This window comes from Streptomyces sp. NPDC098789, from assembly GCF_044759975.1.
In the GTDB taxonomy this organism is placed as follows: domain Bacteria; phylum Actinomycetota; class Actinomycetes; order Streptomycetales; family Streptomycetaceae; genus Streptomyces.
This window is the reverse complement of record NZ_JBIWAJ010000013.1, coordinates 1-55,198: the sequence shown is the minus strand read 5'-3', so window position 1 is coordinate 55,198 and position 55,198 is coordinate 1. Positions and strand designations below refer to the sequence as shown.

Below are 55,198 nucleotides of genomic sequence, written 5' to 3'. Positions count from 1 at the left end.
GTCGGCTGCGTGGTCACCGCGATGTTCGCGGCGCGGCCCTGGGTGGTGGCTCCGCCGCGGGTCTCGTACCCCGGGAAGCTGCCGCCGTGCCCCCAGTAGACGCCGCCGCACGACAGCGGGAAGCTCACGAGGCCCAGGCCGTAGCGGGCGCCGGGGCCGAAGTACTCGGCGGAGACCGTGTTCCGCATCTGGTCCAGTTGGGCCTTCTTCAGCAGGTCGCCGGAGAGGAGCGCGCCGTAGAAGCGGTTGAGGTCCGCGTTGGTGGAGATCAGCTGGCCCGCCGCCCAGGCCCAGGAGGGGTCCATCTCCGTGACGTCGCTCAGCGGGGCGCCCGCCGCGTCGCGGTAGTAGCCCTTGGGGTGGGGCTCCCGGATGGTGATGTCGCCGGGGGCGGGGAAGTAGGTGTGGCGCAGCCCGACGGGCCGGATGACGCGCCGGTCGATCTCCTCGGCCATCGGGCGGTGGGTGACCTGCTCGACGATCATGCCGGCCAGCACGTAGTTCGTGTTGCTGTACTCCCACTTCTGGCCCGGCTCGAAGTGGCCCTCGTGCCGGAGGGCGATGTCGACGAGCTCGCGGGGGGCGTAGTGGCGCAACTGGAGGTCGTACTCGGTGTAGTTGGGGAGGCCGCTGGTCTGCTGCAACAGGTGTCGGACGGTGATCTTGCGGCCGTCGATCCGCTCGCCGCGCACCAGGCCCCGCAGGTAGTCGTCGACCGGGGTGTCGAGGCCGATCTTCCCCTCGGCCACCAGTTGCAGCACGACCACCGCGGTGAAGGCCTTGGTGTTGCTGCCGATCCGCACCTGGCCGTCCTCGGGCACCGGCGCCCCGGTGGCCAGGTCGCCGACCCCCGCGGTGTACGAACGCGAGCGCCCGCCCGGCCCCTTGACGCTCGCCAGCGCCCCGGGCATGCCGTCCTCGCGCACCAGCGCGTCCAGGCCCCGCTGTACGGAGTCCGGCCGGGCGTCGGCGGCGAACGCCGCGGGCGAGGCGAGCCCGGACACCGTCAGGACGGCGCCGGCGACGGCGGCGGCCAGCACGGCCCCGAGCGGGGAAGGGAACCTCTGCCAGGTCTGCACGCGCACGGGCCAACTCCTGCTCAATGGTGGGGAATCCGGCGGTACGCACCGGCCTGACCAGCATGTCCCGGTCCGCCCACCCGCTACGACCCCGCTAACCGCCCGGTGCGGCCGGGGGTTGACCCCCCTGCGCCCCGGGGGCCAGCCGGTGCTGCCCCGCCCTACCGCCCCGCCCTACCGCGCCGCCCTGCCGATGACCACGGTCGCTTCGAGTTCCTCCGAGGACACCACCGCGACCTCGCCGAAGCCGGCCGTCGTCAGCGCCTCGGCGGTCCGCGGGGCCTGGTGCTCGCCGGTCTCGATCAGCAGCCGGCCGCCCGGCGCGAGCCACGGCAGGGCCCCCGCCGCGACCCTGCGCTGCACGGCGACCCCGTCCGCGCCGCCGTCGAGGGTGGCCAGGGGTTCGTGCTCGCGGGCCTCCGGCGGCAGCAGCGCGATCCGGTCCGTGGGCACGTACGGCGCGTTCGCGACCAGCACGTCCACCGCCCCCAACAGCCGGGCGGGCAGCGGGCCGTAGAGGTCGCCCGCGTAGACCCGGCCGCCGTACGGCGCCACGTTGCGCGCCGCGTAAGAGACGGCCACCGGATCGATGTCGACGGCGTGCAGCTCCACGCTCCCTCCCCCTCCCCCGTCCCCGCCGCCCCGCCCGCCCAGCCGCGCCGCCACGGCCGCGCCGACGGCGCCGACCCCGCAGCACAGGTCCAGCACCACCGCACCCGCGCCCGCACCCGCACCGGCCCGCGTCCCGGCGGCGGCCTCGCGCACCAGGAACTCGCTGCGGCGGCGCGGTACGAAGACCCCCGCGCCCACCTCCATCCGCAGCCCGCAGAACTCGGCCCAGCCCACCACGTGTTCCAGGGGCTGACCGGCCACCCGGCGCGCCACCAGCGCGGCCAGGTCGGCGCCTTCCGCCGCGGCGGCCAGCAGCAGCTCCGCCTCCTCCTCCGCGAAGACGCAGCCCGCCGCGCGCAGGACGGCGACGAGGCCCTCCCCGCCAAGGGAGGCGGGCGGGGACGGGAGCGGGGGAATCGGAGACATCGAAGACAAAGGGCTCAGTCCTCCAGGACCGCGACGTCGAGGTGTGCCAGCCGGACGGGGTCCGCCAGGATGTCGATCGCGACGATGAGGCCGCCGCTGACCGTGAAGCCCATGACCGCGACCGGCTTGCCGTCGGGCATCGTGACCACGCCGGGCGCGCCGTTGACCAGCGCGGGCCGGGCGAAGGGCGACAGCCGCTGGAAGGTGAGCGCCTGCCGGGCCACCGCCCGCGCACCGCGCACGGGACCGCCCGGCCCGCCCGCCCGCGCTCCGAGGTCCACGCGCAGCACGACCTCCGGGTCCAGGACCGCGATCAGGTCCTCGAAGCTGCCGCCGCGCGCGGCGGCGAGGAAGGCCCCGACGACCTCCCGCTGGCGGTCCAGGTCCGGATCGGGGGCGGGCGCGCCGCCCTGGACCCGGCGCCGTGCCCGGCTGGCGAGCTGCCGGGCGGCGGCCGGGGTGCGGTCCACGAGGGGCGCGATCTCCTCGAAGGGCACCCCGAACATGTCGTGCAGGACGAACGACAGCCGTTCCGCGGGGGCCAGTTGCTCCAGTACGACGAGCAGGGCCAGCCCGACCGAGTCCGCGAGCAGCACCTCCTGCTCCGGGTCGAGCCCGTCCGCACGGCTCACGATCGGGTCCGGGACGTGGATCCGTGCCTCCAGCGACTCCTCGCGGCGCGTCGTGCGGGACCGCAGCTGGTCCAGGCAGACGCGGGCGACGACCGTGGTGAGCCAGCCGCCCAGATTGGCGACCCCGCTCGTGTCGGAGCGGTCCAGCCGGATCCAGGCCTCCTGGACGGCGTCCTCGGCCTCGGCCAGCGAGCCGAGCATGCGGTAGGCGACGGCCCGCAGGTGCGTGCGCCGCTCCTCGAACCGTGCCGCCAGAAGATCGCTCTCGTCCATCCCGTGCTCCGCTCCCCTGCTCCCCGTCGTCCTCGTACCGTCCGTCGTCCCTATGACGTATCCGGGGCCCCCGGTGTGACGGGGCCGGTGGACGCCGCTCAGAAGTGGACGCCGCTCAGAAGACGTCGGGGCACCAGGGTCGTCGGGCGGTGCGGAAGACCGCGTCCGCCAGGGCCAGCGCCCCGGGCCGCAGCTCCTCGATCCCGCCCAGCGCGGCCAACCGCACCGCGGACCCGTCGCCCAGGTAGAGCGAGCCGAGCCGCGCCACGTCCAGGCGCAGGTCCGCGGGCTCCGCCGTCGGGGCGCAGGCGGCCGCCCCCGTCCCCGCGACCAGCCGGAAGCGGCCCGCGGCGAGCCCGGCCGGGTCCGTGACCTCCAGGACGAGGCTCCCGGGCACGGCGTACGTGCGCGCGCCGAGCGCCGCCGAGACGTCCAGCAGCCGCACCCACAGGTAGTCGGCGTCGGTCACCAGGCGGGCGGCGCGCGGGTCGGGCAGCAGCAGCGGGACCAGGTCGTCCGGGGCCCGGTAGCCGGTGCGCACCTTCATCACCCAGTCGATCGAGCACAGGTAGTGCCACAGCGCGCGCTGCGCCGCCACGGTGGTCGCGACGAGGTCCTTGACCTCCACGGTGTTGAGCGGGAGCTTGGCGTCCGTCCAGTGGTCGTCGGCCCGGTAGGCGACCACTCCCTCCACCTCGCCGGCCGCCGAGCGGTACACCGCGAAGAAGCGGGGCTTGTAGGGGCGGACGGAGATCTCCTCCAGGCCGGTGGCCAGGCTCCACCAGCGCTCCGGCCGGTCGATCACGCCGTGCGTCGTGGCGCGCAGCCGCTCGTGCACGGCGGGGCCCACCCGCCGCATCTCGGCGGCGTCCACCAGGTCGATCCGGCCGCCGTCCTCGGGCGCGGACCAGCGGGGGTCGAGTCCGGTGCGCGGGACGTCGATCTCCCACTCCGAGACGGCGGTGGCGGGCCCGTACCCGTAACGGCCGTAGATGGGGTACTCGGCGGCGATCAGCGTCGACAACACGTCGCCGCGCTCCTTGGCGGCGGTGAGCTCGGCGCGCATCATCCGGCTGAGCAGGCCGCGGCGCCGGTGCGTGGGCGACACGGTGACGTTGGAGACCGCGCTCGCGGGCAGCTGCGCGCCGCCCGGCACGGTGATCTGCTGCGCGAACGAGCGGAAGGTGCCCACGCAGCGGTCGGTGTCCGCGTCGAAGGCGCCCTGGGTGCGGGCGAGGTCCGTGTACCTGGCGCGCTGGAGGATGTCCGACTCGGTGACCGGCGTGGCGGTCAGGAAGCCGGTCGCCACGGCGCCCAGCCACGCGGGGAGTTCGGATGCGGCAATGGTCCGGACGTCGATGTTCATGACGAGCCACGCTAATCGCGCCGCGACACCGGGTCGCCCCATTTTCGCGCGCCGGACCGGCCGGCCCGTGGACAGGTCGGCGGGACGGGTCAGACCAGCAGGTCGTCGACCTGCGCCTCGCCCTCCCGGTAGCGCCGGGTGATCTCCGCGCTGCAGTCGTCCGCCGTGCGCTGCAACTGCTGGCGGCGGCGCGAGACCTGCTGCTCGTAGCGGACCAGCTTGCCCATGCCGTCGTGCAGTTCGCCGTCCGTACGGGCGCCCAGGTCCGACAGCTCCACGTCGGCCAGCATCTCCGCCGCGAGCAGCCGGAACTCCTCGCTGTGCGGGGTGCCGAGCGTGACGTGGCGCGCGGAGGCGCTGCGGCTGGAGGGGGCGTCGGCGAGGATCTCGGAGAGCCGGTCGACGACCGGGGACTCGGGATCGGTGCGGCGGGCCAGTTCGGCGCGCAGGATGTCGATCCGGCCCTGCAGGAGTCTGCGGACGTAGCTCAGGTCGGCCTCGTCGCGCTGCGCGTCGCGGCGCAGCGCGCGCAGCTCGGGCAGGCCGAGCGAGACGGCGGGCCGCTGCGGGTCACCGGTGGCCGTGGCCGTACCGGTGCGCTGCGCGGGCGGTCGGGCCGCGGAAGTCGCCGTGGAGATCGCCGTGGACGTTGCCGTGGAGGTCACTGAGGTGTCGGTGCCGGTGCCCGTGCCGGTGCCAGAAGTGTTCATGCGTTCGTGTCCGTCCCCTCGACCGGTGCATGGCAGCACCGCCTGCGAGCATCGTGCCACTCTCCGTGGTCCTGATGCAGGTCCACTCCACCCGATCGGCCCCGGACGGGTGCACGCCTGGTACACAGGTCGTATGCGAGCAGTGGTGCAGAGGGTGGACGGCGCGAGCGTCGTCGTCGCGGGCGAGACCGTCGGCGAGATCGTCGGCGAGGGACTGTGCGTGCTGGTGGGGGTGACCCACGACGACACTCCGGAGAAGGCCGCGCTGCTGGCGCGCAAGCTGTGGTCCGTACGGATCCTGGAGGCGGAGAAGTCCTGCAGCGACGTGGACGCGCCGCTGCTGGTGGTCTCCCAGTTCACGCTCTACGGCGACGCCCGCAAGGGCCGCCGCCCCACCTGGAACGCGGCCGCGCCGGGTCCGGTCGCCGAGCCGCTGGTGGACGAGGTCGTCGCCCAACTGCGCGCCCTCGGGGCGACGGTGGCGACGGGCCGGTTCGGTGCGGACATGCGCGTCTCGCTCACCAACCACGGCCCGTTCACCATCGTCATCGACATCTGAGCCGCTACGACCGAGCCGCTACGGCGCCACGACGACCTCCTGCGCGGCCGCGATCGTGCCCGCCAGCAGCTGCGCGTCCACCGCGACGTTCCGCTTCACCAGCGCGAGGGCGATCGGCCCCAGCTCGTGGTGGCGGACCGCGGTGGTGACGAAGCCGAGCTGACGGCCCTCCGCGCCGTCGGCGGCCAGCCGTACGGGCGTGCCGTGCGGCGGGAGCAGGACGTCCGAGCCGTCCAGGTGCAGGAAGACCAGGCGGCGCGGCGGCTTCCCCAGGTTGTGGACGCGGGCGACCGTCTCCTGCCCCCGGTAGCAGCCCTTCTGCAGGTGGACGGCGGTGCCGATCCAGCCCAGCTCGTGCGGGATCGTGCGGTGGTCGGTCTCGGCGCCGAGCCGCGGCCGGTGGGCCTCGACGCGCAGCGCCTCGTAGGCGTCCAGCCCGGCGGCCGGGCCGTGGGCGGCGGCGAAGGCCTCCAGCTCCGCGCGGGGCAGGAAGACGTCACGGCCGTACGGGGTCTCCCGTACGGCGTGCTCCTTCGCCACCTCGGCGGTCGAACCGGCCGGGAGGTGCACGACGGCGAACTCGCCGGTGCGGTCGGCGGTTTCGACGCGGTAGAAGAACTTCATCGACTCCAGGTAGGCGAGCAGCGCCTCCTGGGTTCCGGGCTCGACGTGCGCCCACACCGTCTCGCCGTCGTCGACCAGGTAGAGCGCGTGCTCGATGTGCCCGTTCGCGGAGAGGATCAGCGCCTCGGTGGCCTGTCCGGCCGGCAGTTCGGTGAGGTGCTGGGTGAGCAGCAGGTGCAGCCAGGACAGCCGTTCGGGACCGGAGACGGTGATGACGCCACGGTGCGAGAGGTCCACGAAGCCGCGGCCGTCCGCGAGGGCGCGCTGTTCGCCGTACAGCTCTCCGTAGTGGGCTGCTACGCCCTCGTCACGGCCTTCTGCCGCCACTGCACCGGGAAGATTGAGCAAAGGGCTGGTCATGGACCCCAGCCTACGACTGCGCCTGCGCCGGTGCGGCAGCCGCCCATGCCGGTGCGACAGCCACCTATGCCGGTGCGGCAGCCGCCTATGCCGGTGCGGCAGCCGCCTTCGCCGCGCAGTCGCGGCAGCGCCCGAAGATCGCGAAGTGCTTCATGTCGGTCTCGAAGCCGAACTCGGCGCGCAGCTTGGCGGTGAACTCGGCGGCCACGTCCACGTCCGCCTCGATCACCCCGGTGCAGTCCCGGCAGACCAGGTGGATGTGGTGGTGCCGGTCGGCGAGGTGGTAGGTCGGCGCCCCGTGCCCGAGGTGGGCGTGCGAGACCAGGCCCAGCTCCTCCAGCAGCTCCAGGGTCCGGTACACGGTGGAGATGTTGATCCCGGAGGCGGTCTTGCGGACGTGCACGAGCAGCTCGTCGGGGGTGGCGTGTTCGAGAACGTCCACCGCTTCCAGCACGAGCTGGCGCTGCGGGGTCAGGCGGTATCCCCGTTGGCGCAGGTCACTCTTCCAGTCGGTGCTCACCACGCGCCCAGTGTAGGCGCGCGGAAGGGGACCGCGGAGGTTCCGCGGTCCCCTTTCACCGTGCGTAGCCGCTGCGGCGCGCGAGCCCGACCGGCGGCGTGCCGCCGTGCCCGGTGGGCCGGCGTGCCCCGGGGTGGCTCAGCGGAAGAAGGCGATGCCGTCGTCGGGCATGTCCGGGAGGTTGCGCGCCATCTCGGCGACCTCCTCGGGCGTGACGACCTTCTTCAGCTGCGCCGACATGTACGGGCGCAGCTCGATCTCGGGGGTGGCCTTCTCCCCGACCCACATGAGGTCGCCCTTGACGTAGCCGTAGAGCCGCTTGCCGCCGCTGTGCGGACGGGAGGCCGCGGTGCGCGCGACCGCATCGGTGATCAGGTCGATCTGGGGCTTCTGGTCGGCCAGGTCGCCGTACCAGATCTCCACGACGCCCTGGTCGCGGACCATGACGACCTCGACCTTGCGCTGCTTGTCGATGCGCCAGTAGCCCTTCTCGGACTCCAGCGGGCGGACCTTCTTGCCGTCGGCGTCGAGGACCCACGTGTGCGAGGAGTACTCCAGGAAGTCCCGGCCGTCGTGGCCGAAGACGACCTCCTGGCCGAAGTTGCACTTCTCTTCACCGGGGTAGTCGAAGACGCCCGCGCCCTCCCAGGTACCGATGAGGAAGGCGAGGGGCAGGAGGTCCGGGTTCAGGTCGGACGGGATCTGGATCATGAATGGCTGCTCAGGCGATCTGTGGGAGGAGGGTTTCCGGAGGGCGGCTGATCAGGCGATCAGCGCTGGCCCTGGTACAGCTTCTTCACGGCCAGACCGCTGAAGGCGAGAACGCCGACGCAGACCAGGACCAGCAGGGAGGTGAAGACTGCCTCAAGCACGGGGTGCTCCTCGGAAGGTTCGTTTGTGTTCGGTGGGCAATGCGGGCCGGGGCCCAAGCCTACTGGCCCGGGCCCCGGGGCACCGTGTGAGGTAGGCCGTACCGCTGACGGGCCCGTCCCGCGCGCTATTCCAGGAGCTGGTCCTGGAGGATCACCGTCTGGTGGAAGGGGACGTCGGTGACCGCGTCCTTCCGCGTCTGGATCACCATGCCGAGGAGGTCGCCGGCCTGGATGCAGCCGACCTTCGTCTGCTGCGGACCGTAGGGCTTCTCCTCGATGAAGGTGGTGACCGCGGTGTGGTCCATCCGCCCCTTCGTGGCCTGCCCGATCAGGGCCTTGGACCAGGCGGAGTCCAGGTCGAAGGAGTCGGCGCCCTGGAGCTCCATGCCGGACTTGCAGCCCTCGAAGGAGGCCACGAAGCCGCTGGAGTGGAAGCGCAGCAGGTAGACGCGGGTGGCGGTGCCGTCGGGGGTGGTCCAGCCGCGGCCCGCGATCTGGCGCAGCCCGGCGTCCTCCTTGAGCCCCTGGACCACCCGGTCGTGGAACTTCCCGGAGAACTCGGCGAGGAAGCGGTCCTGGGTGACCATGCCGTCCTTGTCCGCCTTGAGGCTCTCGTCGGGCGTGGAGCCCTCCGGAGCGGGCAGCAGGAGCTGGCTCAGCGCCGCGTAGTGGATGCCTTCGGCGTTGTCCGGGCCGTAGGGCAGCGGGGCCCCCGCGGGAAGCACCGGCTTGGTGACCGCGGGGTAGTCCCAGCGACCGTCGCTCAGCGTCGACAGGCCCGGGATCCGCGTCCGCTCCGGCTCGACCACGGCGTACGCCGTCAGCGCCGCGGTGACGGCGAAGACCAGCACGGCCGCCGTCCAGCGCAGGGAGGCGAAGAGCGCGCGACGGTCGCGCGGGGCGTCCGGCGCGGCCGGCGCGGCGGACAGGTCCGGCGGGGCGAAGGGGTTCACGGCCGGCGCGGCCGCGGGCGCGGCGGCTCCGGGCGCGGGCTCCGGCGCGGCCGGGGCCGGTGCGGGTGCCGGTGCCGGTGCCGCGGGGGCTTCGGCGGCGGCGGCCAGGGTCTCGGTGGCGGTCTTGTCGGTCACGCGGACTCCCCGGGGGACTTCAGGTGGTCGAGCTGGGTGCGGAACAGCTTGACCGCCGCGGCGGCGTCGAAGGGCTTGCCGCCGTAGGCGTGGAAGCTGATCAGGAAGTCGCCCTGGGACGCGGCGCAGAGCACCGACTCCAGGGGTTCCTTCTTCTCGCCCTCGTCGTTCTTCTCGCCGTCGCCGACGGACCGCAGGGCGCACTTGGCCCCGGGGTACCCCTCGACCTTGGGCGCCTGGCGGTCGTCGCCGATCAGTTCGAGCAGCTTCGTGGTGAACTCGCCGAACTGCTTGACCGCCTGCGGGTCCGCCTGCGTCAGCGAGATCTCGACGACCGCGTCCCCGGACTCGTCACGGAAGGTGCGTCCGGCCTGGCCCTTGAGCTTGAGCCCGTCGATCATCTTGTTGCTCTCCGCGCGCCGGTCGGCGGGGAGGTTGTCGTTGTTCTCCTTCATGAGCTGGGCCGCCTTGGCGCCCGGCACGGTGAAGAAGTTGCTGTGCTCGCCCAGGTCGGGGCCCGGCCGGTAGTGCTCCGGAACCTCGATCAGCCGGTCGCCGAGCTCGCCGAGCGAGACGATCGGCGGGGTGGGCGCCACGGCCTGCGGGGTGGGGTCCTGCGCCTGCCAGTACACGGTGGCGGAGGCGCGGTCGGCGTCGGCGATCCAGCCCTTGGCCCAGGTGCCGAAGCCCGCGACGGCCGCGAGCGCCACCGCGGCGCCGACGGCGGCCACGGCCGCGCGGTTGACCGCGCGCGGCGGGCGGGCGCTGGCGAGCTGCTCCTCGGCGAAGGCCTGCTCCGGCGCACCCGCGGGCACGCCGTAGTCGGGGTCGGGCTCGTCCAGCGTGATCGCGGAGATGGCCGGGGCCGGCTTCTTCGGCTCGGTCACAGCTGCTCCACCTGTCGCTTGGCCAGGTCGACGATGTCCTTTTCGGAGATCGTCCCCGTGTTGTCGAGGTACTCCATGTACATGGCGATGTTGCCGACCCGGGCGATCGCCCGGGCCTCGTGGACCGGCATGTACCCGGCCTTCTCGTGCGCCTTCGAGTACACCCAGGCGCGGCCGGTGCCCTTGAGGCCGTCCGGCAGCGGCACGCCGTCGTTCCCGGCGCCGCGCTTCGTCTCCGGCATGTAGCTGGACTGCGAACGCGCGTAGGTCTCGGCGCCGGTGCGGTCGCGGAACTGCAGGAGGGTGATCATCACCGTGACCCGGTCCCCCGCGTACCAGTGGGCCACCGCGACCCGTCGGGCGTCACCCGAGTTGACCGCGTGCAGGCCCCGGCCCGGGTCGTCGAACCAGTCGGCCGCCCAGTCCCCGACGCCCTTGTAGCCGTGCTCGACCTCGGAGGCGCCCGCGGGCGCCTCCAGCAGCATCTTGGTGAGGTCGTCGTCCGTCCGGTCCCAGCGGTTCGCGTTGATCGAGCGGTACGTGGTCGAGTCGTCCGCCTTGATCGGCTTCGGGGTGGTCAGCCCCTGCTGGGCCAGCGGGCCCAGCGGCGTCGGCGGGCGCTCGTACTGGACGGCGTAGCCCGTGGCGGTCCCGGCGCCGACGCCGAGCACCAACGCGGCGGCGATCAGGAGCGCCGCCCGGCCGCGACGACGCCGAGGAACGTCACTCAGCGTAGCGGTCGGGGTGTTTGCCACCGGAAATTCCGAGCTGTCCGGATCCGGGGCGTTCTCGCCCTCTTTCCTCGGCTCGGGGATGGTCTGTTCGTGTTCCAAGAGAGGGTCCCCCCACAGGACTGCAGCCACAGGTTGCATCACCTGTGCACATGGAGGACTTGTATCTCAGGGGTGAAGTTGTACGCACTGTTATTACGGTTCGATAGCGAGGAATCAATCATTCCGCCATGGATCGACCGTTTCGGGCCACCGGCCGCGGGCCGGCCGTACCGCGGGTCGGTCGCCCGCGGGTCGGTCGTCCCGCGGGTCAGTCGTCCCGCGGGTCCTCGCGACGCCGCTTGCCGTCCAGCTCGTCCCACCACTCGTCGGACTTCGGGTCCCCGGAGGGGTCGTCCCACCAGCGGTCGTCCGGGCCGCGCCGGTTCGCCGCCATCGCCGCGACCGGCGGGATCAGCATGGCGACCACGCACAGCGCCACGGCCGCCGGCACCGAGAGGAGGCGCACCCACGACCAGGCCGAGACGAAGAGGAACAGGCACCCGCCCATGAGCAGGAAATAGCCGCGCCGACGCCGGGCGTACATGTCCCCAGGATAGAACCGGATCCGGGCGGCGCGAAGGCCGCGGACGGCGCGAAGGGCCGCACCCCGTTCCAGTGGCGTCCAACCCCCGGGGGTGCGGCCCTTCGGCCGGTCATGCGGCGCGCTCGGCGCGCGCCGTGCGCGGTGTATCAGACCGCGATGGCCACGTCCGTCACGCCACCGGTCTCGGCGACGACGACCGTGCGGTCCGCCTTGGCGCCCGGGACCAGCGCCCGCAGGGTCCAGGTGCCTTCGGCGGCGTAGAAGCGGAACTGGCCGGTCGCCGAGGTCGGGACCTCGGCCGTGAACTCACCGGTCGAGTCCAGCAGGCGGACGTAGCCGGACACCGGCTCGCCGCCCTGGGTGATCTGGCCCTGGATGGCCGTCTCGCCCGGCTTGAGCGTGTCGAGGGAGGGCCCGCCGATCTGTGCTCCACACATGTTCTCTGTCCTGTCCTAGAGAGGTAGTACGCGCGTCCTGCTACAGGCCGTACGGGATTACTTGTTGGCGCCCAGCTCGATCGGCACGCCGACCAGCGAGCCGTACTCGGTCCAGGAGCCGTCGTAGTTCTTGACGTTCTCCTGGCCCAGCAGCTCGTGCAGCACGAACCAGGTGAGCGCGGAGCGCTCACCGATGCGGCAGTACGCGATGGTGTCCTTCGCCAGGTCGACCTGCTCGGCCTCGTAGAGGGCCGTCAGCTCTTCGTCCGACTTGAAGGTGCCGTCGTCGTTGGCGTTCTTCGACCACGGGATGTTGCGGGCGCTCGGCACGTGGCCGGGGCGCTGCGACTGCTCCTGCGGGAGGTGCGCCGGGGCGAGCAGCTTGCCGCTGAACTCGTCGGGCGAGCGCACGTCGACCAGGTTCTTCGCACCGATCGCGGCCACGACGTCGTCGCGGAAGGCGCGGATGGAGGAGTCCTGGGCCTTGGCCTTGTACGCGGTGGCCGGACGCTGCGGGACGTCGGAGCCGTCGACCAGGTCGCGGGAGTCCAGCTCCCACTTCTTGCGGCCGCCGTCGAGCAGGCGGACGTCCTGGTGGCCGTAGAGCTTGAAGTACCAGTAGGCGTAGGACGCGAACCAGTTGTTGTTGCCGCCGTAGAGGACGACCGTGTCGCCGTTGGCGATGCCCTTGGCCGAGAGGAGCTTCTCGAAGCCCTCCTGGTCCACGAAGTCGCGGCGCACCGGGTCCTGGAGGTCGCGCTGCCAGTCGATGCGGACGGCGTTCGTGATGTGGTTCTTGTCGTAGGCGGACGTGTCCTCGTCCACCTCGACGACGACGACGTTCGCGTCGTTCAGGTGGGCCTCGACCCAGTCGGCGTCTACGAGGACGTCGCTGCGGCTCATGGTGTTCTCCTCCGGGGCAGTGTGCGGCGGGGCGGTGCGGGTACTGCGGGCTGCTGCGGTGGCGCTGCTCCGGCCGGTTCGATGACCGTTCGGCGTGCACCCGGGTGCGCTCGGAACGTCCCGCGCGGGGAGGCGAGGGGGCGGGAGGCGGTGGGGTCACGCTCGGGAGGCCGTCGCGCGGCCGAAAGGGGAGCGGGTCGCTCAGAAAGGGCGACAGAGCATGGCGGCGACGCGACACAGGTCTACTGCCCGTCGCTTCGTGAGGTCCGCCTGCTGATGCTTCATAGCCATGGATCGTAGGGACGAATCGGCCGCCCTGTCACCGGCGTGTCATATTTCGAGACAGGATCGTCCGCATAGTGGGATCCGTGTCCCCCGCAGCCCCTCGGGGAGGGGCCCGGAACCCCCTCGGAGCAGCCCGGAAGGCCCGATCCGCCTAAGGATCGGACCTTCCCGTCTCACGATCCGGCCAACACCACGTTCGAACCGTCCACCGTGAGGTGCACACCGCTCTCGTCGGAGGTCAGCGCGGACAGTTTCAGCCCCGCCGGCAGACCGCCGTCGAGCCGCCGGTCGAAGTCGGTCCGCTTGCGCACGAGGGTCTCGACCCCGGGGAGGCCCTCGCCCGGCACCTCGTCGGCGCGCACCCGCACCGTCGTCCCGTCGACCAGGCTGATCGTGGAGACCACGCTGCGCGTGAAGGACTTGCCCAGCGCCTCGACCGTCGCGGTCACCTTCACCTTGCCCGGGGCGCCGCCGTAGGTCACGGTGACCCCGTTCTGCGAGGCCTCGGTGAGGTCGGCGTACGTGAGCAGCGCGGAGCCGTCGGCGCGCGCCGCCTTGCCGCTGGTGTAGCCGCTGTCCAGCTTCACGTCGTGGAAGCGCGCGTCGAGCTGGGATATCCGGACCTTGCGGCCGTCGGGGCCCGGGGCCTGGACCCCGTGCATCGTCACGTCGACCTGCTCCAGCCGGTAGTCCAGCACCTGGGTCAGGAACGGGAAGCCGTGGATGTCCACGCTGCTCTCCCCGGCGAGGCCGCGCCCCGCCTGGACCTTCTTGGCCAGCTCGTCCTCCGCGTAGCCGACCGCGAGCCGGTCGGCCCCCACGAAGATCCCGCCCAGCAGCACGCCGAGGATCACGATCACCTTCAGGAAACGCACGTTCCACTCCCCCTACTTCTCGGTACGTGCGTTCTAGTTGACCATGCCCGCAATCCGCCGGGCGTCAGCCGACCACCCGCCCGATCAGGTAGACCGCGGGCGCCGCGGCGGCCAGCGGCAGCGCGACGCCGGCCGTCATGTGGACGAACTTGGACGGGTAGTCGTAGGCCGCCACGCGCAGCCCGACCAGCGCGCAGACACCGGCGGCCAGGCCGAGCAGCGCCCCGCCGACACCGACGTCGGTCAGCCCGCCGACCGCGATGCCGGCGCCGGCCGCAGCGGCCAGCGAGACCACCACGGAGGGCGTCGTGGGCAGCGGCAGGGCCCGCGCGAACACGGCCACCGCGACGGCGGCCGCGCCGACGCTGACCGCGGCCGGGTCGGCGGCCAGGTACCCGGCGCAGACGATCGCGAGGGCGGCCGAGGCCACCGAGGCCATCAGCCCGTACATCCGCTCGTCCGGGTCGGCGTGGCTGCGCAGCTGGAGCACCAGCGTCAGCAGCACCCACGCGCCCAGCGTCCCGATGATCGCGCCCGGCCCGTACGGACGCCCCAGCGCGAGCACGGCGACGTCCGCGGCCACGGCTCCGGCGAAGGCCAGGGCGATGCCCTGACGCGCCGGCCACATGCCGTTGAGCCGGAACCAGCCCGCGGCGGTGAGCGCCTGCAGCGCGATGAGCGGGGCCACCAGGGCGAAGCTGCCGCCGAAGGCGGCGGCGGCCAGCAGCAGCCCGAGCACGGCGGTCAGCACGGCCGACTGCGGACCCGGATCGATGATCGGCGAGCGCCCCTCGGCGCGGGCCTGCGCGGGATCCACGACGCGGGTGCTGCCGCCCAGGGTGGGCGGCGAGTACTCCGCGGCGGGACCGGCCGGCGGCGCGGGGGCCGCGGCGGCAGCGGCCGCGGCGTGGGCCGGGGCCGGGGCCGGCTGCTCCTGCGCGTCACCGGGATAGGGCGGCAGGTACGCGGTGCGCTCCGCCGCCGCCTCGACCCCGGCGGCGTGGGCGCCCCGGGACCGGTGCATGCCGGGGTCCACGGACGGCGGCGCGGACTGCGCCCCGTCGCGGAACCAGGCGTCCGGCGCCATCGGCTCGGCGGTGGGCGCCGGGGCCGGGACGTACGGCTGCTGCTGGTGGTGGCCGCCGAGGTGGTCCTCCTCGCGGTAGGGCGGGAGGTACGCCGTCTCCGCGGCCGCGTGGGCCGCGGGCGCCGCCTGATCCTCGCGGTAGGGCGGCAGGTACGCCGTCTCCGCGGCCGCGTGCGCACCGGAGCCGTCCGGCCACGGGACGGCCGGGGCGGCCCCCTGGAGGCCGCTCTGGGCGCCGCCGTGGGACCAGTCCGTCACCGGGGCCGGGTCGGGCGCGCGGTGCTGCCCCAGGCGCTGCTGCTGGGGCTGCTGGTGCTGCGGCTCTTGGTACGACTGCGGCTGCTGGTGCTGGTGGTGCTGCGGCTGCGGCTGGGGCTGCTGCGGCTGCTGCTGGTACGCCTGCTGGGCCGGGTCCGGGTACGAGGGCTGCGCCTCGTCGCGGAACCAGCCCTCCGGAGCCACCGGCTGCTGCGGCTGGCCCCAGGACTGGCCCGGGATGCCTTCCAGCGGCGCGGGGGCCGGGGCGGGCGGCTGAACCGGCTGGTAACTCGTGTCCCAGGTCTCCGACTGCCAGGTCTGGGTCCCGTACGGATCCGCGAAGGGATCCTGCTGCTGCGGCTGCTCGGGCGGCCGCTGCTCGTCCGGCGTGGGCGTGGTCATCGGATCACCCGCCCGCGAACGGCGGCAGCACCTCTACGGTGCCGCCTTCGGTCAGCTCGACGGACTCGTGCGGGCGCAGGCCCACGGGGTGCTCGTCCACCAGGAAGGAGCAGCGCTGCAGCACCCGGCTCAGTTCCCCGGGGTGGCGTTCCCGCACGGCGTCGAGCGCCTCGGCCAGGGTCCGCGCCGAGTACGCCTCCTCCGCCGTCTTGGCCGCGGACTTGGCCGCGGCCCAGTAGCGGATGGTTCCGGTTGCCACTGCAGCTCCTATCGTCGGCTCCGTACCGTCGGGCTCCATGATGGCCCCTACCGGCCCCGACCCCGGCGTGCCTCCGCGCGCCCCGCATGCGCCCGGGTGGCCCGACGGGGGTCCACCGATCCGGTGAAACCGGGCGCAACCTGCGCCGGAAGGTGGCAGGGACCACAGAATCCGGGTCCGTCGAAGCCTCGGCCCGCACGGCGCCGGTGGGCTATTCTGGCTTCGCAGAGGATCCGGGCAACGTAGCCCCCGGGTCCTTTTGTGCTTTCAGCACGTTGAACAGAGCGAGAACAGTGGCGGCCACGGGTCCTCAGGGCGCGGGGAGACGGGGCCGCCGGGACAGTCGTACGAAGCAGTGCCGCATGTCCTCGACGGGACCGAGGAGGAACCGACGTGATGGCCGAGCGAACCGTGCACCACCGGCGAAACCGCCAGACCCCGACGCGGGGGTGGCGACGATGAGTTCACTGCTGTTGCTGACCAACGCCCTGCAGCCGTCCACCGAGGTGCTGCCCGCCCTCGGGCTGCTCCTGCACAGCGTCCGGGTGGCCCCGGCGGAGGGCCCCGCCCTCGTGGACACCCCGGGAGCCGACGTCATCCTCGTCGACGGCCGCCGCGACCTGCCGCAGGTGCGCTCCCTGTGCCAGTTGCTGCGCTCCACCGGACCGGGCTGCCCGCTGATCCTCGTCGTCACCGAGGGCGGCCTCGCGGCCGTCACCGCCGACTGGGGCATCGACGACGTCCTGCTCGACACCGCGGGACCCGCCGAGGTCGAGGCCCGGCTGCGCCTCGCCACCGGCCGCCAGCAGCTCGGCTCCGACGACTCCCCGATGGAGATCCGCAACGGCGACCTGTCGGTCGACGAGGCGACGTACTCCGCCAAGCTCAAGGGCCGGGTCCTCGACCTGACCTTCAAGGAGTTCGAGCTGCTCAAGTACCTCGCGCAGCACCCGGGCCGGGTCTTCACCCGCGCCCAGCTGCTGCAGGAGGTCTGGGGCTACGACTACTTCGGCGGCACCCGGACGGTCGACGTCCACGTCCGGCGCCTGCGGGCCAAGCTCGGCCCCGAGCACGAGTCGCTCATCGGCACCGTCCGCAACGTCGGCTACCGCTTCGTGACCCCGGAGAAGGTCGAGCGGGCGAACGAACGGGCCGCCGAGGAAGCCCGGCAGAAGGCGGTCGCCCAGGCCGCCGCCGGAGTGGTCGCCGAAGCCGACCGGGCCGTCCCCCGGATGGCCGACACCGGCCCGCACACCCGCTCGCCCGGCCGCCCTGCCCACAGCTAGGTCACCCCGCGTAGACTCCACCGCGTGGCCAAGGTGACGCGGGACGATGTGGCACGACTTGCGGGAACGTCTACCGCGGTCGTGAGCTACGTCATCAACAACGGACCCCGGCCGGTCGCCCCGGCCACGCGCGAGCGTGTCCTCGCCGCGATCAAGGAGCTGGGCTACCGCCCGGACCGGGTCGCACAGGCGATGGCCTCGCGGCGCACCGACCTCATAGGCATGATCGTCCCGGACGCCCGGCAGCCGTTCTTCGCGGAGATGGCGCACGCGGTCGAGCAGGCCGCCGCCGAGCGCGGAAAGATGGTCCTGGTCGGCAACTCCGACTACCGGGACGAGCGCGAGGTGCACTACCTGCGCGCGTTCCTGGGCATGCGGGTGTCCGGGCTGATCCTGGTCAGCCAGGGCATGAGCGAGCGCGCCGCCTCCGAGATCGAGGCCTGGGACGCGCGGGTCGTGCTGCTGCACGAGCGCCCCGAGGCGATCGACGACGTCGCCGTCGTCACCGACGACATCGGCGGCGCCCAGCTCGCCACCCGCCACCTGTTGGAGCACGGCCACGAGTACGTCGCCTGCATCGGCGGCGTCGAGAACACCCCGTCCGTCGGCGACCCGGTCGCCGACCACGTCGAGGGCTGGCGGCGCGCCATGCAGGAAGCGGGCCGCTCGGTCGAGGGCAGGCTCTTCGAGGCCCCGTACAACCGCTACGACGCCTACCGGGTCGCCCTGGAGGTCCTCGCCGGACCCCAGCGCCCCCCGGCGATCTTCTGCGCCACCGACGACCAGGCCATCGGGGTGCTGCGGGCCGCCCGCGAGCTGCGCATCGACGTGCCCGAGGAGCTGGCCGTCGCCGGCTTCGACGACGTGAAGGAAGCCGGGCTGACGGACCCGCCGCTGACCACCGTCGCCTCGGACCGCCCGGCGATGGCCCGCGCCGCGGTCGACCTCGTCCTGGACGAGGGGCTGCGCGTCGCGGGCTCGCGGCGCGAGCGGCTCAAGCAGTTCCCCTCGGCCCTGGTGATCCGCCGCTCCTGCGGCTGCCGCTGATCCACCCGCCCGGGGACCAGCTCGTCGGGCTCCCTACGCAGGCCTCGCACCGGGGGCCTTATATCGGGCATACGCGGTTCTGTCGGGCTTCTCAGCGGGGACTCAGGAAGCTCTCATGATCCCGGCCCAGAGTCGTACCCATGACCGACAGCTTCCGCCGCGAAGGCGACCCGCAGGAGAACCGCCCCCACCAGGACGCGCCCTTCGGCGGGGCCTGGCAGCAGGGGCACGACCGATCGGCGCACGACGCCCAGGGCGGCGGCGCCTACCCGCCGCCGCCGCTCCACCCCCCGACCGCGCCGACCGCCCACGCGGCCCCGGCCCCCGGCTGGTTCGAGGCGCACCAGCAGCAGCCCCAGCCCCCGGTGGTCGACGGCTTCCACGGCGCGCCGGCCCCGGCCGGCGGGCACGCCCGCCCCCGGCGCCCCTTCGCCCTGCTCACCGCGGTCGCCCTCGCGGCGGCGATCATCGGCGGCGGCACCTCTGCGGGAATCCAGCAGTACCTCAGCCACCGCTCCGGCGGCGACGGCGCGGTGAACGGCTCCAACGTCTCGCAGTCCAACATCGGCACCGTCTCCGGCGTCGCCGAACAGGTCAGCCCCTCCGTCGTCCGCATCGACACGACGACCGCCGCGGGCCAGGGCACCGGCTCCGGCGTCGTCGTCACCGCCGACGGCGAGATCGTCACGAACAACCACGTCGTCAACGGGGCCACCGAGGTCCAGGTGACGATGAGCGACGGCAAGAAGTACAAGGCCAAGGTCGTCGGCACCGACCCCGACAAGGACCTCGCCCTGATCAAGCTGGAGGGCGCGAGCGGGCTCAAGCCGGCCAAGCTCGGCAACTCCGACAACGTCAAGGTCGGCGACCAGGTCGTCGCGATCGGCTCCCCGGACCGCCTCACCGGCACCGTCACCAGCGGCATCGTCTCGGCCCTGAACCGCGAGGTGAACGTGCCCAAGTCGGAGCAGCAGCAGTCCCCGCAGCGCCAGCAGCAGGGCGGCGGCAGCGGCGGCTGGCCCTTCTCCTACGACGGCCGCCAGTTCAACGGCCAGACCGGCCAGAACACCACCTCGTACAAGGCCATCCAGACGGACGCCTCGCTCAACCCCGGCAACTCCGGCGGCGCGCTCGTCAACATGAACGGCGAGATCGTCGGCATGCCCTCCGCGATCTACTCCCCCTCCAGCGACAGCTCCGGCGCGGGCAGCGTCGGCCTCGGCTTCGCCATCCCGGTCAACACCATCAAGGCCGACCTGGACTCCCTGCGCAAGGGCGGCCCCGGCGGCACGGGTAGCGGCAACAGCGGCAACAGCTCGGGCAGCAACGACGTCGGAAACGGCTTCGGCACCTCCTACTGACCGCGGCCCGCGCCGGGCGCCGTGGCACGCTGGAGACGCCGTCAGACCGAACCGAGACTGGGGAACCCAACGATGAATCCCGCCGAAAGCGAAGCGCGCGTACTCGTCGTGGACGACGAACCGGCCGTCCGCGAGGCCCTGCGCCGCAGCCTCGCCTTCGAGGGATACGGCACCGAGACCGCCGTCGACGGGCTCGACGCCCTGGAGAAGGCCGCCGGGTACGCCCCGGACCTGATCGTCCTGGACATCCAGATGCCCCGGATGGACGGTCTGACGGCCGCCCGGCGGCTGCGCGCCGCCGGATCCGTCACCCCGATCCTGATGCTGACCGCCCGCGACACCGTCGGCGACCGGGTCACCGGCCTCGACGCGGGCGCCGACGACTACCTCGTCAAGCCCTTCGAGCTCGACGAGCTCTTCGCCCGGGTCCGCGCCCTGCTGCGCCGCAGCGCGTACGCCTCCCCCGCGGACCCCTCCGGCGCCGGCGAGGACGTACTGACCTTCGGCGACCTGCGCATGGACCTGGCCACCCGCGAGGTGACCCGGGCCGGGCGCGCCGTCGAGCTGACCCGGACCGAGTTCACCCTGCTGGAGATGTTCCTCGCGCACCCGCGCCAGGTCCTCACCCGCGAGCAGATCCTCAAGGCCGTCTGGGGCTTCGACTTCGAACCCAGCTCCAACTCCCTGGACGTGTACGTGATGTACCTGCGCCGCAAGACCGAAGCGGGCGGCGAGCCGCGCCTCGTGCACACCGTCCGCGGGGTCGGGTACGTCCTGCGCGCCGCCGGCGCCGGTGACGGCGGCGGGCCCGAGTGAGCCCGGCCGCCAGATTCCGCGGCCTGCCGCTGCGTTCGCGGCTGGCCCTGCTCGTCGCCGTCGCCGTGGCCGTGGCCGTGGCGGCGGTCGCCGGCGTGTCCTGGGTGATGGTCCGCAGCCAGCTCACCGACCAACTGAACCGCTCGCTGATGACCACGAACGCCACCGCGCAGGCGGGCCGCAGCCTGCGTGAGGGTTGCCCGGTCCAGCAGTCGCGGCCCGAGCAGGAGATCGCCGGGAATCTGAACGCGACCGTGCAGCTCATCGATGCCAACGGCCGCCATTGTTGGGTCAGCGGCCGGACCACCCTGCCGGTCACCGCGACCGACCGGTCGGTCGCGGCGGGCGAGCGGACCACCGCCCTGCACGACGTGACCACCACCGACGGCATCGAGATGCGCGTCTACACGATCGGCGTGACCAGCCAGCCCAGCGGCCAGATCTTCGCGATCTCCATCGCCAAGCCGCTCTCCGACATCGACAAGCCGCTCTCCACCCTCGCCTGGGTGCTGCTGCTCGTCGCCGGCGTCGGCGTGGTCGGCGCCGGCGCGGCCGGCCTGTGGGTGGCCCGTACCGGACTGCGGCCCGTCGACGAACTCACCGGCGCCGTCGAGCACATCGCGCGCACCGAGGACCTCACCGTCCGCATCCCCGACAGCGGCGACGACGAGATCGCCCGGCTCTCGCGCTCCTTCAACTCGATGACCAGCGCCCTGGCCTCCTCCCGGGACCGCCAGGCCCAACTGATCGCGGACGCGGGCCACGAGCTGCGCACGCCGCTCACCTCGCTCCGTACGAACATCGAGCTGCTCGCCCGCAGCGAGGACATCGGCCGGCCCATCCCGCCGCAGGACCGCAAGGAGCTGCTCGCCTCGGTCAAGGCCCAGATGACCGAGCTGGCCTCCCTCATCGGCGACCTCCAGGAGCTGTCCCGGCCGGACGCCGCGGCCCCCGGCCCGCTCCAGGTCGTCGCCCTGCACGAGATCGCGGGCAGCGCGCTGTCGCGCGCCCGGCTGCGCGGCCCCGAGCTGACCTTCACCGCCGATCTGCGGCCCTGGTACGTCCGCGGCGAGGCGCCCGCCCTGGAGCGGGCCCTGGTCAACATCCTGGACAACGCGGTGAAGTTCAGCCCGTCCGGCGGCGCGGTCGAGGTCGCGCTGCGGTCGGGCGTCCTGACCGTGCGGGACCACGGGCCGGGCATCCCCGCCGAGGATCTGCCGCACGTCTTCGACCGGTTCTGGCGCTCCCCCTCCGCCCGCGCGCTGCCCGGCAGCGGGCTGGGCCTGTCCATCGTGGCACGCACGGTCCAGCGCACGGGCGGCACCGCCGAGCTGCGGGCGGCGCCCGACGGCGGGCCGGGCGCCGAGGCGGTGCTGCGCTTCCCGGGCGCCCCGACCCCGCCGCCGCGGCTGCCCGCGGACGACGAGGACCCGTACGGCCCGTACCGCTCGGACCGCACGGACGGATCGGGCGGATCAGGCGGGGTTGTGGCGGATCAGTGAGGCGACCAGGCCGGAGCGGGTGTTCGGGAAGTCCATCGGGACGATTCCCAGCCCGGTCCGGCCGGCCAGCTCCCCGCCGTCCACGAAGGAGTGCACCTGCGGGTTGAGCCGGTCGGAGTTCCAGCGCGGCGGCAGGGCCGCGGCGGTGCTCGTGTAGTTCATGAAGAACTTGCCGGGCTGCGCGACGGAGCGGCGGAACTGGGCCTCGATCTTGGTGCGCTTGCCGAAGGGCTCGGCCATGTAGTCGTCCTGGATGTCGAAGACCGAACCGTCGCCGTAGCGCAGGCCCGGCAGCCCACCGTTGTCGGCGAGCAGGACCACCTTGCCGCGGGCCTGGCCGAGCGAGCCCGGCAGCGCGTCGGCGATCCGGAACAGCGGGCGCCAGCCGCGGTGGTCGAGGTAGTCGTCGAAGACGGCCCGGAAGGTCGCGTCGCTCTCCTCGGAGTACTCCTGCTTGACCCGCATCAGCACGGTCTCGCTCGGGTGCGCGGCCAGGAAGTTCCAGCAGGCCACCAGGACGTCGCCGAACATCAGGTTCTGGAAGTACGCGGCGTGGTGGATGGCGAAGGAGCCCCCGGTGACCCGGCAGCGCACGTCGAGGAAGCGGATCCCGGAGTCGAGCTGCTCGGCTATCGAGGTGTTCTGGCAGGCCACGTACAGCCCGCCCTGGCGGGCACCGGAGTCGTGGGTGCCGGGGAGCGTCATCCGCTGGAGCGGGGTGGAGTCGGGGACCCCGGCCATCCAGTCCTGCGTGCCGAGCGCCTTCGCCCCCGCCGGGACCGCCGAGGCGGCGAGTCCGGCCGCCGCCGCGCCCACGGCCACCGCCCCGGCCAGGAAGCCCCGTCGGCCCATTCCCCGTACGTCGCCCGTGCCCCGTACGTCGCCCATGCTCATGCCCGCCCCTTCGCCGACCCAGTGGTGGCCCGGATTATGGCCCGCGGAGCCGCGCATTACTACCCACGGGTAGGGGGCAAAGGCAGCCCGCGGGGGCTCCACACGCGCAGAAGGGGCGGCGGGCCAACGGCCCACCGCCCCTCACGAGTTGACCACCCGACTACTGGACGACCGTGATCCGGTCGGCCACCGGCGGAGCCAGCGGAGCGGCCTGCGAGGAGTGCTTCGCCAGGTAGGCGTTGAAGCAGTCCAGGTCGGAGGCGCCCACCAGCTTGTTCTTGTGCTCCTTCAGGACGGTGAAGCCGTCACCGCCGCCCGCGAGGAACTCGTTCATCGCGACCCGGTAGGTCGTGGCCGGGTCGATGGCCACGCCGTTCAGCTTCACCGAGTCCACGACGATGCGGTCGGCGCCGGCCTTCGTCGTGTCGAGGGTGTAGGTCAGGCCCTTGGAGATCTGCAGGATCTTCGGGTTCGGCCCGTTCACCGGGCCGCTGACCTGCTGCTGGAGCGCGGTGACGAGCTGCGCGCCGGTCAGGTCCACGACGTTCATCATGTTGGTGAACGGCTGCACCGTGTACGACTCGGCGTAGGTCACCACGCCGTCGCCCTCGGCGCCCGCGGCCTTGTAGGCCAGGTCGGCACGGATGCCGCCCGGGTTCATGATGGCCAGCTGCGCACCGCCCTTGTCGGCCGGCGCCAGCGCCTCCAGCTGCGCGTCGGCGATCACGTCACCGAGCGGCTTCTCGAACTTGTCCGAGCCGCGGCCCGGGATGTCCGCCGAGATGAAGCCCTGCGGACGGTTCGCGATGGGCGCGGCCAGGGCGTTCCAGCGCTGGATCAGCTCGGTCATGTCCGCGGCCTTGGGCTGGTCGCGGGAGACGACCTTGTTGACCGGCTTGGGCGCGCTGAGCGGCGTACGGACGATGTCCTTGGTCTGCCGGTCGTAGGTCAGCGTGGTGTCCGTGAACACCCGGCCGTAGGAGGCGGCCGAGGTGACCATGCGCGGGTTGCCCGCGGGGTCGGGGATGTTGCACGCGTACGCCTGGTGCGTGTGGCCGGTCACCAGGGCGTCGACCTTCGGGTCCACGTTCTTGGCGATGTCCACGATCGCACCGGAGATGCCGGCGCCCGCGCCCGGGGTGTTGCAGTCGTAGTTGTACGCCCCGTTGGCGGGCAGGCCGCCCTCGTGGATCAGCGCGACGATCGACTTGACGCCCTGCTTGTTCAGCTCGTCGGCGTACTTGTTGATCGTCTCGACCTCGTCACCGAACTTGAGGCCCTTGACCCCGTCGGCGGTCACGACGTCCGGCGTGCCCTCCAGGGTGACGCCGATGAAGCCGATCTTCACGTCCCCCTTCTTCCAGATGAAGGTGGGCGACATCAGCGGACGCTTGGTCTTCTCGTCCGTGACGTTCGCGGCGAGGTACTGGAACTCCGCGCCCGTGTAGCTGCCGCCCATCTCGGCGCAGCCGTCGACCGGGTGGCAGCCGCCGTACTGCATGCGGCGCAGCTCGGTCTTGCCCTCGTCGAACTCGTGGTTGCCCACGCTCGTCACGTTCAGGCCGAGCTTGTTCATCGCCTCGACGGTCGGCTCGTCGTGGAACAGGCCCGACACGAGCGGGCTCGCGCCGATGATGTCACCGGCCGCGGCGGTGACGGAGTACTCGTGCCCCTTGCGGGCCTCGCGCAGGCTGGTGGCGAGGTACTCGACACCGCCCGCCGGTATGGCCTTGGTGCTGCCGTCCGCCTGACGCTCGCTCACGGCGCCGGAAGAGCCCTGCGGGGGCTCCAGCGTGCCGTGGAAGTCGTTGAAGGACAGCATCTGCACGTCGACGGTGCGGCTCGGGCCGGCACCGCCGCCACTGGCGGCCCCGGCCGGGAGGGCGGCGGCGACCATGGCGCCCGCCCCTGCGGTGAGGGCGAGGGCGGCGGAAGTCAACCGGCGGGCTCGGCGGTGCCGTTGTGGCGTCGCTGACATGTAGTCCCCTTTTGGACAGCGATGTGAACTGGGAGGTGAGCCGCAGCCTATGGTCAACGCGCGTAGCACGACAGGGGGTAGCGGGTTGCGAGCCGGTTACGCGCGGGTATATCGCCTGTGGTGTCGCTCACCCGGAACACCGGGCCGGCCCCGGCCCGGTCCCCGGCCCCGGCCCTCGAACCCGGCCGGGAGGGCACGTCAGGACCGGGTCGGGCGGTCGCGGTCGTAGTCTCGTCACATGACTGACGCAGCAGCGGCCCAGGAGCCGGGACGGCAGATTGAGACCCTCGACGAACTGACGGAGGAACAGGCCACCGCCGTCCTCGCGCTGATCGAGGACGCGGCCCGTACGGACGGCACCACCGCGGTGTCCGAGCAGGGGCGGCTCCAGCTGCGCGGCGGCCGCCGCGACGGGATCCGGCACCTGCTGCTCACCGCGGACGGACGGCTGGCCGGATACGCACAATTGGAAGACACCGATCCGGTGGAGGCGCCCGCCGCCGAACTCGTCGTGCACCCCGCGCTGCGCGGCCGCGGCCACGGGCGGGCGCTCGGCCAGGCCCTGCTCGCCGCCTCCGGCAAGCGGATCCGGATGTGGGCCCACGGCGGCCGCTCCGCCGCCCGCCACCTCGCCCAGGTCCTCGGCCTGACCCTCTTCCGCGAGCTGCGCCAGCTGCGCCGCCCGCTCGGCCCGGACGCGGCCCCGCTGCCCGAGCCGACCCTGCCCGCGGGGGTGACCGTACGCACCTTCGTGCCCGGCGCGGACGACGCGGCCTGGCTCGCGGCGAACGCGGCGGCCTTCGCCCACCACCCCGAGCAGGGCTCCCTCGACCAGCGGGACCTCGACGACCGGATCGCGCAGCCCTGGTTCGACCCGAAGGGCTTCTTCCTCGCCGAGCGCGACGGAGCGCTCGTCGGCTTCCACTGGACCAAGGTCCACGCCGAGCAGCAGCTCGGCGAGGTCTACGTGGTCGGCGTCCTGCCCGGCGCCCAGGGCGGCGGCCTCGGCAAGGCGCTCACCGCCGTCGGACTGCGCCATCTGGCGGCATCCGGCCTCCCGACCGCCATGCTCTACGTGGACGCCGACAACCCGGCGGCGCTCGCCGTCTACGAGGGCCTCGGCTTCGTGACCCACGAGGTGGACCTGATGTACCGCACCGAGAGCTGACCGCACCCTCCCGGCCCGGGACCGGGGCGCGCCCCGCGCGCGCCCCGGACTCCGCGCGAACCCGCGTGCACCCGGTATGCACCCACCCGCACCCGCGTGCACCCATGTGGCCCCGTGTACCACCACTGACACGAGCCACACCCTGGATGCCACACGCCATTAACCGGGCATTCAGACACGCTTGCGACTCTCCGCTCATGCAGCCTGGACTTCGACCACTCGCGGACGCTTCCGACGCGCCTGTCCTTCCGCGTGCGCGGAAGAATGGAGTCATGAGCCACAAGCCCGGCGTCAGCCCCACCGAGGTCCCCGTCCAGCACTCCCAGGCCGAGCGGCACGCGCGCCTGGGATCCATAGCCGCGCACCGCCCGCACGTGGACCTCGAACCGGACCTCGACGCGGATCTCGACGCCTACGAGCTCAAGGACGACGGCGAGCTGCCCGCCGGGCGCTTCCTCGACCGCGAGCGCAGCTGGCTCGCCTTCAACGAACGGGTGCTGGAGCTCGCCGAGGACCCGGCGACCCCGCTCCTGGAACGCGCCAACTTCCTCGCCATCTTCGCGAGCAACCTCGACGAGTTCTTCATGGTCCGGGTGGCCGGCCTCAAACGGCGCATCGCCACCGGCGTCGCCACCCGTTCGGCCTCCGGCCTCCAGCCCCGTGAGGTCCTCGACCTCATCTGGACCCGCTCGCGCGAGCTCATGGCCCGCCACGCCGCCTGCTACCAGCAGGACGTCGCCCCCCAGCTGGCCGAAGAGGGCATCCACCTCATCCGCTGGAGCGACCTCACCGAGAAGGAGCAGGCGCGCCTCTTCACCCTGTTCCGCAACCAGATCTTCCCGGTGCTGACCCCACTGGCCGTGGACCCCGCGCACCCCTTCCCGTACATCTCCGGGCTCTCGCTCAACCTCGCCGTGGTCGTCCGCAACCCCGTCAGCGGCCACCGCCACTTCGCCCGCGTCAAGGTGCCGCCGCTGCTGTCCCGCTTCCTGGAGGCTTCCCCGCAGCGCTACGTCCCGTTGGAGGACGTCATCGCCGCGCACCTGGAGGAGCTGTTCCCCGGCATGGAGGTGCTGGCGCAGCACATGTTCCGGGTGACCCGCAACGAGGACCTGGAAGTGGAGGAGGACGACGCCGAGAACCTGCTCCAGGCCCTGGAGAAGGAGCTCATGCGGCGCCGCTTCGGCCCGCCCGTGCGCCTGGAGGTCGAGGAGTCCATCGACGCGGGCGTACTGGACCTGCTCGTCCAGGAGCTGAAGATCTCCGCGGCCGAGGTGTACCCGCTGCCCGGCCCGCTCGACCTGACCGGGCTCTTCGGCGTGGCCTCGCTGGACCGGCCCGAGCTGAAGTACCCCAAGTTCATCGCCGGCACCCACCGCGACCTCGCCGAGGTCGAATCGGCCTCCGCCCCGGACATCTTCGCGGCCCTGCGCGAACGCGACGTGCTCCTGCACCACCCGTACGACTCCTTCTCCACCTCGGTGCAGGCCTTCCTGGAACAGGCCGCCAGCGACCCGGACGTCCTCGCGATCAAGCAGACGCTCTACCGGACCTCCGGCGACTCGCCGATCGTCGACGCCCTCATAGACGCCGCCGAATCCGGCAAGCAGGTCCTGGTGCTCGTCGAGATCAAGGCCCGCTTCGACGAGCAGGCCAACATCAAGTGGGCGCGCAAGCTGGAGGAGTCCGGCTGCCACGTCGTCTACGGCCTGGTCGGCCTCAAGACGCACAGCAAGCTCTCGCTCGTGGTCCGCCAGGAGGGCGAGACGCTGCGCCGCTACGCGCACGTCGGCACCGGCAACTACCACCCCAAGACCGCCCGGCTCTACGAGGACCTCGGCCTGCTCACCGCCGACCCGCAGGTCGGCGCGGACCTCTCCGACCTCTTCAACCGGCTCTCCGGCTACTCGCGCCGCGAGACCTACCGCCGCCTGCTGACCGCGCCCAAGTCGCTGCGCGACGGCCTGGTCTCCCGGATCGACAAGGAGACCGCCCACCAGAAGGCGGGCCGCCCGGCGTACGTACGGCTCAAGCTCAACTCGATCGTCGACGAGGCCCTGATCGACTCGCTCTACCGGGCCTCGCAGGCGGGCGTACCCGTGGACATCTGGGTGCGCGGCATCTGCGCGGTGCGCCCCGGCGTCACCGGGCTCTCGGAGAACATCCGGGTCCGCTCGATCCTCGGCCGCTTCCTGGAACACTCCCGGGTCTTCGCCTTCGCCAACGGCGGCGAGCCCGAGGTGTGGATCGGCAGCGCCGACATGATGCACCGCAACCTCGACCGCCGCATCGAGGCCCTGGTCAGGGTCATCGACCCGGCCCACCGCGCGTCCCTGGACCGGCTGCTGGAGACGGGCATGTCCGATGCCACCTCCTCCTGGCACCTGGGCCCGGACGGGGAGTGGACCCGACACAGCACGGATGCCGAGGGGCAGCCGCTGCGGCACGTACAGGAGATGCTCATAGACGCCCGGAGGCGCCGGCGTGGCTCAGCGAAACCATGACCTGACAGCGGGCGCGGAGACGGCGGGCGACGTGCTCGGCGCCTACCTGCGCTCCCAGGCCACCGCCTTCCTGCGCGGGCTGCGCCTGCACGAGGAGAGCGGCGCCGACGCGGACGGGGGGAGCGAGGCGGCACGCGGCCTGCGGGGGGCCTCGCGGCGCATCGGGGGGTCCCTGGCCACCTTCCGGACGGTCACCGAATCCGCCTGGGCGGACGGCCTGCGCACCGAGCTGGTGTGGCTGTCCTCGACCCTGGCCGACGAGCACGCCCACGGGGCCCGGCTGACCCGGCTGCGGGACGCGCTGCACCGGCTCTCGGGGGTGCCCGAGGTGCCCGCGCCGCGCGGCGCGGCCGGGGCGGGCGCCCTCACCGTGGGCTCGGCCCGCGCGGCCGCCCTGCTGGAACGCCAGCTCACCCTGGCCCGTACGAGGGCCCACTCGGCGACCCTCCAGGCCCTCGGGTCCTCCCGCTTCCACGCGGTGGCCGACGCCGTGGCCGTGCTCGCCTCCGAGGTCCCGCTGAACGCGGTGGCCGCGCGGGGCCACGTGGCCGACGTCCTGGTCCCGCTGGCCTCACTGGCCGAGTCCCGACTCACCGCGGCGGTGACCGCGCTCCCCCTGACCCGGGCCGCCCGGCCGTACAACGCCGACGCGCTCATCGACGACTCCCACCAGGACGCGCCCTGGCACGAGGTGCGCCGCCTGCTGCGCGTGCACCGCTACGCGCGGGAAGCGCTCGGCGAGGACGTCACCCGCCTGGCCGCGGCGTGCGAGGCCCTGGACCGCCACCGCGACGCGGCCGAGGCCGCGGCCGCCTCCGCCACGGCGGCCCGCACCCCCCGCATCGCCCCGGCCACGGCCTACGCCCTCGGCGTCCTGCACGCCGACCAACGCCACGAAGTAGAAGCCTCCCGCTTCACCTTCCACCACCTATGGCTCCCCACCCCGGTCTGACCCCCCCGCCCCCGGCCCCCGGCCGGGGGCGCCCCCGTTCCCCCCCCCCCCCCCCCCCCCCCCCCCCCCCCCCCCCCCCGCGCGCGCCCCCCCCCGGGGGGGGGGGGGGGGGCGGGGGGGGGGGGGCGCGGCGCCCCCCCCCCCCCGGGCCCCGCACACTGGGGGACGCCGAACACGCCCCCCCCCCCCCCCCCCCCCCGGGGGGGCCCCCCCCCCCCCCCCCCCCCCCCGCGGGGTTGGGCGCCCCCCCCGGAGGGCAAACACACCCGCACCCACCCACCCCCCACCCCCCGGGAACGACCGGCGATATCCAGCCACCCCGCCCACCGCCACCGCACCCCACCCCCGACACCCACCCCCACCCCCCCACAAAACCGTCACGGCACAATAACGGCAAGGTAACGGCCCGATACCCCCCGGCGACGCCCTCCCATTCCGCACCATGCCGTCCGCCACGGTTCACCGTCCGTTCACCCACCCCCGTCGGCCGCTTCACCTGATCTGCCTAATTTCGGAACCACACGGTGCGAGCCGCACGCCACTCGGCACGGCTCCCCGCGCAACCGACGTAGTCCTCTTCGCACGCCGCCCCGATACAGAAAGCGGCCGGCGGCTTCTGGAAGGAACACCCGAAAGTGAAGCTTCAGCGCAACAACCGGCTTCGTGCCTCCGTGCTCGGCGCGCTCGTCGTGTCCGGTGCCCTGGTCCTCACGGCGTGCGGCTCGGACGACAACACCACCAAGGACAACGCCACCGGCAGCACGAAGCCGTCCGCCCCCGCCGCGGGCGACGTGAAGTGCGACGGGGCCAAGGGCCAGCTGCTCGCCTCCGGCTCCTCCGCCCAGAAGAACGCGGTCGACCAGTGGGTCAAGAACTACATGGCCGCCTGCTCGGGCGTCGAGGTCAACTACAAGGCCAGCTCCTCCGGTGAAGGCGTCGTCTCCTTCAACAAGGGCACCGTCGGTTTCGCCGGCTCCGACTCGGCGCTCAAGCCCGAGCAGGTCGAGGAGTCGAAGAAGATCTGCACCGGCGGCCAGGGCATCAACCTGCCGATGGCCGGCGGCCCGATCGCGATCGGCTTCAACGTCGCGGGCGTCGACAAGCTGACGCTGGACGCCCCCACCCTCTCCGCGATCTTCAACGACAAGATCAAGAAGTGGGACGACGAGGCGATCAAGAAGCTGAACCCCGGCGTCACCCTCCCCGGTACCGCCATCCAGGCCTTCCACCGGTCCGACGACTCGGGCACCACCGAGAACCTCACCAAGTACCTCAAGGCCACCGCGCCCGACGCCTGGACCTACGAGGCCGCGAAGAAGTGGCCGGCGCCCGGTGGCCAGGCCGCCGGTAGCTCCGCCGACGTCGCCGCCCAGGTGAAGGCCGCCGACGGCGCCATCGGTTACTTCGAGCTCTCCTACGCCTCGTCGCAGAAGATCAAGACGGTCGACATCAACACCGGCGCCGGCGCCCCGGTCGCGGCCACCGGCGAGAACGCCTCCAAGGCCATCGCCGCCGCCAAGGTCGTCGGCACCGGCTCCGACCTCGCGCTGAAGCTGGACTACACCACCAAGGCCGAGGGCGCCTACCCGATCGTCCTGGTGACCTACGAGGTCGTCTGCGACAAGGGCAACAAGGCCGAGACCCTCGGCACCGTGAAGTCCTTCCTGAACTACACCGCGTCCGACGCGGGCCAGAAGGCGCTCTCCGAGATCGGTTACGCCCCGATCCCGGCCGAGATCAACGCCAAGGTCCGCGCCGTCATCGCGACCCTCTCCTGATCCTGACCCCCGGGACCACCGGGCCGCTCCTCCCCGTCCGGAGGAGCGGCCCGGCCCCGGGGACCCTCCCCTCCACCCAGGGGAATCCGGTGCACCGCCGCCAGGGGGCCCGCCCCCCACACAGACCGGAAAGACCATGGCTTCCACGACACCCACCCAGACAGACACGGCTCCGCCGGTCTCCCAGAGCGGAAGGTCCGCCGGCCGCGCCGGTGACAAGATCTTCTCGGGGCTCTCCCAGGGCTCCGGCATCCTGCTCCTGGTGATCATGGCGTCGATCGCCGTCTTCCTCAGCTACCGCGCGTCGATCGCCCTCTCGGACAACAAGGGGAACTTCCTCACCACGTTCGACTGGGACCCGTCGGCCACGCCCCCCGTCTTCGGCATAGCCGTCCTGCTCTTCGGCACCGTCGTCAGCTCGATCATCGCGATGGCCATCGCGGTTCCGATCGCCGTCGGCATCGCCCTCTTCATCTCGCACTACGCGCCGCGCAAGCTGGCCGGTCCGCTCTCCTACGTGGTCGACCTGCTGGCCGCCGTGCCGTCGATCATCTACGGCGTCTGGGGCGCGCTCGTGCTGGTCCCCTACCTCGGCGGGCTGAACCTCTGGCTCGACGAGTACTTCGGCTGGACCTACCTCTTCGACAAGACCCAGGTCGGCGTCGCCCGCTCGATCTTCACCGTCGGCATCCTGCTCGCGATCATGATCCTGCCGATCGTGACCAGCGTCAGCCGCGAGGTCTTCCTCCAGGTCCCGCGCATGAACGAGGAGGCCGCCCTGGCCCTCGGCGCGACGCGCTGGGAAGTCATCCGGCTCTCGGTACTGCCCTTCGGCCGCTCCGGCGTCATCTCCGCCTCGATGCTGGGCCTCGGCCGCGCGCTCGGCGAGACGATGGCCGTGGCGACCGTGCTCTCCCCGAGCTTCCTGATCTCCGGCCACCTGCTGGACCCGGGCGGCGGAACCTTCGCGCAGAACATCGCCGCGAAGTTCGGCGAGGCCAATGAATTCGGCCGGGACGCGCTGATCGCCTCCGGGCTGGTGCTGTTCGTCCTGACCCTGCTGGTCAACGGTACGGCGCGGCTGATCATCGCCCGCCGCAAGGACTTCTCGGGGGCGAACGCCTGATGAGCCACGTACTCCAGGACCAGCGGCCCACCCGGGCCCGCAAGTCCGTCGCCCCGGCCAGCCTCACCCGCGGTGGTCTCCCCCGCTGGGCCTCGGCCGCCATCGCACTGGCCTCGGTCGCCCTCGGCTGCGGCATCGGCGCCGCCTTCAGCCTGAGCAGCAGGACCCAGTGGGGTCTGATAGCCGCCCTACTGTTCGTCGTCATCACGTACACGGCCAGCGCGGTCATCGAGAACCGCCGCCAGGCCAAGGACCGGGTCGCGACCTCCGTCGTCTGGGTCTGCTTCCTGCTCGCGGTCGTCCCGCTGGTCTCGCTGCTGTGGACCACGATCGCCCGCGGCATCAAGACCCTCGACATGTACTTCCTGAACCACTCGATGAAGGGCGTGACCAGCTTCGAGCAGGGCGGCGGCGTCTACCACGCGCTGCTCGGCACCATCGAGCAGGTCGGCCTGGCCACCGCGATCTCGGCCCCCATCGGTCTGCTGACCGCGGTCTACCTGGTCGAGTACGGCCGGGGCAGGCTCGCCAAGGTCGTGACCTTCTTCGTCGACGTCATGACGGGCATCCCGTCCATCGTCGCGGGCCTGTTCATCCTGACGACCTGGATCCTGATCCTCGGCTTCGGTCCCTCCGGCTTCGCCGGTGCGCTGGCCCTGTCGATCCTGATGATGCCGGTCGTGGTCCGCTCCACCGAAGAGATGCTCAAGCTCGTCCCGAACGAGCTGCGCGAGGCCGCCCTGGCCCTCGGCGTGCCGAAGTGGCGCATGATCCTCAAGGTGGTCCTCCCGACCGCCATCGGCGGCATCTCCACCGGTGTCATGCTGGCCATCGCCCGCATCGCCGGTGAGACGGCCCCGATCATGCTGCTGGTCTTCGGTTCGCAGCTGATCAACGGCAACCCCTTCGAAGGCGCTCAGTCCTCGCTCCCGCTGTACATCTGGGAGCAGTACCGGGTCGGCAGTGACGCCTCCTACGACCGGGCCTGGGCCGCTGCCCTGGTCCTGATCGCCTTCGTCATGATCCTCAATCTGGTGGCTCGCGGCATCGCCCGCTGGAAGGCCCCGAAGACCGGTCGCTGACGCGACCCCCTGAAAGCGAAGTGACCCCTCATGGCGAAGCGAATCGACGTCAGCGGACTGTCCGCCTTCTACGGCACCCACAAGGCCATCGACGACATCTCGATGACCGTGGAGCCCCGCTCCGTGACCGCCTTCATCGGCCCCTCCGGCTGCGGCAAGTCCACCTTCCTGCGCACCCTGAACCGCATGCACGAGGTCACCCCCGGCGGCCGCGTCGAGGGCAAGGTGCTGCTGGACGACGAGAACCTGTACGGCCCCGGCGTCGACCCGGTCGCGGTCCGCCGCACCGTCGGCATGGTCTTCCAGCGCCCGAACCCCTTCCCCACCATGTCGATCTTCGACAACGTGGCGGCGGGCCTGCGGCTGAACGGCAGCTTCAAGAAGTCCGAGCTGGCCGACATCGTCGAGAAGTCCCTCCAGGGCGCCAACCTCTGGAACGAGGTCAAGGACCGCCTGAACAAGCCCGGCTCCGGCCTCTCCGGCGGCCAGCAGCAGCGTCTGTGCATCGCCCGCGCCATCGCGGTCGAGCCCCAGGTCCTGCTGATGGACGAGCCCTGCTCGGCCCTCGACCCGATATCCACCCTCGCCATCGAGGACCTGGTCGGCGAGCTGAAGGAGCGCTTCACGATCGTCATCGTGACGCACAACATGCAGCAGGCGGCCCGCGTCTCGGACCGCACCGCGTTCTTCAACCTCTCGGCGGTCGGCCAGCCCGGCAAGCTCGTCGAGCTCGACGACACGGACCGGATCTTCTCCAACCCGTCCGTCCAGGCCACCGAGGACTACATCTCGGGCCGCTTCGGATAAGCCCCGCGAGGGGCGGGCCCGCCAGGGCCCCCACACACGTCCTGCGGTGCTGCATGGCGGTGCCACCGCAAGGCGAAAGGGCCGGCTCCCCCTGGGTGGGGGGAGCCGGCCCATCTGTCTTTCCGCCCGTCCGTCCGCGCCCCGCGGGGGCGGACGGCGGCCTCAGCCGAAGGCCAGGTGGACGACCCAGAAGCTCAGCGCCGCGACGAGCGCCGCGGCCGGCATCGTGATGAACCAGCCGAGGATGATGTTCTTGGCGACGCCCCAGCGGACCGCGTTCACCCGCTTGGTGGCGCCCACACCCATGATCGCCGAGGTGATCACGTGGGTGGTGGAGATCGGCGCGTGGAAGAGGAACGCCGAGCCGAACATGATCGAGGCACCGGTGGTCTCCGCCGCGAAGCCCTGCGGCGGGTCCAGCTCGATGATCTTGCGGCCGAGCGTGCGCATGATGCGCCAGCCGCCCGCGTACGTACCCAGCGACAGCATCACGGCGCACGCGATCTTGACCCAGATCGGGATCGCGTCGCCCGCGGCCTGCACATCGGCGATGACCAGGGCCATCATCACGATGCCCATGGTCTTCTGCGCGTCCTGCAGACCGTGACCGAGCGCCATGCCCGCCGCCGAGACGGTCTGGGCGATGCGGAAGCCACGCTTGGCCTTGTGCGGGTTGGACCGGCGGAACATCCACAGGATCGCGACCATCACCAGGTAGCCGACGACGAGGCCGACCACCGGGGAGATGAACATCGGGATGACGACCTTGTCGACGACCCCGCTCCAGATGACCTGGGTGCCACCGGCCAGCGCCGCGCCCACCATGCCGCCGAACAGGGCGTGCGAGGAGGAGGACGGCAGCCCGAAGTACCAGGTCACCAGGTTCCACACGATCGCGCCGACCAGCGCGGAGAACAGGATCCACATGCCCCGGTTGCCGTGGGGCGTCTCGATCAGACCCTCACTGACCGTCTTGGCCACCCCGCTGCCCAGGAAGGCACCGGCGAGGTTCATCACCGCGGCCATCGCCAGCGCGGCCCGCGGCGTCAGCGCCCGCGTCGAGACCGAGGTCGCGATCGCGTTCGCCGAGTCGTGGAAGCCGTTGGTGTAGGTGAAGCCGAGCGCGACACCGATGGTCACGATCAGCGCAAAGGTGTCCACGAGGTTCAGGACTCCTTGACCGCGATGGTCTCCACCGTGTTCGCGACGTGCTCGAACGCGTCGGCGGCCTCTTCAAGCACGTCGACGATCTGCTTGAGCTTGAGCACCTCCATGGCGTCGTACTTGCCGTTGAAGAGGTGGGCGAGCAGCTTGCGGTGGATCTGGTCGGCCTGGTTCTCCAGCCGGTTGACCTCGATCCAGTACTCGGTGAGGTTCTCCATGGTCCGCAGGTGGGGCATGGCCTCGGCGGTCAGCTCGGCCGCCCGCGCCAGGACCTCGATCTGCTGCTCGACGCCCTTGGGGAGCTCCTCCACCTGGTAGAGGACGACCAGGTCGACCGCCTCTTCCATGAAGTCCATGATGTCGTCGAGGCAGGACGCCAGGTTGTAGATGTCCTCGCGGTCGAACGGCGTGATGAAGGAGGAATTCAGCTGGTGGAAGATCGCGTGCGTCGCGTCGTCCCCCGCGTGTTCCGCCGCCCGCATCCGTTCCGCGATCTCGACCCGGGCGGACGAGTCCGCTCCGAGCAGTTCCATCAGGAGCTTCGAGCCCGTGACGATGTTGTCCGCGGACGCGGCGAACATGTCGTAGAAGCTCGTCTCCCTGGGGGTCAGACGAAATCGCACGTGAGGTCCTCGGGGTGCATTGGATTCGGTCAGGCTGATGCTAGGCGCATCCTCCAGCCACGGCTAACCGGCAGTTCCCCAGTGTCCTCCATCAGGCAGAGTGAGCGGGTACGGACCCCTGCCGCCGCGCGCGGCGGCCGGTACCCTATACCCATGAGGGGTATGCACCAGCCATGCCCACTGGACGCACCACGGGAGGACGCATGACGACCACCGAAGCAGCGGCGGCCGGCCCCGCGCAGGGCGACGGCCCCGGCGCCCCCGCCGTGCACGGCTACCACCACCAGAAGGACGAGCACCTCAAGCGCCTGCGCCGGATCGAGGGCCAGATCCGCGGCCTGCAACGACTCGTCGACGAGGACGTCTACTGCATCGACATACTCACCCAGGTCTCGGCCAGCACGAAGGCGCTCCAGTCCTTCGCGCTGCAACTGCTCGAAGAGCACCTGCGCCACTGCGTCGCCGACGCGGCGGTCAAGGGCGGCACCGAGATCGACGCGAAGGTCGAGGAAGCGACGAAGGCGATCGCCCGCCTGCTGCGGACCTGAGCCCCGAGCCGCGCGACCAAGGGCGGCGACCAAGGGCAGCGGGACCGGGGACTAGGGGCAGCAGATCGCGCCGAGCACCTCGTCGATCCGGTCCTGACTGAGCCGCTCCTCGGCGGCGGTCGAAGCCGCGATGATCAGCTCGCCGCACAGCTCGATCTCGGCGAGCGCCACGTGGTCCTGCACCGTCATACCGCCTGCGGGAGTCACGCGTGTCACCTCTTCCTGCCGCCATCGGGCATCGGATCGCTGCGCTCCCAGCCTAGGGAGCACGACTCGCTGCGCGCATGACACGGATGGACCATTTCCGGATACCGGGTCATGGCCCGATCGCACCGCCCCGCGCCACCGCACCGCCTAGTCGGCGATCTTCCCTGCGAAAATGTCCCCGCTTGCGGGGAGAACGACCGTCACCGGCGTGCCGAAGCCGTAGAGCAGCGTGGTCGAGGAGACATCGATCACGCCATTGTTGACGTAGCTGAAGCGGTGCCGGACCTTGCGCAGCCGCCCCTCGTGGTCCAGATACGCGTCGAAGGGAACGGCGTCATTGCTGAACCCTTTCGCCGCCGCCTCCAGCGCCGCCCGCACGTCCGGCGACGCGCTCTTCGCGGCCCGCCCGATGTCGGTGGTGCCCGTGTAGTGCCGGACCTTCGTCCCCGACAGGTCGCTCTCGCCGACGTAGGTCACCCCCTCGGCCCCGCGCAGCAGCTCGGCGGCGGTGATCGGATCGGTGGCCCCGCCGGTGACGAGGTTCCCGTCCGCGAGGGTCGTCGTGTCCACCCGGACCCACTTGTCGGCGGGCACGCCCGCACCCCGGTTCTTCATGAACAGGGCGCCGGGGGTGAGCAGCTCGGTGATCGGCCGGTGGCCCGGCTTGCCGGTGACGTCGGCCGGGAGCATCACCAGGAGCTGGCCCATCCGCTTCTTGAAATCGACCCCGCCCTCGCCCCGGATGGTGACCCGGGTGCCGCCGGTGGCCATCTCCATCGCCGTACGGGCCTGGGCACTGCCGCTGCGGGTCAGCCCGTCGGCGGCGCCGCGCACGGCCGCCGTCGGATCACCGGGTGGTCGCGCGTCGGCGCCCGCGGGGGCCCCGTCCGGACCGCCGCACCCACCGATCGTCACCATGGCCGCAACGGCCACGGCCGCCGCCCCCCGCCGCCTGTGCTGGTGCACCACCATCGCCTGCCAACCCCCAACGCATGAACGCTGCTTGCCCGAGGCCCCCACCCGCTCCGGTTAACGAGGCCTGGGGTTCGCCGTCACGGCCCGGGGCACTCCCGCACCCGCACCCGACCCGGGTACCGTGGTGACGTGGACCCGCACCCCTTCGCGCCCTCCGCCCCTCCGCTTCCGGCCGTACCCCGCACGCGCAACTGCGCGGGGCCGACGCCGCCGGGCGCGCACACCATCACCACCTCGGAACGCGGCTCGTTCTGCCTGGCCGTCTGCAGCTGCGGCTGGCGCGGTCCGGCCCGCCGTTCCCGGGACCTGGCCCGCAAGGACGCGAGCGGCCACCTGACGGGGTGACCCGCCCGGAGCCGCCCGGCTCCGATCCGGCCGGCCCGGCCGCCGCCGGCGCGTCGCCCGTTCGGACGGCCCCGCTGGCCGATCCGCCCGCGACCGGATGCCCTGGAGGGGAACCCCCCTCTCCAGAGCGGAGCCCCCGTGCCCGGACGACGACCGGTACGACGACCACGCGGCCGTACGACCGCCCGCGCCGCGGCCCTCGCGGGCGCTCTGCTGCTCGCCCTGGCACCGGCTCCGGCCTGGGCCAGGCCCGTCGCTCCGGCCGGGGCGAAGCCCGTCGGCACGGCCGACGGCCCGGGCGACGTGGCCCTGGCCATCGGGGTCACCTCCGCGGCGGCCGCGGCGACGGGCCTGTGGCTGCGCTCGCGCCACCGCCGCGGGGACACCGACGCCGAGGGGCACCAGGGCCGCCGCGGGCGCGAGGGCGGCGGCCCGTGACCCGGTCCCGCCCGCGCGCCCGACCCGCCGCGGTCCGCCTCTGCTTCGCCGGGGCGGCGCTGTGCCTGCTCTCGGCGGTCCTGCTCGCGCTCTGGAACGCGTACGCCACGGGCTGAGCGCCCGGGCGCGCGCGGCTCAGGCGGCCAGGTCGTTCTCGCGGGGGTGGCCGCCCGGCGGGGTCTGGGCGTGCGGGAGGTCCAGCGGCCGGGGCACGCCGTGCCCCTTGGCCCGGACGATCCACCCCACGCGCGCCGACCCGGCCACCGCCCGCACCACCGGGGCGAGCAGCGCCATCGCGAGGGGCGCGAGCAGCAGGACCACCGCCGTGCCGAGCGCGAGGCCCCCGATGACGTCGGTGGGGTAGTGGACGCCCATGTACACCCGGCAGAAGCCCTGCACCAGGGCGAGCCCGATGCCGATCAGCCCGAGCCTGCGGTGGGCGATGAAGATGCCGACGGCGAGCGCCATCGTGAGGGTGGCGTGGTCGCTGACGAAGGAGAAGTCGCCCCCCTTGCCGGACACCAGCACCTCCAGCCCCTCGTGCTGGCGGAACGGCCGCGGCCGGGCGACGAATTCGCGCAGCGGCACGTTCACGAGCAGCGCGATCCCGGCGGCGAGCGGTGCCCACACCAGCGCGGTGAACGCCTCGATCGCGGCCGGCCCGTCCTGCTTGCGGGCCCCGCGCCAGCACCAGAGCACGAGCAGCACCATGGCGAGCGGCAGCCCGTACTCACCGACGAGCGCGATGGTCCGGTCCACGGCCGCCGGAGCGTGCCGGGCCAGGCCGTTGATGTCGTACAGCAGGCTGACGTCCACGTTCGGCCCACCGGTCGTGAGTCCAGCCATGGCGATGCGGCCCCTTGCCTTGGTTCCCCTGAGAACGCACCCCTGCGTGCGCCCCTTCGACCCCGGTGATCGACCACCGTGTCCATGGAACGCCCGTTCTGGCAGCTACGTTCCACTCTCCACCGAATGATCACTCCAACGTTATCCAAGAGTGACTCATCGTCGCAGCTCAGGGCCTGGACTTAACAGAGAGTCAGCGGCGCGGCGGGCCGGCGCCGCCGCCCCCGCTTACGGGGTCTTCGCGCCCGTGGCCGCGTCCCGCACGGGCGAGGCCGCCGCGCCGTCCTTGGTGACCCGGGTGGCCCCGAAGTAGTCCGGACTGTCGATCTTGTCGAAGCGGATCACGGCGCCGGTGTAGGGCGCGTTGATCATGTACCCGCCGCCCACGTACAGCCCGACGTGGTGGATCTCCCGCGAATTCGACAGGTCGTTGGAGAAGAAGACCAGGTCACCGGGGAGCAGTTCGTCGCGCGAGGGGTGCGGACCCGCGTTGTACTGGTCGTTCGCCACGCGCGGCAGGTCGATCCCCACCGTCTTGTACGCCGCCACCGTCAGCCCCGAGCAGTCGAACCGCCCGTCCTGGTCGGGCGTACCGTTGCCGCCCCACAGGTACGGCGTCCCCAGCTGCTTCTGCGCGAAGTAGATCGCCCCGGCGGCCTGTTGCGAGGGCGCCACCCGCCCGACGGGCTTCGCGAAGCTCAGCGCCAGGGTCGTGATCGTCTTCACGTACCCCTGCGTCTCCTTGTACGGCGGCACGCCCTGGTACTTGATGACCGCGTACGCACCCGCGTTGTAGGCGGCGAGCATGTTCGACGCCGCGTCGCCCGGCACCCCGGCGACGTCCTTGGCCAGCTCGCAGTCGTAGGAAGCGGCGGACGGGATCGCGTCGTTGGGGTCCCAGATGTCCCGGTCCCCGTCACCGTCCCCGTCGACCCCGTGCCCCTCCCAGGTCCCCGGAATGAACTGCGCGATCCCCCGCGCGTCCGCCGGGCTCACCGCCTGCGGGTTCCAGCCGCTCTCCGAGTACAGCTGGGCCGCCAGCAGCGGCGGGCTGATCGACGCGCACAGGTTGCCCCACTTCTGCACCAGCGCCTGGTACTTCGCCGGCACGGCCCCCTGCGCGAGGCCGACACCGCGCCCGCCACCGCCGAGACCGCCCAGCCCCGCGGCCGCGGAGTACGTCCCCACGACGAGCAGCATGACGAAGGTCAGGCACACCCCGACCCCGATCCCGCCCACCATCCAGAATCTGCGCACCCGTCAACCCTCCCCCATGCCCGTCCCCTCAAGGGGGGATTGCCCTCTGTTTCCCCCGTGTCGCGGCCCGTTACCCCACCCGGAACCCCGAACAGGCGATACGCGCGTACGTCTTGGGGTCATCCTCGACGTGGTAGAAGACCACCGTCCAGTCCCCCCGGTCGGACGCCAGCTCCGGCGAACCGGTTCCCTTGCCGTTCACGTAGCTGCGGAACTGCGCCGGATAGCCCAGGCTCAGGTACTCGCCGGAGTCCCAGTTCGCGTAGATGTCGACGGGCACGCTCGTGTAGCCGAGGCTCCCGGACGCCAGCGACGACGGCGGTTTGACGGCCACCGACACGTAATAGGGGGCCGGGCGCGGCCCCCGGTCCGGATCTCCGGCGCCCTTGGGCCGCATCTTCACCGTCATCGTCCTGCCCGGCACGCCGTTGGTCGACGAGGAGACGGTGGAGCTCTCCATCCCGGTACCGGGCGCGTCCTCCTCGCCCACGAGCTCGTTGCACAGCCCACTGTTGTACTTCGCCATCGCCGGATCCGGGTCCACCGCCCAGCGCTCCCGCGAGGTCCGGCTCTGCTCGATGTGGTCGGCGGGCGGCCCGGCGCCCTTCTTCTTCGCGTCCTTCGTGTCCTTGCCGTCCTTCGCGTCCTTCCCGCCGGAGGGCCGCGCACCGGTGCTCGGACCCGCGGAGGCCGATCCGCCGGACGCGGCGCCCGCGGCGCCCCCTCCCATGGGCAGTTGCCAGTAGGCCAGCGACCCCGCCGCGGCCAGCGCGAGCACGCCCCCCAGCCAGACCCCGGCCCGCCGTCCCCGCCTCCCGGGCGCGGGGGCGGGGGCGGGCGCGGGGGCGACGTACTCCGTGGTGCCGTCCGGAGGCAGGGGGTGGGGCTGCTCCCGCCCGTGGTCCGGGAGCACCCGGGTGGCGGCGGGGGCCACCCCGGTCCGGGCCGACGCGGTCGGGGCCGTAGTGGTCCGGGCCGCCGCGGTCGGGGCCGTAGTGGTCCGGGCCGCCGCGGTCGGGGCCGTCGGGACCGCCTCGCGCAGGGCCGCCAGCTCCGCGTACACCGGGTCGTCCACCACCGCCCGCGCCACCGCGCACCGCCGGATCACCTCCGCCGGTGACGGCCGCGCCGCCGGATCCTTCGCGACGCACGCCTCGATCAGCGCCGCCAGCCCCGGCTCCACGCCGGCCGCGTCCACCGGCTCGTGCACCGTCCGGTACCAGACGCTCGCCGCCTCCCCGGAGCCGAACGGCGGCCGCCCGGTCGCCGCGTACGCCAGCGTCGCCCCCAGCGCGAACACGTCCGCCGCGGCCTCGCCCGCGGCGCCCAGCAGCACCTCGGGCGCCGTGAACCCCGGCGTCCCCGGCGCCTGGCCCTCCTGCGTCAGCATGGTCACCCCGACCCCGCGCGCGATGCCGAAGTCGATCAACTGCGGCCCCTGCGCCCCCAGGATCACGTTCTGCGGCTTCACGTCCCGGTGCGTCACCCCCTGCTCGTGCACGCCCGCCAGCCCCTCCGCCAGCGCCGCCCCCAGCGCCCGGCAGGTGTCCGCGGGCAGGGCGCCCCGGCCCCGCACCGCGTGCGCGAGCGTGGGCCCGGCCACGTACTCGGTGGCCAGCCAGTACGGCGCCCGGTCCAGCGAGGCGTCGATCAGCCGCGCGGTGTAGGCGGAGCGCACCTCCCGCACGGTGCTCGCCTCGCGCCGGAAGCGAGCCAACGCCTGCGGGTGCCCGAGTATCTCCTCCCGGACCACCTTGACGGCGACCAGGCGCCCCCCGGGCGACCGCCCGAGGTACACCTGCCCCATCCCCCCGGCCCCCAGTCGGGCCACCAGCACGTGCACCCCGATCCGCGTCGGATCGGTCTCCCTCAGCGCGTCCATGCGCGAGAGCCTGTCACAGGCTCAGCGCGGTGCGACGTACAGGCTCTGCGCACTGCGACCGATGGGACCGTCCTCGTCGTGCAGACGGGCGTCGGCGAGGCCGATACCGGCCGGATCCACGCTGGTTCGGGCCTCCACGCACGCCCACTCGCCCACCGGATGGCGGTGCAGATGGACCGTCAGGTCACCGTTGATGAAGACGTACTTGGCGAAGTCCAGCACCGCGCTGATGCCGTTGCCGGAATCGGCCGCGATCAGCACCCGGTCCAACGGGCGGACCTCCTCCCCCGCGATCAGCGGGACCCGCATCCGCATCCAGCAGGTGGCCGGGCCGGGCTCGACGAACGCGCCCTCGGTGAACCGGGTCTCCATCGCCGTGTGGTAGCCGGTCGACCACGGCACCGGGAAGAACGGCGTGCGCCCCACCGTGTCGGGCGGCGGCACGGCGGGACCCGACCGCACCGCCGGCACCGAGTCCTCGGCCGTACGGATCCGCAGCGCCCGGGCGAACATCACCGGCGCCGCCCCGGCGGGCGCGAGCGCCGCCTCGATCACCTCGGTACCGCGCCCGGCCCGCAGGACCGAAGTGGTGATCTCCAGCGGCCCGATCGGCACCGGCCGCAGGATCTCGTAGGTGATGCGCGCGACCCGCATGTCGTCCCGGGCGTCCGGGCGCTCCTCGACGGCCCGCCCCAGCAGCGCGGCGGGCGGGCCCGCGTGCTGCGAGCCCCGGTCCCACGGCCCGCGCGTGTAAGCGGAGGCGAGGAACCGCCCGGTGTCGACCCGCTCGTAGAACCCCTCGACCGTCACGTCGTCAGCGTCGTCCATGACCCGCACGCTACCGAGAGGTAACCGCGGGGCACCAGCCCCCTTGACGGGACGCGGGACGCCCGGCCGGGCGTCGGGCACCGGCGGGGGACAATGGAGCCGTGTCCAGCTCCCGCCCCGCCCCCGTACCCGTTCCCGCACCCGGCCCCCGCCCGGTACCCGCCGCCGGCCCGGCCCTGCCCGTGCTCCAGGCCGACTGCGCGAACTGCTTCGGCCTGTGCTGCGTGGCCCTGCCCTTCGCCCGGTCCACCGACTTCGCCGTGGACAAGCCCGCCGGCACCCCCTGCGGCAACCTCCAGCAGGACTTCCGCTGCGGCATCCACACCCGGCTGCGCGACAAGGGCTTCCAGGGCTGCACCGTCTTCGACTGCTTCGGCGCGGGCCAGCAGGTCTCCCAGGTCACCTTCGAGGGCCGCGACTGGCGCGCCCACCCCGGCACCTCCCGCCGGATGTTCGAGGTGTTCCCGGTGATGCGCCGGCTCCACGAACTGCTCTTCTACCTCGCCGAAGCCCTCACCCTCCCGGCCGCCCGCCCGATCCACGCCGAGCTGCGGCGCGCCCTCGCCGAGACCGAGGAGCTGACCCGCGCCGACGCCGAGACCCTGGCCGGCATCGACATCGACGCCCGCCGCGCCGCCGTCAACACGCTGCTGCTCAAGACCAGCGACCTGGTACGGGCCACCGCGCCGGGCCGCAAGAAGAACCACCGCGGCGCGGACCTGATGGGCGCCCGCCTGTCCGGCGCGAACCTGCGGGGCGCCACCCTGCGCGGCGCCTACCTGATCGCCGCCGACCTCAGCCGGGCCGACCTGCGCACCGCCGACCTGATCGGCGCGGACCTGCGGGACGCCGACCTGAGCGGGGCCGACCTCACCGGCAGCATCTTCCTCACCCAGGCCCAGCTGAACGCGGCCCGCGGCGACGCCGCCACCCGCATCCCGCCCACCCTGACCCGCCCCTCCCACTGGTCCTGACGCCCCACGCCCGGTAGGCCCGCCCCCGGCTCCCAGCGCCCGCGGTCGGGTCCCGCTCCCCGCGGCCCGGCCCGCACCCCCGTGCCGGGCCGGACCCCGGGCAACGGGACCGGGAGCCGCGTACCGCGCGCCTCAGAGCCGGGCGAGGAACTCCGCCACCGCCGCGGTGAACCCCTTCGGGTCCTCGGTGTGCACCCCGTGCCCGGCGGGCAGCTCCACCAGCCGCACCCCCGGCCGCCGGGCCGCCATCTCCCGCGCGTGCCCCGCCGACAACACCGTGCTGCGGTCCCCCCGGACGAGCAGGGTCGGCTGCCGCACCGCCAGCCAGTCCGCCCAGTGGTCCCCCCGTATCGCCTCGCCGGACGCCACGACGTCCTGCGCCTCGAAGGCCAGGCCCCAGCCGTCCTCGTACTCCCGCACCGAGTCCTCCAGGAAGCCCGCCGCGCTCCCCAGCCCCGCCAGCAGCTCCTCCCGGCCGTCCGCCCGGCGCGGCCACCCGAGCACGAAGGACAGGTCGTCGTCCACGACCGCCCCGACGTCCTCGACCACCACCGCCCGCACCAGCTCGGGCCGCCGCGCGGCCAGCTGGTAGGCGTTGACCCCGCCCAGCGAATGCCCCAGGACCACCGCCGGGCCCAGCATCAGGTGCTCCAGCACGGCCGCCGCGTCCGCCACGTAGCCCTCCCGCGAGTACTCCGGCGCCCGGTCCGAATCCCCGTGCCCGCGCTGGTCCGGTGCGATGACCCGCCACCGCGGCGCCAGCTCCCGGGCCAGGCCCGCGAAGGTCCGCCCCTCCATGAAGTGCGCGTGCAGCGCGAGCAGCGGCTCCCCCGGACCGCCGAAGTCCGTGTACCGCAGCGCGCGCCCGGCCACCTCCACCACCCCCGGCAGCGGCCCGAGCACGTCCCCGACGCGCTCGCGCAGCAGCTGGTACTCCGCCCAGCGGCGCGGCCGACGGTCCACGGGCCGCCGTACGACCCGCCCCGGGGTCACGCTCTCGCCGCGCCGGAACTGCTCCCGGGTCAGGTCGACGCGCATGCCCCCGGCCAGCCGGTTCCAGCAGTGGTAGCCCTCCTGGCGGCCGTCGAGGAAGACCTCGCCCACCATCAGGTCGCCGCCGACGAGGTCCTGGACGACCATCGCCGTGATGTCGCAGTGCCCCCAGGCCGGATTGTCGACGGACCAGGGGATGCCCGTGATGTCCGAGGGGCAGGCCAGGTCGGCCGACCAGCCGGCCCGCAGGGCCGCCTCGATGTCCGCGAGCGTCCAGGGTGTCGTCGTCATGCCCCCAGGCTGCCGCACCCCACTGACAACGGCGCGGGTGCACGGGGGCGTTGGCCACCGGGTCCGCGGCCGGGAACGAAGGCGGCTTCACCCGTTCGCCACACCCGCCGGTGCCCGCCCGACCCTCCGACGGAGTTCTTCGTACCGGCTCCCGCGCCCGCCCGCGCCGCCCCGCAAGGCTTGTGCACCCCTCGTCCGCACCGGGCCGGCGCACACCGCACACACGTGCGCCTTTCGCGCAACCACGCGCCCCCTCGCGGCCGTGACTGTCGGCTATCCACACCCCTACGTTGAGCCACGCAACCGGAAGCTGATCCTCAGCTACCCGCCCAACGGAGGTCCCCGATCATGCGACGCCCGTCCACCACCCTCGGCACCCTCGCGGCCGCCGCCACCCTCGTCCTGTCCCTCGGCGGCTCGGCCCACGCCCAGGTCCAGGCACAGGCGCACCGCGACGAGGGCCCCGTGGTCATCAACGGTCAGGCCGTCTACGGCTACCACGGCTGCCTGCGCCACGACGGCATCGCACGGGTCGAGAACCACTCCGACAACCCGATCGTCATCACCCGCGGCCCGCTCTGCCACTTCGGCTACCCGGCCGGCGTCATCCCCCCGGGCCACTCCGCCCTCGTCCCGCCGTCGTCCAGCATCCTCATCTGACCCGGACCCGCACCCCGCTGGCCCCGCGCACCGGCTCGTGCTTCCGGTCGCGGCGCCAGCGACGGGCGTACGGCCCCCCACGGGTCAGGGCTTGACCAGCGCCGTCCAGCCGGACGGGCAGTTGAGCATCCCCATCGGCGTGTACGTGCAGGAGTTCTCGTACACGGTGCCCGCGGTCGTCAGCACCTTCACGTACACGCTGTTCATGCCCTCGGCCGCGATGGACACGCTGCACGCGTTCCGCGGGTGCCCCGGGTTCTGCGGCCCCGTCAGGTCGCGCCAGTAGTAGGCACCCACCGGCGGCGGCGCCATCCTGCGCACGCCGATGGACGTCTTGCCGTTCACCAGCGCCGCGCTGAACTCCAGGTCGCCGTTGCCCCGCGTCGTGGCCACGTCGGTGCAGTGCCCGGGCGGACCGACCGGACCCCGGTCACCCTTCGGCCCCCGGTCGCCCTTGGGACCCCGGTCACCCTTCGGACCCTTGGGCCCGACCGGCCCGCGCGGCCCCGGACAGCCGGGCCCCCGCTTCGCGCCGGGCGCGGCCTTCGCACCCTTCGCCTTCCTCATGTCGTCGTCCATCCGGGGCTTGCCCTGGCACGTGGCACCGGACGACGTGGGGGCGGCCCCCTGCGCGGCGGCCGACGCGGGACCCGAGATCCCCGCGAACGCGAGCGCCAGCGGCACGACCAGCCCACCGGCCAACCACACGCGCCGGCCAGTCCTTGATGCGGAACCCATCCGTTAGCTCCTTGGGTCGTCTCTCATCGTGGAACGTTTCGCGCTCCGGCCGGAAGCAGGTGGAGCATGACCCACGGACCGACAGAGGGATGGTCCGACATTCCGTCAGTCGATCGATATGTAAGCGGGTTGGGTCAACGACACGCGGCCCCGATCCGCCGAACGGCGGCCACCCGGGCAGACCCGCACCCCGCCTCGCGTACGCCGAGACGACAATCATTGCCCGGGGTCACCCCCCGTGATACACAGAGTGACCTGGTCAGTGGACGTGGGCGGGGCCCGGACCGGGAGATCAGGCAAAGAGAGCCGTCAAGTCGACATACGACGGCGATTTCATCAGCGAAGATAGGACGTGACCCCTGCCATCGGGCAAGGGCATGCGGAACTACCCATACAGGGGCGGTGAGTTACATGATCCTGGCAGCCGAAAAGGGCGACATCACCACCATCATCGGCGGAATCGCCCCGAACTGGGGCCCGTTCGGAAGTCTCGGCAATGAAGCGAAGGTCATGATCGAGGTGGTCATGGCCGTCGCGATCCTGCTCTGCCTGGGCATCGCGATCTGGGGAGCGGCCAAGCAGCGCATCGGCGCGACCGCCCTGCGCGACACCTTCAGCGCCGAACAGGGCAAGGGTCTGATCGTGGCCGGTCTGACGGGGGTGTTCATCATCGGCTCCCTCGGCACCCTGTTCACCATCGTCTACGGAATGGCCGTCTAGCCACGCCGCCGGCTCCCGACCCGATGAGGACTCAGCACACCGCGTCCACGCGGCCACCAGCGCTACCGTCGTACGACGCCGAGGGGGCGGACAGGGAATGAGCCACGACGACCAGTACGGCGGCACCGGCCCAGGCCACGGCGAGGTCGGCGGCACCGGCCAGACCCGCACGCGCCTCCCGGACTCCCCCTCGGACCCCTACCCGGGCCCCCGCCGCGGCCCCCGCCCCTCCCGCGGCCTGGTCACGGTCGTCGGCGTGGTCGTCCTCCTGATCGCCGCCATCGCGTTCGCGAACCAGAACCAGGACTCCCCCACCACCCCCCCGACCAGCAAGTCCCCCACCTCCACCTCGACCTCAGCCACAGGCACCCGCCCGGTCGACGGCAAGAACGGCACGATCCCCCGCGGCTTCGCACACGACGAACAGGGCGCCCAATCAGCGGCGGCGAACTTCGCCGTGGCGTTGAGTTCTGACGGGATGTTCGATCCGGTGCGCCGCAAGGCCATCATCGAAGCCGTATACCCGCCTGACGTGGCCGGAGCCCGGCAGGGCGAGCTGGACCGGGTCTACTCGGGGCAGGAGTTCCTCGCGCGGATCGGTCTCGACGCCACGGGTAAGGCGCCCAAGGGCCTGACATTCGTCTCCCGCACGAGTCCGGTGGGTACCAAGGTCGAGAAGTTCGACGCCGATACCGCGAGCGTGTCCGTCTGGTACTCCTCGCTCTTCGGCCTGGCGGGCGAGGGCTCCACGAACCCCGTGTCGGAGAGCTGGTACACCAACACCTTCGAACTCAAGTGGGTCAACGGCGATTGGAAGGTCTCGACCTTCACGCAGAAGGACGGCCCAGCGCCCGTGGGACGAGACCAGAACGCCGCCACCGCGGACGAGATGGCCAAGGCCGTGTCGCAGTTCGGAGGGTTCACCTATGCACGCTGACCGCCGCCTGCTGGCGATCACCTCCGTGCTCGGGGGCATTCAGACCACAATGGTCCTGCTCTCCGCACGAGCGTTCGCCGCCCCCGCTCCGACGCCCACGCCGACGCCGACGCCGACGCCGAGCAACAACCCGTGCGACCTGATCAGGGGCCCCGCCAAGGAATTCTGCGAACGGGACAACGGCAACCCCGGCGGAGCCCCCCGCACGGGCCTCTCCCCCTCCGACCCCGCCGACGCCCTGAACCCCCTCGGCTCCCTCGCCAAGGGCTGCGCCGAAGCCGCCGCCTGGATCGTCGGCAAGCTCAGCCAAGCCGTCAACGGCACCGCGAAGGTCGACTTCACCAACCCCGCCTTCCTCAAGCAGTACGCCGTCGTCTTCGCCGCCTCCACCATCCTCACCCTCGTCCTGTGGCTCTTCGCCGTCGCCAAGCGAGCCATCCGCGGCGTCCCCTTCACCACCGCCATGTCCGAAGCCATCGGCTTCCTCTGGCTCACCGTCCTCGCCTCCGCCTTCACCCCCCTGATCCTCTACACCGTCGTGTCCGCCACCGACGGCGTCACCCAAGTCATCGCCACCGCCACCGGCGGCCAGAGCGACGTCTTCTTCGGCTCCTTCTCCGAGGCCCTCAAGAAGGGCGAAGACATCGGCGGCGGCCCGATCATGCTGATCGTCGTCGCCCTCGTCACCGTCCTCGCCGCAGGCGTCCTCTGGCTCGAACTCGTCATCCGGGCCGCCCTCCTCTACGTCGGCGCCCTCCTCGGCGTCGTCGTCTACGCCGGGCTCGTCGACCGGAACCTGTGGGGCCACGTCCGCCGCTGGGCGGGCATCATGATCGCCGTCATCCTCGTGAAGCCGGTCATCGTCATCGTGCTCGGCCTCGCCGGGGCCCTCGCCGGCGAGAAGGGGCCGAATGCCTTCTCCGCCGTCGTGTCCGGCCTCGCCATCATCATTCTGGCGATCTTCGCCTCCGCGATGATCTACCGTTTCGTTCCCGGCTTCGGCGACGAGATCGCCTCCGCCCGCTCCAACCGCAGCAAGGCCACCGACGGCGCCCAGGCGGCCGCCGTCATCAGCTCCCCGGCCTCGCTCGTCTCCCAGGGCATCAAGACCCACAGCAGCCGCGGCTCCCACCGCGCGGGCGACGGCGGCGGAGGCGGACAATCCGCCCCCCGCCCCGCCAACCCCCTCTCCGGAGGCGTGGCCGCCCACAGCAGCCGCCCCTCCGGCGGATCCGGTGGCGGATCCGCCACCCCGCCGCCCCGCACGAGCACCGGCACGAGCAGCACGAAGAACACAGGAGGTGACGGGCGTTGACGACCCAGTCCCACCAGATCCACCCGGTCGCGCCCCGCCGCACGTATCTCATCGGCCGGGCCCGGCCGAACGCGATCGTCGGCAAGAACCGCGAGACCGGCGAGATCGCGCTGATCATCGCCGGTGCGTTCCTCGGCATGATGAGCGGACTGCTCGTCCCCGGCATCGCCCCGCGCATCGCCATGCTCGCGGGCTTCCCCGTGGTCGCCCTCGCCGCCGTGTACGTCCCGTACAAGGGCCGCACCTTCTACAAGTGGTTCGAGATCAACCGCAGCTTCAAGCGGACCCTGCGCCGCGGTACGGCGTACCGCTCGGCCGCCATGGAAGCGGGCGTCCGCGGCGTCGACGGCCGCGAGGTCGAGGTCGGCCCGCCCCCCGGCATCGGCCGGATCAACTGGCTCGCCGCCCCCTTCGGCCCCGACGAGATCGCCGTGCTCCTGCACGCCGACCGCCGGACCGTCACCGCCGCCATCGAGATCGAGGGCCCCGGCGTCGGCCTGCGCGACAGCGAGGACCAGGAAGCCCTCGTCGACCGCTTCGGCACCCTGCTCAAGCACGTAGCCAACGGCGACGGCTTCGTCACCCGCCTCCAGATGCTCGCCCGCACCCTGCCGGCCGACCCCGACGCCCACGCCAAGGACGTCGCCCAGCGCGGCGACGTGACGGCCCCCGGCTGGCTCCGCGACTCCTACGACCAGCTCCAGTCGATGGTGTCGACCTCCTCCGAGCAGCACCGCGCGTACCTCGTCGCCTGCATGCACTTCACCCGCGAGCTCGCCGCCGAAGCCGTCACCATCGCCCGCGCCTCGACCCCCCACAAGGGCCGCAAGCTCGACCGCGACGCCGGCCTCGCCATCGTCATGGCCCGCGAGCTCACCGACATCTGCGCCCGCCTCGCCGAAGCCGACATCCGCGTGCGCCAGCCCCTCGGCCAGGGGCGCCTCGCCTCCCTCGTGCACTCCATGTACGACCCGGACCACCCCATCGACCACATCCAGGCCATGACCAAGCGCAACGCCTGGCCCGCCGAACTCGACGCGATGGAACCCACCTACCTCCAGGCCAAGACCCGCGAGTCCTCGACCCGCGCCCCCTGGTGCCACGCCACCGCGTGGGTGAAGGAATGGCCGATGACCCCCGTCGGCGTCAACTTCCTCGCCCCCCTCCTCGTCCACACCCCGGACGTCATCCGCACCGTCGCCGTCACCATGGACCTCGAACCCACCGAGATCGCCATCGAGCGGATGCTGACGGAGAAGACCAACGACGAGGCCGACGCCAGCCGCGCCGCCAAGATGAACCGCACGGTCGACCCGCGCGACATCGCCGCCCACGGCCGCCTCGACCAGCGCGGCGAAGACCTCGCCAGCGGCGCCGCCGGAGTCAACCTCGTCGGCTACATCACCGTGTCCTCCAGATCCCCAGAGGCCCTCGCCCGCGACAAGCGCACGATCCGCGCCTCCGCCGGCAAGTCGTACCTCAAGCTGGAGTGGTGCGACCGCGAGCACCACCGCGCCTTCGTGAACACACTGCCGTTCGCGACCGGCATCCGACGCTAGCCGGAGGGAAGAAGCCGCCATGCGAGATCCGCTGTCCGCGATGTCGGACGCCTTCACCAGCTTCCTCTTCGGAAAGGTCGAGACGACCCGACTCCCCGTACGCACCTCCACCGGCCAGGCCCAGGCCGTGTACCTGCCCACCGCCGCCCCCGGCCTCGGCGACTCCGGCGTCATCATCGGCCGCGAGGTCTACAGCGGCAAGGGCTACATCTACGACCCCTTCCAGCTGTACGGCCAACAGCTCCCGGCCCCGCACTGGCTGGTCCTCGGCGAATCCGGCAACGGCAAGTCCGCCCTGGAGAAGACCTACGTCCTGCGCCAGCTCCGCTTCCGCGACCGGCAGGTCGTCGTCCTCGACGCCCAGGGCGAGGACGGCGTCGGCGAGTGGAACCTGATCGCCCAGCAGCTCGGAATAATGCCCATCCGGCTCGACCCGGTGGCCGCCCTCGACGGCGGCGTCCGGCTCAACCCGCTCGACCCGGCGATCACCACCACCGGCCAGCTCGCACTGCTGCGCACGATCATCGAGGTCGCCATGGGGCACGGCCTGGACGAACGGTCCGGCTTCGCCCTCAAGGTCGCCCACGCCTACGTCAACGAGACGATCACCAACCGGCAGCCCGTACTGACGGACATCGTCGAGCAGCTGCGCCACCCGGAACCCGAATCCGCCGAGGCCATGAACGTCGGCATAGACGACGTACGCGCCTGGGGCCTGGACGTCGCCCTCGTCCTGGACCGCCTCGTCGACGGCGACCTCCGCGGCATGTTCGACGGCCCCACCTCCGTCGGCATCGACCTCGACGCGCCCCTGATCGTCTTCGACCTCTCCCACATCGACCGCAACTCCATCGCCATGCCCATCCTCATGGCCATCGTGGGCGTATGGCTCGAACACACATGGATCCGCCCGGACAGGAAGAAACGGATCTTCCTGGTCGAAGAGGCATGGCACATCATCAACTCGCCCTTCGTCGCCCAGCTCTTCCAGCGCCTCCTGAAGTTCGGCCGCCGCCTCGGCCTGTCCTTCGTCGCCGTCGTCCACCACCTCTCCGACGTCGTCGACGGCGCCGCCGCGCGCGAAGCCTCCGCCATCCTCAAAATGGCCTCCACCCGCACCATCTACGCCCAGAAAGCCGACGAGGCACGCGCCACCGGCCGCGTCCTCGGCCTCCCGCGCTGGGCCGTCGAGATCATCCCCACCCTCACCCCCGGCATCGCGGTCTGGGACGTCAACGGCAACGTCCAGGTGGTCAAACACCTGATCACCGAGTCCGAGCGCCCCCTCGTCTACACCGACCGCGCCATGACGGAATCCTCGGCAGCGCACCAGCTCCCCGACGAGCTGCTCGCGGCCGAACTCGAAGCGGAGGAACGAGCCCTGCTCATCGAACGGCACCGCAACGGCGGCCACGGCCCCGGCTCGGCGACCACGGTGGCCTGAGGATGGCCGACGCCCGCCGTACGGACGCACACGGACCCACCGGAGCACAGCGCGGCGGCATCCCCGACGGCCTGCTGCTCGCCCTCCTCGGCTTCCTCCTCGGCCTGGCCCTCCTGGTGTGGTCCGCCACCGGCCTCGCCGCCTGGTTCACCCGCGGCGCCTGGCCCGACACGGTCAGCTTCGGCAACACCCCCGGGGCGATCCGCGCCCTGATAGCGCAACCCCACGACGTGGCGGGCGCCTGGCCGGCCACCGACCCGGCCGCCCTGTCGGGTTGGGGCCTGTTCTGGGGCACCTTCATCAGCCAGCTGCTCGTGCTCTTCGTCGCCACCGTCTTCGTGATCGGCATCGTCGCCCGCACGAAGTCCCGCCGCGCCCTGGCCCGCCGAGCCCCGGCCACCGAACCGGCCCCCGAACCGGCCCAAGCGTCGGTGCCCGCAGCGACCGCCGTCCCGCTCCAGCCCGCAGCGCCGTACGAGCCCCCGCACCCCGCACCCCGACCGACCCCGGCGCCCATCGCCCACGCCCCGGCCCGGGCCCACGCCCCGGCCCGGGCGCCGGCCCCCACCGACGAGGCCTACCGCTACGGCTTCGGCTACCCCCCTGCGGCCACCCCGCCGCAGCCCGCGGCAGCCGGCATCCCGCTACCGGCCCCCGCACCCACGACCGCGCTGCGGTACGCCGCCCCGGCCGAGCGCCACCGGGCCGCGGCCGACCGCATCCGCGCGGCGGAGGGCGCCGCCCTCATCGTGACCTCGTCCCCCGCCCTGTGGGCCGAGACGAAGGACGCCCGCGCCAAACTCGGCCCGGTCCTCCTCTACGACCCCGCCCACCTCTGCGACACCCCGGCCCGCATGCACTGGAACCCGGCCGAGGGCTGCGCCGAGCGCGACACCGCGGCCGCCCGCGCCGCCGCCCTGCTGGCGCCCGTACGCCCCCAGGCCCGCATCGACGCCGCCGTCGCCGACACGGCGGAAACGCTCCTGCGCAGCTGGCTGCACGCCCTGGCCCTCGACAGCAGGCCCTTCAAACAGCTCCACCGCTGGGCCCAGGGCACGGGCGCCCAGGAACCGGTCCGCATCCTGCGCACCCACCCCCACGCGGCGCCCGGCGCGGCGGGCGAGCTCGAAAGCGCCCTCACCGCCCACCCGGAACGCCGTGAACAGGCCCAGCACCTGACGGCGCGTGCGCTGAGCTGCCTGTCCTCCATCCACGTCCGCGAGTCCTGCAACCCGAACCGAACGGATTCGCTCACGCTGGCATCGTTCCTGACCGAAGGGGGCAGCCTGTACGTGGTGGGCGAGCCCCTGGAGGACCCGCGCACCCACCCGGGTGCGATGCCCCTGCTGACCGCACTCACCGCAAGCGTGGTCGAGCACGGCCGTCGCATGGCCGCACGGTCATCCCACGGTCGGCTCGACCCACCACTGTCGCTGGTCCTGGACGACATCGCCGCCGTCGCCCCGATCCCCCAGCTCCCCGCGCTCCTGGCCGACGCCACGGGCCTCCCGGTCCTGGCCCTGTGCCGCAGCCGCGAACAGGCCCGCTCCCGCTGGCCCGAAGCCGACCTCCCGCTCGCCGCCCACTAGGGGGTCCCCGGCCCGGATCAGGGACGCGAGATCAGGTACTCCCACTCCATGGACCCCGAATCGCCGGCGAGCGGCACCAGGGTCCCGCTCGCCACGAACCCGAACCGCCGGTAGAAGGCCCCGGCCCGCGCGTTGTCCTCGTGCACGAAGAGCCGTACGCGCTCCAGCGCCGGCTCCTCCAGCGCCCAGGCCCAGTCCAGCGCCGCCCGGAACAACTTCTCCGTGAGCCCGGTCCCGCGCTGCTCGGGCCGTACGAACACGCCCACGAGGTGACCCTGCTCGACCGGGATCTCCTCGCCGAAGTACCCCTTCGTCCCGGCCTGCTCGACGAGCACCGTCACGGACCCGACCCAGCGCCCGTCGGCCGCCTCGGCCACGAACTGCCGGGCCCCGCGCCCCTGGGCACCCCGCTCGGTCCGCCCCTGCCAGAAGTCGTCCGGCTGCGCCGCGGCCTGCTCCGCGGACTCCAGGAAGGCGATCGGCGCCACCGGGTCGGCGAGCGCGACCAGCCGGAGCTCCTTGACCTTCTCCCACTCGTCGGCCTTGATCTCGCGTATCACGTACGGGGTGCTCTGGTTCATGCGCCAGATCCTAGACCGGCACCCCACCAGGAGTTCCACCCATTTCCGGTGCACCCCTTTCTGGTCCGGAACGCAGAAAAGCCCCGCACCATAAGGTGCGGGGCTTTCCCGGAAAAATTGTTCGGCGGCGTCCTACTCTCCCACAGGGTCCC

The 55,198-nt window shown here is 72.5% G+C and carries 55 protein-coding genes (1 of these 55 cut by a window edge); 24 read left to right on the top strand and 31 right to left on the bottom strand.

What is annotated here, in order from left to right; all coding sequences use genetic code 11:
- The 5 genes from ACIQWR_RS24890 to ACIQWR_RS24870 all read right to left on the bottom strand — a co-directional run.
- Positions 1–1,085 carry the 5' portion of a serine hydrolase domain-containing protein gene (locus tag ACIQWR_RS24890; protein ID WP_404013417.1) on the bottom strand. Its footprint begins 61 nt before the window's first position, so the window shows 1,085 of its 1,146 coding nt (coding positions 1–1,085); its start codon is at positions 1,083–1,085; its stop codon lies beyond the left edge, outside the window.
- Between the two features lie 168 nt (positions 1,086–1,253).
- Positions 1,254–2,117, bottom strand: coding sequence for a putative protein N(5)-glutamine methyltransferase (locus ACIQWR_RS24885; RefSeq protein ID WP_404013415.1), 864 nt, complete (start codon positions 2,115–2,117; stop codon positions 1,254–1,256).
- Positions 2,118–2,131: 14 nt separating this feature from the next.
- The gene (locus ACIQWR_RS24880; RefSeq protein ID WP_404013412.1) at positions 2,132–3,022 is read right to left on the bottom strand and encodes a sigma-70 family RNA polymerase sigma factor; all 891 of its coding nucleotides are present in this window, start codon (positions 3,020–3,022) and stop codon (positions 2,132–2,134) included.
- A gap of 115 nt (positions 3,023–3,137) precedes the next feature.
- Positions 3,138–4,388, bottom strand: coding sequence for a GNAT family N-acetyltransferase (locus tag ACIQWR_RS24875; protein WP_404013410.1), 1,251 nt, complete (start codon positions 4,386–4,388; stop codon positions 3,138–3,140).
- Between the two features lie 89 nt (positions 4,389–4,477).
- Positions 4,478–5,098, bottom strand: coding sequence for an AmfC protein (locus ACIQWR_RS24870; protein ID WP_404013407.1), 621 nt, complete (start codon positions 5,096–5,098; stop codon positions 4,478–4,480).
- A 133-nt stretch (positions 5,099–5,231) separates the two neighbouring features.
- Between ACIQWR_RS24870 and dtd the strand changes: the two genes are divergently transcribed.
- Entirely contained in the window at positions 5,232–5,657 is a 426-nt protein-coding gene (gene dtd / locus ACIQWR_RS24865) for a D-aminoacyl-tRNA deacylase (RefSeq protein WP_354381185.1), read from the top strand.
- 18 nt (positions 5,658–5,675) lie between these two features.
- On the opposite strand, the gene ACIQWR_RS24860 is transcribed toward dtd, so the two are convergent.
- The 13 genes from ACIQWR_RS24860 to ACIQWR_RS24800 all read right to left on the bottom strand — a co-directional run bounded on the left by ACIQWR_RS24860 (position 5,676) and on the right by ACIQWR_RS24800 (position 15,831).
- On the bottom strand, positions 5,676–6,641 hold the full coding sequence (locus ACIQWR_RS24860) for a YgfZ/GcvT domain-containing protein (protein ID WP_404013404.1): 966 nt from the start codon (positions 6,639–6,641) through the stop codon (positions 5,676–5,678).
- An 85-nt stretch (positions 6,642–6,726) separates the two neighbouring features.
- Entirely contained in the window at positions 6,727–7,164 is a 438-nt protein-coding gene (locus tag ACIQWR_RS24855; protein ID WP_404013402.1) for a Fur family transcriptional regulator, read from the bottom strand.
- A 135-nt stretch (positions 7,165–7,299) separates the two neighbouring features.
- Positions 7,300–7,872 (bottom strand): FABP family protein, encoded by a 573-nt coding sequence (locus ACIQWR_RS24850; protein ID WP_404013399.1) that lies wholly within the window; start codon positions 7,870–7,872, stop codon positions 7,300–7,302.
- A gap of 286 nt (positions 7,873–8,158) precedes the next feature.
- Positions 8,159–9,121, bottom strand: a complete 963-nt coding sequence (locus ACIQWR_RS24845) for a hypothetical protein (RefSeq protein WP_404013396.1) — start codon at positions 9,119–9,121, stop codon at positions 8,159–8,161.
- Positions 9,118–10,008, bottom strand: coding sequence for a hypothetical protein (locus tag ACIQWR_RS24840; RefSeq protein ID WP_404013393.1), 891 nt, complete (start codon positions 10,006–10,008; stop codon positions 9,118–9,120). Before ACIQWR_RS24840 ends, ACIQWR_RS24845 begins: the two co-directional genes overlap by 4 nt.
- The gene (locus tag ACIQWR_RS24835) at positions 10,005–10,763 is read right to left on the bottom strand and encodes a hypothetical protein (RefSeq protein ID WP_404013391.1); all 759 of its coding nucleotides are present in this window, start codon (positions 10,761–10,763) and stop codon (positions 10,005–10,007) included. The genes ACIQWR_RS24840 and ACIQWR_RS24835 overlap by 4 nt, the downstream gene beginning before the upstream one ends.
- 286 nt (positions 10,764–11,049) lie before the next feature.
- Positions 11,050–11,397 (bottom strand): DUF3099 domain-containing protein, encoded by a 348-nt coding sequence (locus ACIQWR_RS24830; RefSeq protein WP_385782361.1) that lies wholly within the window; start codon positions 11,395–11,397, stop codon positions 11,050–11,052.
- Between the two features lie 74 nt (positions 11,398–11,471).
- On the bottom strand, positions 11,472–11,762 hold the full coding sequence (locus tag ACIQWR_RS24825; protein WP_330331710.1) for a DUF1416 domain-containing protein: 291 nt from the start codon (positions 11,760–11,762) through the stop codon (positions 11,472–11,474).
- 57 nt (positions 11,763–11,819) lie between these two features.
- Complete coding sequence (locus ACIQWR_RS24820) at positions 11,820–12,665, bottom strand: sulfurtransferase (RefSeq protein ID WP_404013387.1); 846 nt, start codon at positions 12,663–12,665, stop codon at positions 11,820–11,822.
- A gap of 201 nt (positions 12,666–12,866) precedes the next feature.
- Positions 12,867–12,950: an Ms5788A family Cys-rich leader peptide gene (locus ACIQWR_RS24815; RefSeq protein WP_351046484.1), complete on the bottom strand. Its 84-nt coding sequence runs from the start codon at positions 12,948–12,950 to the stop codon at positions 12,867–12,869.
- 173 nt (positions 12,951–13,123) lie between these two features.
- Positions 13,124–13,825 carry a DUF2993 domain-containing protein gene (locus tag ACIQWR_RS24810; protein WP_399266550.1) on the bottom strand — a complete coding sequence of 234 codons (702 nt, stop codon included), beginning with the start codon at positions 13,823–13,825 and terminating at the stop codon, positions 13,124–13,126.
- Between the two features lie 64 nt (positions 13,826–13,889).
- The gene (locus ACIQWR_RS24805) at positions 13,890–15,572 is read right to left on the bottom strand and encodes a hypothetical protein (protein ID WP_404013383.1); all 1,683 of its coding nucleotides are present in this window, start codon (positions 15,570–15,572) and stop codon (positions 13,890–13,892) included.
- Positions 15,573–15,576: 4 nt separating this feature from the next.
- Complete coding sequence (locus ACIQWR_RS24800) at positions 15,577–15,831, bottom strand: MoaD/ThiS family protein (RefSeq protein ID WP_399266548.1); 255 nt, start codon at positions 15,829–15,831, stop codon at positions 15,577–15,579.
- Positions 15,832–16,289: 458 nt separating this feature from the next.
- Between ACIQWR_RS24800 and ACIQWR_RS24795 the strand changes: the two genes are divergently transcribed.
- From ACIQWR_RS24795 to ACIQWR_RS24775, 5 genes are all read left to right on the top strand, one after another.
- Positions 16,290–17,117, top strand: a complete 828-nt coding sequence (locus ACIQWR_RS24795) for a response regulator transcription factor (RefSeq protein WP_404013380.1) — start codon at positions 16,290–16,292, stop codon at positions 17,115–17,117.
- Positions 17,118–17,141: 24 nt separating this feature from the next.
- On the top strand, positions 17,142–18,164 hold the full coding sequence (locus ACIQWR_RS24790) for a LacI family DNA-binding transcriptional regulator (RefSeq protein WP_404013377.1): 1,023 nt from the start codon (positions 17,142–17,144) through the stop codon (positions 18,162–18,164).
- Between the two features lie 140 nt (positions 18,165–18,304).
- Positions 18,305–19,525 carry a S1C family serine protease gene (locus tag ACIQWR_RS24785; protein WP_404013374.1) on the top strand — a complete coding sequence of 407 codons (1,221 nt, stop codon included), beginning with the start codon at positions 18,305–18,307 and terminating at the stop codon, positions 19,523–19,525.
- Between the two features lie 72 nt (positions 19,526–19,597).
- On the top strand, positions 19,598–20,341 hold the full coding sequence (locus tag ACIQWR_RS24780; RefSeq protein ID WP_404013371.1) for a response regulator transcription factor: 744 nt from the start codon (positions 19,598–19,600) through the stop codon (positions 20,339–20,341).
- Positions 20,338–21,843 carry a sensor histidine kinase gene (locus ACIQWR_RS24775; RefSeq protein WP_404013368.1) on the top strand — a complete coding sequence of 502 codons (1,506 nt, stop codon included), beginning with the start codon at positions 20,338–20,340 and terminating at the stop codon, positions 21,841–21,843. Before ACIQWR_RS24780 ends, ACIQWR_RS24775 begins: the two co-directional genes overlap by 4 nt.
- Here the strand turns inward: ACIQWR_RS24775 and ACIQWR_RS24770 are convergent.
- Both ACIQWR_RS24770 and ACIQWR_RS24765 read right to left on the bottom strand, forming a co-directional pair.
- Positions 21,817–22,737 (bottom strand): phosphatidylinositol-specific phospholipase C, encoded by a 921-nt coding sequence (locus ACIQWR_RS24770; protein WP_404013365.1) that lies wholly within the window; start codon positions 22,735–22,737, stop codon positions 21,817–21,819. The genes ACIQWR_RS24775 and ACIQWR_RS24770 overlap by 27 nt on opposite strands.
- A 160-nt stretch (positions 22,738–22,897) precedes the next feature.
- Positions 22,898–24,715, bottom strand: coding sequence for a bifunctional metallophosphatase/5'-nucleotidase (locus tag ACIQWR_RS24765; protein ID WP_404013362.1), 1,818 nt, complete (start codon positions 24,713–24,715; stop codon positions 22,898–22,900).
- A 238-nt stretch (positions 24,716–24,953) separates the two neighbouring features.
- Here ACIQWR_RS24765 and mshD point away from each other — a divergent pair, with 238 nt between their 5' ends.
- The 7 genes from mshD (at position 24,954) to pstB (ending at position 34,132) form a co-directional block, all read left to right on the top strand.
- Complete coding sequence (gene mshD / locus ACIQWR_RS24760; RefSeq protein WP_404013359.1) at positions 24,954–25,883, top strand: mycothiol synthase; 930 nt, start codon at positions 24,954–24,956, stop codon at positions 25,881–25,883.
- Between the two features lie 272 nt (positions 25,884–26,155).
- Complete coding sequence (locus ACIQWR_RS24755; protein ID WP_404013356.1) at positions 26,156–28,387, top strand: RNA degradosome polyphosphate kinase; 2,232 nt, start codon at positions 26,156–26,158, stop codon at positions 28,385–28,387.
- Positions 28,368–29,339, top strand: a complete 972-nt coding sequence (locus ACIQWR_RS24750) for a CHAD domain-containing protein (RefSeq protein WP_404013353.1) — start codon at positions 28,368–28,370, stop codon at positions 29,337–29,339. Before ACIQWR_RS24755 ends, ACIQWR_RS24750 begins: the two co-directional genes overlap by 20 nt.
- A 635-nt stretch (positions 29,340–29,974) precedes the next feature.
- Positions 29,975–31,117 carry a phosphate ABC transporter substrate-binding protein PstS gene (pstS, locus tag ACIQWR_RS24745; RefSeq protein ID WP_404013351.1) on the top strand — a complete coding sequence of 381 codons (1,143 nt, stop codon included), beginning with the start codon at positions 29,975–29,977 and terminating at the stop codon, positions 31,115–31,117.
- A 136-nt stretch (positions 31,118–31,253) separates the two neighbouring features.
- Complete coding sequence (gene pstC, locus ACIQWR_RS24740) at positions 31,254–32,243, top strand: phosphate ABC transporter permease subunit PstC (RefSeq protein WP_404013348.1); 990 nt, start codon at positions 31,254–31,256, stop codon at positions 32,241–32,243.
- Positions 32,243–33,325, top strand: coding sequence for a phosphate ABC transporter permease PstA (gene pstA / locus ACIQWR_RS24735; RefSeq protein ID WP_404013345.1), 1,083 nt, complete (start codon positions 32,243–32,245; stop codon positions 33,323–33,325). The genes pstC and pstA overlap by 1 nt, the downstream gene beginning before the upstream one ends.
- A gap of 30 nt (positions 33,326–33,355) precedes the next feature.
- The gene (pstB, locus tag ACIQWR_RS24730) at positions 33,356–34,132 is read left to right on the top strand and encodes a phosphate ABC transporter ATP-binding protein PstB (RefSeq protein WP_399269379.1); all 777 of its coding nucleotides are present in this window, start codon (positions 33,356–33,358) and stop codon (positions 34,130–34,132) included.
- 162 nt (positions 34,133–34,294) lie between these two features.
- Here the strand turns inward: pstB and ACIQWR_RS24725 are convergent, their stop codons facing one another.
- A complete protein-coding gene (locus ACIQWR_RS24725; RefSeq protein WP_404013342.1) occupies positions 34,295–35,293 on the bottom strand; it encodes an anion permease in 999 nt (332 codons plus the stop codon).
- Between the two features lie 5 nt (positions 35,294–35,298).
- Positions 35,299–35,919, bottom strand: a complete 621-nt coding sequence (locus tag ACIQWR_RS24720) for a DUF47 domain-containing protein (protein ID WP_399269375.1) — start codon at positions 35,917–35,919, stop codon at positions 35,299–35,301.
- A 203-nt stretch (positions 35,920–36,122) separates the two neighbouring features.
- Between ACIQWR_RS24720 and ACIQWR_RS24715 the strand changes: the two genes are divergently transcribed.
- Positions 36,123–36,467: a metal-sensitive transcriptional regulator gene (locus ACIQWR_RS24715; RefSeq protein WP_354384547.1), complete on the top strand. Its 345-nt coding sequence runs from the start codon at positions 36,123–36,125 to the stop codon at positions 36,465–36,467.
- A 51-nt stretch (positions 36,468–36,518) separates the two neighbouring features.
- Here the strand turns inward: ACIQWR_RS24715 and ACIQWR_RS24710 are convergent, their stop codons facing one another.
- Positions 36,519–36,674: a hypothetical protein gene (locus ACIQWR_RS24710; protein WP_399269372.1), complete on the bottom strand. Its 156-nt coding sequence runs from the start codon at positions 36,672–36,674 to the stop codon at positions 36,519–36,521.
- A gap of 147 nt (positions 36,675–36,821) precedes the next feature.
- Positions 36,822–37,646, bottom strand: coding sequence for a hypothetical protein (locus ACIQWR_RS24705; RefSeq protein ID WP_399269370.1), 825 nt, complete (start codon positions 37,644–37,646; stop codon positions 36,822–36,824).
- 132 nt (positions 37,647–37,778) lie between these two features.
- Here ACIQWR_RS24705 and ACIQWR_RS24700 point away from each other — a divergent pair, with 132 nt between their 5' ends.
- Together ACIQWR_RS24700 and ACIQWR_RS24695 are read left to right on the top strand one after the other, a co-directional pair.
- The gene (locus ACIQWR_RS24700; protein WP_404013338.1) at positions 37,779–37,994 is read left to right on the top strand and encodes a hypothetical protein; all 216 of its coding nucleotides are present in this window, start codon (positions 37,779–37,781) and stop codon (positions 37,992–37,994) included.
- Between the two features lie 138 nt (positions 37,995–38,132).
- A complete protein-coding gene (locus ACIQWR_RS24695; RefSeq protein WP_404013335.1) occupies positions 38,133–38,432 on the top strand; it encodes a hypothetical protein in 300 nt (99 codons plus the stop codon).
- 135 nt (positions 38,433–38,567) lie between these two features.
- Here ACIQWR_RS24695 and ACIQWR_RS24690 read toward each other — a convergent pair whose 3' ends face one another.
- The 4 genes from ACIQWR_RS24690 to ACIQWR_RS24675 all read right to left on the bottom strand — a co-directional run bounded on the left by ACIQWR_RS24690 (position 38,568) and on the right by ACIQWR_RS24675 (position 43,245).
- A complete protein-coding gene (locus ACIQWR_RS24690; protein WP_404013332.1) occupies positions 38,568–39,278 on the bottom strand; it encodes a phosphatase PAP2 family protein in 711 nt (236 codons plus the stop codon).
- A gap of 228 nt (positions 39,279–39,506) precedes the next feature.
- Positions 39,507–40,520 carry an NlpC/P60 family protein gene (locus ACIQWR_RS24685; protein WP_404013862.1) on the bottom strand — a complete coding sequence of 338 codons (1,014 nt, stop codon included), beginning with the start codon at positions 40,518–40,520 and terminating at the stop codon, positions 39,507–39,509.
- Between the two features lie 85 nt (positions 40,521–40,605).
- Positions 40,606–42,417 (bottom strand): serine/threonine-protein kinase, encoded by a 1,812-nt coding sequence (locus tag ACIQWR_RS24680; protein ID WP_404013329.1) that lies wholly within the window; start codon positions 42,415–42,417, stop codon positions 40,606–40,608.
- Positions 42,418–42,438: 21 nt separating this feature from the next.
- Positions 42,439–43,245 (bottom strand): thioesterase family protein, encoded by an 807-nt coding sequence (locus ACIQWR_RS24675; RefSeq protein WP_399269360.1) that lies wholly within the window; start codon positions 43,243–43,245, stop codon positions 42,439–42,441.
- 176 nt (positions 43,246–43,421) lie between these two features.
- Here ACIQWR_RS24675 and ACIQWR_RS24670 point away from each other — a divergent pair, with 176 nt between their 5' ends.
- Entirely contained in the window at positions 43,422–44,219 is a 798-nt protein-coding gene (locus tag ACIQWR_RS24670; protein WP_404013859.1) for a pentapeptide repeat-containing protein, read from the top strand.
- Positions 44,220–44,351: 132 nt separating this feature from the next.
- Here ACIQWR_RS24670 and ACIQWR_RS24665 read toward each other — a convergent pair whose 3' ends face one another.
- On the bottom strand, positions 44,352–45,503 hold the full coding sequence (locus ACIQWR_RS24665) for an alpha/beta fold hydrolase (RefSeq protein WP_404013324.1): 1,152 nt from the start codon (positions 45,501–45,503) through the stop codon (positions 44,352–44,354).
- A 348-nt stretch (positions 45,504–45,851) separates the two neighbouring features.
- Between ACIQWR_RS24665 and ACIQWR_RS24660 the strand changes: the two genes are divergently transcribed.
- The gene (locus tag ACIQWR_RS24660) at positions 45,852–46,163 is read left to right on the top strand and encodes a hypothetical protein (protein WP_404013322.1); all 312 of its coding nucleotides are present in this window, start codon (positions 45,852–45,854) and stop codon (positions 46,161–46,163) included.
- An 84-nt stretch (positions 46,164–46,247) separates the two neighbouring features.
- On the opposite strand, the gene ACIQWR_RS24655 is transcribed toward ACIQWR_RS24660, so the two are convergent.
- Positions 46,248–46,871 (bottom strand): hypothetical protein, encoded by a 624-nt coding sequence (locus tag ACIQWR_RS24655; protein WP_404013319.1) that lies wholly within the window; start codon positions 46,869–46,871, stop codon positions 46,248–46,250.
- 441 nt (positions 46,872–47,312) lie between these two features.
- Here ACIQWR_RS24655 and ACIQWR_RS24650 point away from each other — a divergent pair, with 441 nt between their 5' ends.
- The 6 genes from ACIQWR_RS24650 (at position 47,313) to ACIQWR_RS24625 (ending at position 54,465) form a co-directional block, all read left to right on the top strand.
- Positions 47,313–47,621: a hypothetical protein gene (locus ACIQWR_RS24650; RefSeq protein WP_008742356.1), complete on the top strand. Its 309-nt coding sequence runs from the start codon at positions 47,313–47,315 to the stop codon at positions 47,619–47,621.
- A gap of 97 nt (positions 47,622–47,718) precedes the next feature.
- Positions 47,719–48,558, top strand: coding sequence for a hypothetical protein (locus ACIQWR_RS24645; protein ID WP_404013316.1), 840 nt, complete (start codon positions 47,719–47,721; stop codon positions 48,556–48,558).
- Positions 48,548–49,873 (top strand): hypothetical protein, encoded by a 1,326-nt coding sequence (locus ACIQWR_RS24640; protein WP_404013313.1) that lies wholly within the window; start codon positions 48,548–48,550, stop codon positions 49,871–49,873. The genes ACIQWR_RS24645 and ACIQWR_RS24640 overlap by 11 nt, the downstream gene beginning before the upstream one ends.
- On the top strand, positions 49,870–51,432 hold the full coding sequence (locus tag ACIQWR_RS24635) for an SCO6880 family protein (RefSeq protein WP_404013310.1): 1,563 nt from the start codon (positions 49,870–49,872) through the stop codon (positions 51,430–51,432). Before ACIQWR_RS24640 ends, ACIQWR_RS24635 begins: the two co-directional genes overlap by 4 nt.
- 19 nt (positions 51,433–51,451) lie before the next feature.
- A complete protein-coding gene (locus ACIQWR_RS24630; RefSeq protein ID WP_399269346.1) occupies positions 51,452–52,876 on the top strand; it encodes an ATP-binding protein in 1,425 nt (474 codons plus the stop codon).
- 2 nt (positions 52,877–52,878) lie between these two features.
- Positions 52,879–54,465, top strand: a complete 1,587-nt coding sequence (locus ACIQWR_RS24625) for a type VI secretion protein (protein ID WP_404013308.1) — start codon at positions 52,879–52,881, stop codon at positions 54,463–54,465.
- Positions 54,466–54,482: 17 nt separating this feature from the next.
- On the opposite strand, the gene ACIQWR_RS24620 is transcribed toward ACIQWR_RS24625, so the two are convergent.
- Complete coding sequence (locus ACIQWR_RS24620; protein ID WP_404013306.1) at positions 54,483–55,046, bottom strand: GNAT family N-acetyltransferase; 564 nt, start codon at positions 55,044–55,046, stop codon at positions 54,483–54,485.
- Positions 55,047–55,198 lie beyond the last annotated feature (152 nt).

Excerpts from the sequence above, each read along its gene's own strand:
- ACIQWR_RS24705 (WP_399269370.1), bottom strand. The coding sequence starts at position 37,646 with ATGGTGGTGCACCAGCACAGGCGGCGGGGGGCGGCGGCCGTGGCCGTT.
- ACIQWR_RS24625 (WP_404013308.1), top strand. The coding sequence starts at position 52,879 with ATGGCCGACGCCCGCCGTACGGACGCACACGGACCCACCGGAGCACAG.
- ACIQWR_RS24825 (WP_330331710.1), bottom strand. The coding sequence starts at position 11,762 with ATGTGTGGAGCACAGATCGGCGGGCCCTCCCTCGACACGCTCAAGCCG.
- ACIQWR_RS24860 (WP_404013404.1), bottom strand. The coding sequence starts at position 6,641 with ATGACCAGCCCTTTGCTCAATCTTCCCGGTGCAGTGGCGGCAGAAGGC.
- ACIQWR_RS24770 (WP_404013365.1), bottom strand. The coding sequence starts at position 22,737 with ATGAGCATGGGCGACGTACGGGGCACGGGCGACGTACGGGGAATGGGC.
- ACIQWR_RS24885 (WP_404013415.1), bottom strand. The coding sequence starts at position 2,117 with ATGTCTCCGATTCCCCCGCTCCCGTCCCCGCCCGCCTCCCTTGGCGGG.
- ACIQWR_RS24685 (WP_404013862.1), bottom strand. The coding sequence starts at position 40,520 with ATGGTGGGCGGGATCGGGGTCGGGGTGTGCCTGACCTTCGTCATGCTG.
- ACIQWR_RS24765 (WP_404013362.1), bottom strand. The coding sequence starts at position 24,715 with ATGTCAGCGACGCCACAACGGCACCGCCGAGCCCGCCGGTTGACTTCC.
- ACIQWR_RS24715 (WP_354384547.1), top strand. The coding sequence starts at position 36,123 with ATGACGACCACCGAAGCAGCGGCGGCCGGCCCCGCGCAGGGCGACGGC.
- pstA (WP_404013345.1), top strand. The coding sequence starts at position 32,243 with ATGAGCCACGTACTCCAGGACCAGCGGCCCACCCGGGCCCGCAAGTCC.
- ACIQWR_RS24620 (WP_404013306.1), bottom strand. The coding sequence starts at position 55,046 with ATGAACCAGAGCACCCCGTACGTGATACGCGAGATCAAGGCCGACGAG.
- mshD (WP_404013359.1), top strand. The coding sequence starts at position 24,954 with ATGACTGACGCAGCAGCGGCCCAGGAGCCGGGACGGCAGATTGAGACC.
- ACIQWR_RS24820 (WP_404013387.1), bottom strand. The coding sequence starts at position 12,665 with ATGAGCCGCAGCGACGTCCTCGTAGACGCCGACTGGGTCGAGGCCCAC.
- ACIQWR_RS24645 (WP_404013316.1), top strand. The coding sequence starts at position 47,719 with ATGAGCCACGACGACCAGTACGGCGGCACCGGCCCAGGCCACGGCGAG.
- ACIQWR_RS24815 (WP_351046484.1), bottom strand. The coding sequence starts at position 12,950 with ATGAAGCATCAGCAGGCGGACCTCACGAAGCGACGGGCAGTAGACCTG.
- ACIQWR_RS24660 (WP_404013322.1), top strand. The coding sequence starts at position 45,852 with ATGCGACGCCCGTCCACCACCCTCGGCACCCTCGCGGCCGCCGCCACC.
- dtd (WP_354381185.1), top strand. The coding sequence starts at position 5,232 with ATGCGAGCAGTGGTGCAGAGGGTGGACGGCGCGAGCGTCGTCGTCGCG.
- ACIQWR_RS24680 (WP_404013329.1), bottom strand. The coding sequence starts at position 42,417 with ATGGACGCGCTGAGGGAGACCGATCCGACGCGGATCGGGGTGCACGTG.
- ACIQWR_RS24640 (WP_404013313.1), top strand. The coding sequence starts at position 48,548 with ATGCACGCTGACCGCCGCCTGCTGGCGATCACCTCCGTGCTCGGGGGC.
- ACIQWR_RS24795 (WP_404013380.1), top strand. The coding sequence starts at position 16,290 with ATGAGTTCACTGCTGTTGCTGACCAACGCCCTGCAGCCGTCCACCGAG.
- ACIQWR_RS24870 (WP_404013407.1), bottom strand. The coding sequence starts at position 5,098 with ATGAACACTTCTGGCACCGGCACGGGCACCGGCACCGACACCTCAGTG.
- ACIQWR_RS24880 (WP_404013412.1), bottom strand. The coding sequence starts at position 3,022 with ATGGACGAGAGCGATCTTCTGGCGGCACGGTTCGAGGAGCGGCGCACG.
- ACIQWR_RS24805 (WP_404013383.1), bottom strand. The coding sequence starts at position 15,572 with ATGACCACGCCCACGCCGGACGAGCAGCGGCCGCCCGAGCAGCCGCAG.
- ACIQWR_RS24780 (WP_404013371.1), top strand. The coding sequence starts at position 19,598 with ATGAATCCCGCCGAAAGCGAAGCGCGCGTACTCGTCGTGGACGACGAA.
- pstB (WP_399269379.1), top strand. The coding sequence starts at position 33,356 with ATGGCGAAGCGAATCGACGTCAGCGGACTGTCCGCCTTCTACGGCACC.
- pstC (WP_404013348.1), top strand. The coding sequence starts at position 31,254 with ATGGCTTCCACGACACCCACCCAGACAGACACGGCTCCGCCGGTCTCC.
- ACIQWR_RS24650 (WP_008742356.1), top strand. The coding sequence starts at position 47,313 with ATGATCCTGGCAGCCGAAAAGGGCGACATCACCACCATCATCGGCGGA.
- ACIQWR_RS24675 (WP_399269360.1), bottom strand. The coding sequence starts at position 43,245 with ATGGACGACGCTGACGACGTGACGGTCGAGGGGTTCTACGAGCGGGTC.
- ACIQWR_RS24665 (WP_404013324.1), bottom strand. The coding sequence starts at position 45,503 with ATGACGACGACACCCTGGACGCTCGCGGACATCGAGGCGGCCCTGCGG.
- ACIQWR_RS24850 (WP_404013399.1), bottom strand. The coding sequence starts at position 7,872 with ATGATCCAGATCCCGTCCGACCTGAACCCGGACCTCCTGCCCCTCGCC.
- ACIQWR_RS24755 (WP_404013356.1), top strand. The coding sequence starts at position 26,156 with ATGAGCCACAAGCCCGGCGTCAGCCCCACCGAGGTCCCCGTCCAGCAC.
- ACIQWR_RS24690 (WP_404013332.1), bottom strand. The coding sequence starts at position 39,278 with ATGGCTGGACTCACGACCGGTGGGCCGAACGTGGACGTCAGCCTGCTG.
- ACIQWR_RS24630 (WP_399269346.1), top strand. The coding sequence starts at position 51,452 with ATGCGAGATCCGCTGTCCGCGATGTCGGACGCCTTCACCAGCTTCCTC.
- ACIQWR_RS24875 (WP_404013410.1), bottom strand. The coding sequence starts at position 4,388 with ATGAACATCGACGTCCGGACCATTGCCGCATCCGAACTCCCCGCGTGG.
- ACIQWR_RS24785 (WP_404013374.1), top strand. The coding sequence starts at position 18,305 with ATGACCGACAGCTTCCGCCGCGAAGGCGACCCGCAGGAGAACCGCCCC.